This is a genomic window from Agrobacterium burrii, assembly GCF_017313405.1.
GTDB classification, from domain to species: Bacteria; Pseudomonadota; Alphaproteobacteria; order Rhizobiales; family Rhizobiaceae; genus Agrobacterium; species Agrobacterium burrii.
This window is the reverse complement of sequence record NZ_JAFLNA010000003.1, coordinates 398,009-453,892: the sequence shown is the minus strand read 5'-3', so window position 1 is coordinate 453,892 and position 55,884 is coordinate 398,009. Positions and strand designations below refer to the sequence as shown.

Here is a 55,884-nt window from a genome sequence, read left to right as displayed (position 1 = left end):
GCGCCGCAGGCGGCGATATTCCTGTCCTCGGAGGCGCTTTTCGGCGCTTTGATGGCCTCGCTTTTCCTGAATGAGGCCATTTCCAACGCCGGTTATGTCGGCTGCCTGATCATATTCATCGCCATATTGATCGTGGAACTGGTACCGGAACTGACGCGAAAGCGGCAAAAAACCGTGACTGGAACTGCCTGACGCAAAAAGAACCGTTTTTTCTCACTCGGCGGAAAAAACGCGTTTCGGCATCCAATTTTTTGCCGGGAACACCCGTGCCAACCGGCAATTATTTCATCAAATATCGCTTATGCGAAAAAAATGTGCGATTACACGCTATAATTCTACCGCAGGTTTTTTATCTGACAAAAAGCCCGTGAAAACTTTTGCTTGCCAATTTTCCATAAACGCATCAATCTACTGCGGTTCGGGCAATTTGCGAGCATGGGAAGGCCTATAAAATTTGCGCACTGGGGACGCTATAAACCTCGGGCGGTGGGACGAAAAACGTTGGATGAGAACGCCATTACTTCCCGCTGTGAAGGTCCTTTTTCTCAATAATCAAGAGCTGCCTGCCAACGCCCTCGCGGGGCAAAACTGTAATGCTGCCTGTAGCTGAACGCGGGCAGAGCGAAAAGGACCTGATGCATGGCCGAAACTGGCACCGTAAAATTCTTCAATACAGACAAAGGCTTCGGCTTCATCAAGCCAGACAATGGTGGCGCTGATATCTTTGTTCACATCTCTGCTGTACAGGCTTCCGGCCTGTCCGGACTTTCAGAAAATCAGAAAGTGAGCTTCGACACGGAACCGGATCGTCGCGGCAAGGGCCCGAAGGCAGTCAATCTGCAGATTGCTGGCTGACCCTAAAAACGGCTTTCTTTTCTAGTTGAAGCCCGGCAGGAATGCCGGGTTTTTTTATGCCTGCCCCACGCACCATGCATAAGGCACTCAGAGCCCCTGAAGGTAGGGATTGTTGCGGCGTTCATCGCCCAGTCGCCCGCCCGGGCCATGCCCGCAGATGAACCCGACATCGTCGCCGAGCGGCAAAAGCTTGTCGCGAATGGACGCCATCAATTGCTCATGGTTTCCGCCGGGCAGATCGGTCCGCCCCACCGACCCAGCAAACAGCACGTCACCAACATGGGAAAATTGCTGCTCGCGATTATAATAGATGACATGACCAGGCGCATGGCCCGGGCAATGATAGACCTCAAAGACATGGCCCCCGAAGGATACCCTGTCCCCGTCTTTCAGCCATTTGTCCGGCACGACGTTCTGAAGACCGGTGATGCCATATTTCTCGGCCTGCGTCTCGATCCTCTCAAGCAACGGCCGGTCGTCCTCATGCGGACCGATGACCGACAGCGAGAGTTTCGCGCGCAACTCCTCGGCACCGCCGGCATGGTCGAGATGCCCGTGAGTCAGCCAGATTTCCTTGAGCGTGATGCCGTTTTCAGCGACGACCTGGAGGATGACCTCCACATCGCCGCCGGGATCAACGACAACACCCTCCTTGGTGTCCTCATCGAAGAGGATGGTGCAGTTCTGCTCGAACGGCGTGACCGGAATAATGCCCGCCTGCAACTTTCCCATATCCCGTATCTCCTTGTCCGACAAATCCCGCTTCCTATAGACCGCGACCGGTTCCAGCACAATGGCGGAGAAAAGATACGGCTTTTCCGCTGTCAGACTGACTTTGAAATCACAATAAAATTCAATTAGATAGCGATTAACCCTTGGCCCAAAACGGCAATAGCCGTCGAAAAATGTGGAACGCCCGGGTGGCTGCGACGTTGTAGCTCCAGTCTTAAAAGGAGTGAGACACATGGACAAGACGCTTAAAATGCTCATGGCTGGCGGCGCTTTCGCCCTGATGGCCGGTTATGCAAACGCCGCCATGGTCGCCACCACCGCATCGGACATTTCCGTTCGCTCCGGCCCCGGCGAAGACTATCCCGAACTGGGTCTGGCCACCCGTGGCAGCAGCGCAGTGCTGGACGGCTGCATGGATGGCAGCAGCTGGTGCCGCATCGAGGTCAATGGCCTGCGCGGTTGGGCGCATGCCGATTATCTGAATGTGATGTATGAGGGTTCTCCCGTCATTCTCGAAGACCGCCGCACGGAACTCAGCGTGCCTGTCGTGACGTATGAGAAGACCTCAAGCGTGCAGGCTGAACCCAATCCCGGCGACCCGAACCTCGGCCGCGTGGGCGACGTCGACATCACCCCGCCCGAAGCGGTTATCACCTATATGGACGAGCATCCTGGGGACACAGTCACCTTCGATGGCGACGTGGTCGTCGGCACAACTCTGCCGTCCGATACCCGTCTCGTTGAAGTCCCCGACTATCAGTATCGCTATGTCCGGGTGAACGACGTGCCGGTTCTGGTCGAGCCATCAACCCACCGGATCGTCTACGTTTATCAGTAGACCCATTGGCTGAATGGTATGGAACAACTGAAGAGCGCGGGCTTCCCGCGCTCTTTTATATTTCCGGTAAAGGCCACTCAGGATTCCAGTTGCACCCGCACCCGCAGCATATTATCCACCGCAACAGAAAATGATCGGCGGCATTCTCCCGAGCGGACGCATTTTCGGCTATGTTTACAGAATATTGGCGCATCGACGTATGTCAGCCGCAGGATATGAAGGAACCGCAGTGCCACCGCAATCGCTCAAAACCGCCGCCGCGAGACAAATACCGGCACTCCCGAAGGTTGACGACGGCAAGATCGACTTCGATATAATCGAGGCGCTGTTTTTCGCCTATCGCGATTTCGTCTCCGATCCCGATGTTATCCTGTCGAAACTGGAATATGGACGGGCGCATCACCGGGTGGTCTATTTCGTCAGCCGGCAGCCCGGCATGACGGTGGCGGATTTGCTCGATACATTGCAGATCACCAAACAGAGCCTCGCCCGCGTCCTCAAGCAACTGATCGACGACGGTTATATCCGCCAGATGGCCGGCCCCGAAGACCGCCGCCAGCGCCGGCTTTATCCGACACTGACGGGACGCGAACTGGCGCTGGCCCTGAGCGAACCACAATCGCGGCGTATCGATCGTGCGCTGGAAGGACTTGGCCCCGATGCCCGCGCCTGCGTGCGAAAATTCCTGGCGCAGATGCGCAGCCCGGCAACCGGCGAAAGTGACTGACAATGGCGACAGCAACGACAAAACGCCCGCCGGCGGATGACGACGCCGCCCACCTCCTGATCGTCGATGACGATGCCCGCATTCGCAACCTTCTCCAGCGCTTTCTGGGAGAGAAGGGATACCGCATTTCCGTCGCTGCGGATGCGGCCGAAGCGCGCCGCAAAATGATCGGTATCCGTTTCGACCTGCTCATCCTCGACGTGATGATGCCGGGAGAAAACGGCCTTTCGCTTACCCGCTCGCTGAACGAGGACAAATCCGTGCCGGTCATTCTGCTGACCGCCCGCTCGGAAGCGGATTCCCGCATCGAGGGGCTGGAAGCAGGCGCTGATGACTATCTCGCCAAGCCCTTCGACCCACGTGAGCTTGTCCTGCGCATCAACAATATCCTGCGGCGCAACACTTCGCCCGATACGCCCAAGATCGAGCAGATCATGTTCGGTCCCTACAGCTTCTCCATTCCTAAAAAGGAATTGCGCCGCGGCCCCGAAACGATCCGGCTTACGGACCGCGAACAGGAGATCATGCTGCTTTTCGCACTCCGGGCCGGCGACACCATTCCGCGGCATGAACTGGTTGAGGCGGAATCGGAAGTGGGCGAACGAACCATCGACGTGCAGATCAACCGTCTTCGCCGCAAGATCGAGGACGACCCAGCCAACCCGGTCTATCTGCAGACGGTGCGCGGCATCGGCTACCGGCTGAGCGTGGATTGACAGGACAAACGAAAGGCGGGCGCACGGCCATGGCGAGCCTCGATTTTCTCAATACGGTCAAAAAAAGCGGCATAGCGAAGGCCTGGCGTTCGTTTGCCAGAGGGCTGCGCCACTGGTTGCCCACCGGGCTTTACACACGTTCGCTGCTGATCATCATTTTGCCGATGATCCTGCTTCAGGGCGTGGTCGCCGCCGTCTTCATGGAGCGCCACTGGCAGCTGGTGACGGAACGCCTTTCCGCCGCCGTAACGCGCGATATTGCCGCGATCATCGAACTTCTGCAAACCGATCCGGAAGAGGATGACTACCAGCGCGTTATCCGCATTGCCCGCGACAAGCTAGATCTCAGCGTCTATATCGAACCGAAGGCAGACCTGCCCGCGCCCAGGCCCGAGCCGCTGTTTTCGATCCTCGACAGGATTCTGGCGGATCAGTTGACGCAGCAGATCGGCAGGCCGTTCTGGATCGATACCTATGGCAACGGCTCGCTGGTGGAAATCCGTGTCCAGCTGGAAGACAAGACGCTGCGCGTCTTCACCAGCCGTAGCGCGGCCTATGCCTCCAATACCCATATCTTCCTCGTCTGGATGGTCGGCGCATCGCTGGTGCTGATTGCTATTTCGATCCTCTTCCTGCGCGGGCAGATCAAGCCCATCGAAGCGCTTGCCAAAGCGGCCGAAAATTTCGGCCGCGGCCAGAAGATCAGTGCCTATTCTCCCCGTGGCGCAGATGAAGTCCGGCGGGCGGGTCTCGCCTTCATCCTGATGCGTGAACGCATCGAGCGGCAGATGGAACAGCGTACCGCCATGCTCAACGGCGTCAGCCACGATCTGCGCACCATCCTCACCCGTTTCAAGCTGCAACTGGCTCTGGCGGGCGACAATCCGGACCTTGAAGGGCTGGACAAGGATGTCGAGGACATGCAGTCGATGCTGGAGGCCTATCTGACCTTTGCCCGCACCGATGTCGAGGAGGATGTCGGCACGCTGGAGCTTCCCGCACTTCTGGAGAAGATCGGCCATGATTTCGAGCTTCACGGCAAGAAATTCAGCTACGAGCTTTATAATATCGACCGCATCATCGCGCGACCGAATGCCCTTTCCCGCCTCGTCGCCAATCTGGCGGAAAATGCCCGGCGTTATGCCACCAATCTCCATGTCGATATCCGCAAGGCGCCGCGCTCCATCATCATGACCTTCGATGATGACGGGCCGGGCATTCCGGAGGCCTCCCGCGAAGATGTCTTCAAGCCGTTTTTCAGGCTGGACGAGGCGCGCAACCTCAACGCCTCGGGCACAGGACTTGGCCTCTCCATCGTCCGTGACATCGCGCGCGGCCATGGCGGCGACGTATCGCTGGACGACAGCCCGATGGGCGGTTTGCGGGTAATCGTTAAAATTCCGGCATAAGACACCGGAGCGAAAACTGTCATGAGTTCGGGAATACCGTGCTCAACCTAAGAGATCGAGCGGCCATAGTGCTGTCTCAGCACATTTTCTCGCCGTTCGGCACCGGCCGTTCGACGGCAGCAAACACGATATCGCCGTTGCTGTCAGCAAAGCCCAGCGTCAGGACCTCGGAGCGAAACGGGCCGATCTGGCGCGGCGGAAAATTCACCACACCCAATACCTGCCGGCCGATCAGGCTTTCCGGCGTATAATGCACGGTGATTTGCGCGGAAGATTTCTTGATGCCGATGTCAGGACCGAAATCGATTTTCACCTTGATTGCCGGCTTGCGGGCTTCGGGAAAGGGTTCGGCCTCGACGATGGTGCCGACACGAATATCGACCTTCTCGAAATCGGCATACGAAATTTCACCGCTCATACCCTGCTCCCGCTGGCCTGCAAGTTTCTCAACCAGCAAGTTCTTCCGCACGCGTTTTAGCCGCCGCAATCGCCTTGTCGAACAAGGGCTGCATACCATCGTCAGCCATCAGCACCGAAAGTGCCGCCGCCGTGGTTCCGCCGGGCGAGGTCACGTTCTGGCGCAGGCGCGCCGCCTCGTCTGGGGACTGATGCAGCAACTCGCCTGCACCGGCCACGGTTTCTCGCGCCAGGCGCATGGCGACATCCGCCGGCAGACCGGCCTTGCGGCCGGCTTCCGCCATGCATTCCACCAGATAAAAGACATAGGCCGGGCCGCTGCCCGAAACCGCGGTCACCGCGTCTATATCGCTTTCGGTTTCAACCCATTCGACCGGACCACTGACCTTTAGCAGCCCGTCCACCACAGCTTTAAGTTCCGGCGTCACCCGATCGTTGGCATAAGCCCCCGTCACGCCGCGCCCGACCATGGCCGGCGTATTGGGCATGGCCCGCACGGCGGCAACCGCGCCGAAATGAGAGACGAAGGTGCCGATGGTGGTGCCGGCCGCAATCGAAACGACGACTGTATCCGCTCCGAGCAGAGGCTTGAGGGACGGCAGCACGGCTTCCATCATTTGCGGCTTCACCGCCACAAACAGAATGCCAGCCTTGACGCCTTCAGGCACGCTTTCGTTATGAGTCGCTCCGGCTTCGGCAATCGTCGTGCGCATGGCCTCGGAAGGGCGCGGATCGATGACAATGACCTGAGATCCCGGCACGCCCTTTTTCAGCCAGCCCGAAAGCATGGCGCCGCCCATATTGCCGGCACCGACGAGGACGAGCGGACCGGAAGCCTTATATACCATCTTCAAGCTTCTCCGACGGTCTCGAACATGACCGCTTCGATTGCACTTTTCGCATCCAGCCCCGACCAGACGACGAACTGGAATGCCTGATAATATTGTTCGCAGGCCTCAAGCGCGCTGGAAAGCAGCACTTCCACCTGCTGGTTGTTGGGTTCGGCACCACCCGCCAGAAGCAGGGACTGGCGGAAGATCACAACGTCTTCCTGCCGCCACAGATCGAAATGACCCATCAGCACCTGCCCGTTGACCTGCGACAGCAGGCAAATAACCTCGTTGACGCGGTGGTCAGGCACCTTGATGTCGAAAGCGCAGGCCAGATGCAGCGCCTCGAAATCCTCCATCCACGCAAAGGAAACGTGGTAATCGGCCCAGTGACCAGCCACCGTCATGGCGATCTCGTCTTCGCCGGAACGCTCGAACGACCAGTCGTTGGAGGCAGCGACAATCTCGATCATGTCCACGGGATTGGACTGACGTTCAATTTCAAATTCTATCAGGCTCATGCGGCACCTTCTCAGCCGGTATTGAATGTTCTGTTTTGAACGCCGGGCACAAAACGCACACACAAACCGGATTCAACATTTGAGACGATTGCCCGACACCAACAGAATTAAGCATTCACCCTGTCCGGAGCTTACCAGGTCGTTTCGAATCATCATTTAAAATCAGTGTATAATGGCCGAGTCCTGCTGCCACCCCTCGCCCGCCATTTTTGCTTTTTGAGCAGTGGATATCTTCTCCCCCATCACCTCAGGCGAGAGTCTTAAGCGACTCTGGCGATTGTGTTTTTTGGATGTGTCCACAGGCCGCAAAAAAGTCGCGCCAAGGCCGGCTCGCGACAACCGGGAATAATGTCAGGTTGCATGGCCCGCAAACAAAATGTCCCGGAATCGCAGGCGATCCGGGACCCATCAGAAAAAAGCGCTAAAGAATCAGTCTTTGGTAGCCGAAAGCTTTGCTTCCAGAGCCTCGATGCGGGCGCGCAGCGCGTCGTTTTCGTCACGCGCCTTGATGGCCATTTCACGCACCGCGTCGAATTCCTCGCGCTTGACCACATCGAGACTGTTCAGCCAGCGATCCGCCTGTGCATGAAGGGCGGCTTCCGCTTCCTTGCGCACGCCCTGCGCCGCGCCGGCCGCATCGGTCATCAGCCTGGCGAATTCATCCAGAATACGGTTGGTGCCTGTCGTGCTCATGGCGCTGTTCCTTCGTCGGTTCAGGGAGCGTTCCATTCCCTGCTGTTGATGCCTTTCAGGTAGGTGCTCGACAGCCGCCTTGCAAGCGAAATCGAAAAATGCGGCCTTTCGCTGCAGCGCCCGACATCGCAATCCGCTCACGAAAAATCACCTTGACCGCCGCCTCGGCAATCGCCATTTTCCTTGGCGTCAGGGAGACCGGTGAGCATCATCGCCCGGCCCCTTGAGGCAATGGATCATTCTGTTGTCCGCCCAGCAACGATGACGGAATATACGGATTGTTAGCCGCTCCCACCCAACTTGCCATCATGCCATTTCCCAATATCGATCCGATTGCGCTCTCCATTGGGCCTCTGGCGATCCACTGGTATGGCATTGCCTATGTCGCCGGCATCATGCTCGGCTGGTTTTATGCCCGCCGCCTCGCCCGCACGGATCGCCTCTGGCCGAACAATACCTCGCCGATTTCGGCGCAGCACCTTGACGATTTCATCCTCTGGGCAGCCGGCGGCATCGTGCTCGGCGGCCGCATCGGCTACATCCTGTTTTATGATCTCGGCGCCGTCGCCGCCAATCCGCTAAGGGCGCTCGAAATATGGAACGGCGGCATGTCGTTCCATGGCGGCCTCATCGGCACCACTATCGCCATGATCCTCTTTGCCCGCAAGAACGGCATCCCGGTCTGGAGCATGTTCGACGTCATCGCAGCCGTCGCACCCATCGGCCTGCTGTTCGGCCGCATCGCCAATTTCATCAATGGTGAATTGTGGGGGCGTATCGCCGACGTGCCCTGGGCGGTCGTGTTCCCGACCGGCGGGCCGTTTGCGCGGCACCCGAGCCAGCTTTATGAAGCAGGCCTCGAAGGCCTCGTACTCGTCATCATTCTGGCCATCGCCATCTATGCCTTCAGGGCGCTGAAAACACCCGGCGTTGTCACCGGCATCTTCGTCTGCGGTTACGCCCTGTCACGCATCTTCGTGGAATTTTTCCGCGAGCCGGATGCGCAGATCGGTTATCTCGCCGGCAACTGGCTGACCATGGGCATGGTGCTTTCCACGCCGATGTTTCTTCTCGGCCTCTGGGCGATCCTGCGCGCACGCAGCGCCGCAAAAATCGCCTAAGCGGTATGGCCTGCCATGACGACACCGCTTGCGCAACGCATCAAATCCCTTATCCGGCTCAACGGTCCGCTCAGCGTCACCGACTATTTCTCGCTTTGTCTCGCTGATCCCGAACACGGTTATTACAAAAGCCGCGAGCCCTTCGGTCGCTCGGGTGATTTCATCACCGCGCCTGATGTCAGCCAGCTTTTCGGCGAAATGCTCGGCGTTTTCGTGGTGCATGCCTGGCAGCGGCACGGCGCGCCCACGGAGACCCGGCTGGTGGAAATCGGCCCCGGCCGCGGCACCATGATGTCGGACATGCTGCGCGTCATCCGCCGCATCGCGCCGCCGCTTTACGAAACGATGCGGGTGCATCTGGTGGAAACCAGTCCTCGCCTTTCCACAATCCAGAAGGAAACGCTTGCCGACCATGCCGACCGGCTGACATGGCATGAAAGTTTCGACGTGGTGCCCGAAGGCTTCCTGCTCCTCGTCGCCAACGAACTTTTCGACGCCATTCCGATCCGGCAATTCGTGAGAACACCGCAGGGTTTTCGCGAACGGGTTGTCAGTCTCGATGCGAATGACGAGCTTGTGTTCTCGACCGGCCTTGCCAGCATCGACCCGGCCCTCTTGCCGCCGCAGCCTGAACGACAGCCGCTTGGCACCATATTCGAAGTTTCACCTGCCCGCGAAGCCGTGATGACGGCCATCTGCCAGCGCCTGTCTATCCATGGCGGCACGGCGCTCGCCATCGACTACGGCCATCTGGTCGCCGGATTTGGCGATACGCTGCAGGCCATGCGCCACCACGCCTTCGACCCGCCGCTTGCGCATCCCGGCGAAGCCGATCTGACCAGCCATGTCGATTTCGAAAGCCTCGTGAAAACAGCCGAAGCGACCGGTGTGCATGTCAACGGCACCCTGAGACAGGGTGACTTTCTTTACGGTCTCGGCCTCAAAGAGCGGGCGGCAGCCCTTGCCGCCAAGGCGACACCCGACCAGACGCTTGCGATTGCCGAAGCGGTCAACCGTCTCGCCGGCGAAGGCGCCGGCAAGATGGGGGAACTTTTCAAGGTCATCGCCGTTTCAAGTCCCGCGCTTCATCTCATGCCGTTTCGTGCGGTGGATTGACAGCGCAATAACCTCTGGGCCAACATCGTCGCGACACACGAAGCAGGCACACTGCATCACACACGCCGCGCAACGCCGCAGCAACAGGAAACATCTCGCTTAACGCACCCCACTGGCCAACAGCGATATTCTCCAAGGAACTCCCGCACCATGCAGAACGTAACGCTGCCGCTCCCCATCCAGAGCCCCCTGCTCGCCGCGTCAGGTGAAAACCGTGTTCGACACGGTTTCTTCACTCGGCAGGGCGGCGTCTCCTCAGGGCTTTATCAGGGTCTCAATGTCGGTCTCGGCTCGCATGACGAGCCGGAACTTGTTCAGGAAAACCGCCGGCGCGTGGCGCAATGGTTCGGCCTGTCGGCAGAGCGCCTCGCCACCGTTCATCAGGTCCATTCTCCCGATGTTCTCGTGGTCGATGAAAGCTATGACGGCAACCGCCCGCAAGCCGATGCGATGGTGACGGCGACGCCGGGTTTCGTACTCGGCGTCTTGAGCGCCGATTGCGGCCCGATCCTGTTTGCCGATGCCGAGGCCGGTGTCGTGGGCGCTGCCCACGCCGGCTGGAAAGGCGCATTGTTCGGCGTGCTAGAAAACACCATCGAGACCATGACCAAGCTGGGCGCCAACCGTGAGCGCATCGCAGCCTCGCTCGGCCCCTCCATCAGCCAGAGCAATTACGAGGTCGGGCCAGAATATGTGGCGCGCTTCATCGATATCGATCCGGCTTACGCGGATTATTTCACCGAGGCGGACAAACAAGGCCATGCCCTCTTCGACCTCAAGCGGTTCACCATCGACCGCCTGACGAAAGCCGGCGTAAAGGCAGAAAATCTCGGCCTCTGCACCTATCCGGATGAAGAACGTTTCTATTCCTACCGCCGCACGACCCACCGCGCCGAACCCGATTATGGCCGGCAGATTTCCGCAATCGCAATTCTGGAGGACTGACATGGCCCTGCACTTCGAGCTTTCGGAATTCGAAGCCCGCCGCGAGCGGCTGATGGCGAAAATGGCGGAAGAGAAGCTGGATGCCCTGCTGCTTTTCGCGCAGGAAAGCATGTATTGGCTGACCGGTTACGATACCTTCGGCTACTGCTTCTTCCAGACGCTGGTGGTCAAGTCGGACGGTTCAATGACATTGCTGACCCGCTCGGCCGATCTGCGTCAGGCGCGCAACACCTCGATCATCGAAAATATCCTCATCTGGGTCGACCGGCCCAATGCCGACCCGACGCTCGATCTTAAAAATCTCCTGAGTGACCTCGACCTGCTCGGCGCAAAGATCGGCGTGGAATACGATACCCACGGCATGACCGGCCGTGTCGCCCGCCTGCTGGATAACCAGCTTGCCAGCTTCGGCCAGATGGTTGACGCCTCCTACCTCGTCAGCACGCTTAGGCTCGTCAAAAGCCCGGCCGAGATTGCTTATGCCCGCAAGGCCGGCCAGCTTGCCGACGACGCCCTCGACGCCGCTCTGCCGCTCATCAAGGCCGGCGCGGACGAAGCCGCAATTCTCGCAGCGATGCAGGGCGCGGTGCTGGCTGGCGGTGGCGACTATCCCGCCAATGAATTTATCATCGGCTCCGGCGCGGATGCGCTGCTGTGCCGTTACAAGGCCGGCCGCCGCAGGCTGGATACCAAGGACCAGCTGACGCTGGAATGGGCCGGCGTCAGCGCCCATTACCACGCCGCCATGATGCGCACGGTGGTGATCGGCGAACAGGATTTCCGCCAGAAGGAACTTTACAGCGCCTGCCTGCAAAACCTCACCGCCATCGAGGAAGTGCTGCGGCCGGGCAAGACCTTCGGCGATGTTTTCGACGTGCATGCCCGCGTCATGGACGAGCGCGGGCTCACCCGTCACCGGCTGAACTCCTGTGGTTATTCGCTGGGCGCGCGTTTCTCGCCGTCCTGGATGGAGCATCAGATGTTCCACGCCGGCAATCCGCAGGAGATTACCAGCGACATGACGCTGTTCGTGCATATGATCGTGATGGACTCCGATGCCGGCACCGCCATGACGCTCGGCCAGACCTATCTGACCACCGACGGCGCTCCGGAGCCGCTCTCGCGCCATAGTCTCGATCTTCTCACAGCTTAAATCGCCGCCGGGTTTGACAGAGCGGGAAAACCGCCCTTACATTGCCGCCACCTTGGGCAGGAAGGAGCGGAACATGAGAGAAAACGTCACATGAGCCGGACGGGGTTTGTCTCCCCTTTCCCAGCCTTTGTCTCTCCAGCTCTTGTCGTTCCGGCACTGGTGCTGGCCCTCTCGGGCTGCAACACCACGGAAGCGCTGACACCGCAGGTGGATGTCGGCCACAATACGTCGCAGTCGACGCCGGTAACCCAGGGCGATCTCGACCAGATGGCCGCCGCCGCCGACCGCGCGCCGGCAGGTGCTTCGGCAATCGCATCCTCCGTGCCGGCCTATGCGCCGCAGAATTCCCTGCAGGCGCAGTCACAGGCGCTTTCCAGCGGCAGCCAGTATGGCGAGCCGCTTGGCCAGCCCCCTTCATCTGCACCATCCCCTGCGAGTGGTCAGCCACCGCCCTTGCAACAAACGGCCGCGCTTGCTCCGGCCGGTTCCGGCAGTACCATCCGCTTCCTGCCGATCATCGGCGCGCCCGTTCAGGCCGTCACGCCGCTCTCGCGGCAGCTGGGTGCCGAGGCACGGGCGAAGGGACTGACCATCCGCGCCTCCAACGACAACTCGGCAGAGAACATCCTGAAAGGATATTTCTCCGCCTTTGCCGATGGTGCCAAGGTCAATGTTATCTACGTGTGGGATGTGCTGGATGCCAATGGCGTGCGGCTTCACCGTCTTCAGGGACAGGAGACAGTGGCCGCAAAGGGCAGCGATCCATGGGCCGCCGTGACCGACAGGGTCATGCAGGATATCGCCGCAAAAACGCTTAGCGACTATTCATCATGGAAGCAGTCTCAAAGGGGATGAGGTGAAACGGCGGGAGAAGTCACAGAGATTTCATGAAAATCATTGCGAAAGCGCTGAGTCCTCTTGCAATCGGAAGCAACAGCGCTATTAAGGCGCGCATGGCAACAAGGCGTGTCCGGCAAAGGCTTTTCAGCCGGATGTTCCTCCCCTTGAACGACGCTTGGTTACGGCAGACAGATTTCCGTAGCGCAAGGCGATGGCATGGAAACAGGCGGGCGCAATGAAGGTTTTCGCAGGCAATTCGAACCGGCACCTTGCCGAAGCGATCTGCAAGTATCTCAACGTTCCCTTGGGAAATGCCACCGTAAAGCGGTTTGCTGATCAGGAAATATTCGTAGAAATCAGTGAAAACGTCCGTGGCGAGGACGTTTTCGTCGTTCAGTCCACATCGTTTCCGGCAAATGATCATCTGATGGAACTGCTCATCATGATCGATGCCATGCGCCGCTCCTCGGCAAAACGCATCACGGCAGTGCTTCCCTATTTCGGCTACGCCCGCCAGGACCGCAAGGCCGGCCCCCGCACCCCGATTTCCGCCAAGCTCGTTGCCAATCTGATCACCGAAGCCGGTGCCGACCGCGTCTTGACGCTTGATCTTCATGCCGGCCAGATCCAGGGCTTTTTCGATATTCCGACCGACAACCTTTTCGCAGCACCGATTCTCGCCCGCGACATCAAGGAACATTACGACACCAACAACGTCATGGTCGTTTCACCTGACGTCGGCGGCGTGGTGCGCGCCCGCGCCCTGTCGAAACGTCTGGACTGTCTGCTGGCTATCGTCGACAAGCGCCGTGACCGTCCGGGCGAATCCGAAGTCATGAACGTTATCGGTGATGTTTCCGGCAAGGATTGCATCCTCATCGACGACATCATCGACTCCGGCGGCACGCTCTGCAATGCGGCCGAAGCACTGCTGAAGAAGGGCGCCACCAGCGTCACCGCCTATATTACCCACGGCGTGCTGTCCGGCGGCGCAGTTGCCCGCGTGGCCTCCTCGAAGCTGCGCGAACTCGTCATCACCGACAGCATCCAGCCGACCACCGGTGTGCAATCCGCACACAATATCCGCGTCATCAGCACGGCGGGCCTGCTCGGCGAAGCAATCAACCGCACTGCACAGGAACAGTCGGTTTCCGGCCTCTTCGACTGACGCTGCCGTTACACATCATCTCAACGTCATCCTTGGGCTTGACCCAAGGATCTAAACACGTCAACGAAATCAAGCCGTTGCAGATCCTCGGGACAAAACCGAGGATGACGTCGGAGTGCTTGGTGAGGTTTGCCATTCATCGGATGACACCCATACTTCATGCGCGTCCGAAAGGTCGTCGCCCTCGCCTGCCGGAAACCATTGAAGCGTTAAAGCACGACCGCAAAAATCATTCTACGCCACTCAAGACGATGCCGCGCCCGCATCCGGAGGCCGTTGCAGGCGTGTGGCGGCGGCCTTGATTTTCGGCCACCATCGCTTGGCCCGGAGACGGACGGCATGGCTGCCATGACGCCACAGGCTGACCGTATCTGCGGTGACGGCATCACTCGTAAACAGATGGCGATGACGACCGATTGCCAGCGCCCGGTAGAGAAACAGCGTCGTCAGGGCTGAAAACAGCACAGACATCACCACATCGCTGAGGAAATGTCCGCCGGCCGCGATACGAAGACCGGACATGAGGATGACCGCGCCGGCGGCGAAGCTGCCCATCACGACACGACCGGGCCATTGCAGGCGGGGCCAGACGAGCGCGCAGAGCGGCAGGAAGAAGCTGGCGATTAGCGCCGTTTCCCCCGACGAAAACGAACAGTTCGAAAAGCACTGGGTGCTGAACTGGAAGGGTGGTGTGAAAAGCTGCTGCCCGCCGAAATCGCTGACGCTGAACGGCCGGGCGCGGCCGATATTGGCCTTCAACACGCCGTTGACCAGAAGCCCGGCGCACAAAATCACCGGCCCACAGAGGAAAGCCCAGACGCGCCAGCCGGTGCGCTGCAGGGAACCGAGCCGGATGTTGCCGATAAAGACGATGAAGGCCAAAATGGTGGCGAGTTCCGTCAGCTCGCGCAATGTGTCGCGAAACCACTCGGGAAGCGGTTCGCGGCCAGACCACAAATTTCCCTCGGGAGAGAAGAACAGCGAAGAGAACCCAAGATCGATGGAGGGGAAGGTCGCAAACAGGATGACAAGCGCCAGGGTGACGAACATCACCCAGATCGTGATCCGCATATGCGAAAGGTCATTGTCCATTAGCGCCTCCCGGAATGCATTGCGGCAGCAGGCGCCAGAGTCCGATTTCCCTGCCTTCAAGAAAGCCCGGCCCGGCAGTCCAGTGCACGACCGGCGCTTGGCCGGCGAGGCAGGCCGGCAGGCCATCCACGCTTGCCAGAAACAGCGGGTTTTTCGCCTCACCGGCTTTCAGCGGGTAAAGAAGCGCGTAGTGGCTGGAAGGCACGCCGGTTTCCGGCAAGGCGCGTGTCAGCAGCTGTTTTTCGTCCCGCAGCTGATAAAAAAGCTCGGCCAATATGGAGCGATCGGACGCGACGATGGCATCCGCCCCCGCTTCTTTCGCCCGAGTAAAACCAGTAGACACCAATTCCGACCGGCCGAGATATCGCTTCATCGCCAGTTCGCCGCTCGGCAGGCGCAGTTCCGTCCCGGCAATTGTCATGACGGGCAGCGCGACGGCGACGACACCACCGAGCACGAGGGTGGAGACCGTCAGCCAGCGCCGGGATGCCAGCACCGGCACCGCCAGAAGCACCCCCGCGGCATAGGCCCCGACAGCCCAGTTGGCGAGCGCCCGCGACATCAACCCCTGCGCCGTGATCAACAGCACGATCGGCACCGAAAGGGCGACCAGCGCCCTGGTTTCGGCACTCTTTGCCCGGAAGGTCGCGACGATCATGGCGACGAAGACAAACGGCCCGACGACACCCGCTTGCGAGAAGAAAAACTCAAGCGCCGGACCGATTTTCAGCTGAATACCGTTCCAGTTGGCATTGTCAGCCGTATGGCGCGCAGTCATGAAATCATGTGCCGCATTCCACCACAGATTGGGAGCGATCACCGCCACACAAACAAGGGCGGCAACGCCTGCGTCACGCAGCCGGATGCGCCAGCCCGTGCAAAGCCAGCCAGCCGCGATGAAGCACGGCAGAAAATAGATCATCGCGTATTTCGACATCAGGCCGAGGCCGAAACAGAGGCCGAGCGCGAGGCTCCAGCCCACCGCCGCCCTGCCCTCACTGCGGGCCTGCGCCAGCTTGCGCGCGCAGATCATCGACAGCACAATGAACAGCATCATCGGTGTATCGGTCGAGATCAGCAGGCTGCCGAGCGTTACAGCGGGCAATGTCAGATAGACGACCGCGGCGAGCGAAGCGAGCCTGGCGTCATAGATCATCCGCCCAAGCACAAGGATGGCCGCCGCCGCCACGCCATGGACCACAGGTGCGGCCAGCCGCACCTGAAAAGTGCCTTCGCCGCCACCCAGAATGCCGAACGCGCGAATGAGCCAGCCGATCAGCGGCGGCTTGGAATAGGCGCCGAGAGCCATCTCGCGGCCCCATAGCCAATATTGCGCCTCATCGACGAAGAGATCGGTGCGATTGAAGGCAAGACCGAGGACGCGCAGCGCCGTCACCAGCACGATGGCCGCAAGCACCAGCGTCATCCATTGCCGCTGTTCGCTCGCCTGCGCATAGGGCAGCGTGGCGCCGTCATGCATGCTGGCGGCGTTCTGCATGGATCAACCAGAGATTTCGGGCATAGATGAACAGCCCGGATGCCTGTCCGATGATAAAGACCGGGTCGCGGCGCCACACCGCATAGGACAAAAGCACCAGACCACCGAGCACGGAAAAATACCAGAAGGCCACGGGAATGACCGAACGGTTGGCCCGTTCCGACGAAATCCACTGAACCAGAAAACGCATGGTGAACAGCATCTGGCCCATGAAGCCGGTCATGACCCAGAGAAATTCCTTCCAGCTGTTGACATGCAGCATGGACCATAGAGCCGGTGTGTTCACGGCGATGTCTCCGTTTTGAAAGTTTCAGCCCAGCTTGCCCGCTTGCGCCGGCGCAACAGCCAGGCGACGCCGATCAGATCGTGGATGCCGACAAGCGCGCGGCCGATATTGGTGTAGTGGGAATTGCCATGCTGCCGCGCCCGATGCGTCACGTCGACATGGGCGACCTGCCAGCCGTCGCGATTAAACAGCGCCGGGAAATAGCGGTGATGGTGATCGAAATAGGGCAAGGCGAGATAGGCGTCACGGCGGAAGGCCTTGAGGCCGCAGCCGGTATCGCGCGTGCCGTCCTTCAATATCCGCGCCCTCAGCCCATTGGCGAAGCGGGAGGAAAGACGTTTTCCAAGCGTATCGCGCCGGCCGACGCGCTGGCCGGCAACGAGCCCAAGGCGGCCGGTGCCATTGGCGGTAAGAAGCGGTGCAAGCAGCGCCGGCAGATTGTCCGGCGGGTTCTGGCCGTCGCCGTCAAGCATGCAGATAACTGGCGCGCGCGCCGCCTGCACACCACTATGGATCGCCGCCGACTGCCCGCCCTGGCGGTCGTGCCTCACCAGCCGCAGCATGGGATAACGATCGCCAAGCGCAAGAACAGCGTCCGCCGTGCGGTCCGAGGAGGCGTCATCCACCACGACGATCTCGAACTGGCCGACCGGCTGACACGCAGCCACGATCTCTGCCACGAGCGTCTCAACACTCGCTTCCTCATTGTGCATGGGCACGATAACGGCGAAATCAGGCGTCGATCGCAAAGTGGCTCCGTCATATCCGTCTGCGCGGGTTCCGCAAACATCATCGATTGTGGCAGGAGATGGAGCGCGAAAAGCTTGCATGAACATGAACGACCGTTGAACTTTGCACGGTATGCGCCCGTTCTGTTGCAGTTTTATTACGGGTACGACGCCTGAGCAGGTCGACGATTTTTTCGCGGTATGCGGGAAATAATCATACAAATTTCAGCCCTTTAACGTGGCCGTAAACAATTGTTGCGACGCTGCGGCAACGTTTTTTTGGGGGAGGAAACAGATGCCGGGTGCAAATCCGACTGCTGTCAGAGCTAAATCATTGTCAATCAAGGCTAAATTTGCGGCGCTCGTCACGGGCGCAACGCTGGTTTCCTGCCTGTCCGTGGGGCTGCTGTCCTATGAGATGGGCAAGTCGGGCCTGATCGACGCCAGTAAAATCAGGCTGGAGACGGTTGCAGGAAACCAGTCCAAGCAGCTGGACGCCTACACGCTGCGGGTTGAACAGAGCATTTCCGAACTGTCGCAAAATGCTGCGATCGCCCAGGCGCTGGAAACCATGACCAATGTCGTGCCGACGGAAAAGGATGCGATCATCCAGGCTTTCCGCCGCGAAGGTGTCTCCGAGGAAGAGCGCGCCTCCTTCAACGGCGAAGGATTGCGGCTGCTCTACGCCATTCGCCACGCAACGATCAACGCGACCATCGCCAGCGTCTGGCACAACACGCGTGTCAGCGATATCTATGTGATCGACAAGACCGGGCTGATTATCTACTCCGTCACCAAGGGCAAGAACTTCCTGACCGATGTGAAGGACCCGGAGAACAGCGCGATCAAGGAATTGTTCGACCGCGTGGAAGCCGGCAAGGACGGTGTCGTCAGCACGACCGGATTTACCGGCGGAGCAAATGATGCGGCCATGGTCGGCATGCCGCTCGCGGTCTCCAACTGGGGGCAACTGCAGCGCAAGGGCGCCGTCATCATGCGCATTTCAGCCGACCGCATCGGTGCGGTGGTCACCCCTGAGGAAACCGGCAAGACCATCGACGACGCCGTTCTTCTGACGGCGGATGGCAAACGCCGGGCAGGCGTGCTTTCGGGCGGCGCAGATGCCGCCATTTCCGAAAGCCTCGCGGCCCTCTCCGGCAGCAGCGAAGCCGGAACGGTGATGGCGCATACGTCTGCGGGCAACATCTTCTATGCCTATCGCCCGGTCTCCGTCTTCGGACAGAAGCATCTTCTGGCCATCGGTCAGCAGGAAAGCAAGGTTCTCGCCGCCGCCAACGATCTGGCCTTCTGGGCTACGCTGGCGACACTGGCGGTGCTCGCCGTCATGACGCTTATCGGCATCTTCGTTTCCGCCAGCCTCACCAAGCCGCTGACCGGACTTGCAGGACTGATGGAGCGCCTGAACGGCGGTGAAAACAACATCGAGATCAAGGCGGTTTCCCGTGGCGACGAGATCGGCACCATGGCGCGCGCGCTGGAATCCTTCAGGCAGGGCATTCTCGACAAGCAGAACATGGAAGCCGAGTCGCATCGCAAGGGCGAGGAGCTGGACGAGGAACGCGCCCAGCGCGAAATGGAAAAGGCAAGAAGCGCCAAGGAACTGGAAGAGGCCGTCGATGCGCTCGCCTCCGGCCTTGCTCATCTTGCAGCCGGCAGGCTCGACCTTCGCATTGAAAAATCCTTCGTGCCGTCGCTCGATCATCTGCGCATCGACTTCAACAACTCGATGGCAGGGCTGGAAGCGACAATCTCCAATATCGGCGAAAGCGCCAATGCCATCCGCTCCGGCTCCGGCGAGCTGAAAAGCGCATCGGAAGATCTGTCGCGGCGCACGGAACGTCAGGCCGCCGCCCTTGAAGAAGCCGCAGCGGCACTGGGCGACATGACGCAGGCCGTCAATGTTTCGCTTTCACGCTGCGATGTCGCAGTCGGCACGACGGCGGAAACCATGCAGGACGCCCATAAATCCACGGCTGTCGTGAAAGAAGCGATCGTCGCCATGGAGCGCATCGAAACCTCGTCGTCGAAGATCCGCCAGATCATCGACGTCATCGACCAGATCGCCTTCCAGACCAACCTTCTGGCACTGAATGCCGGTGTGGAAGCGGCGCGCGCCGGTGAAGCAGGAAAGGGCTTTGCGGTCGTGGCGCAGGAGGTTCGCGAACTCGCCCAGAAATCGGCCGCCGCCGCGCGCGACATCACCACGCTGATCGCCACCTCGGCGGGCGATGTGGAAAGCGGCGTGGCTCTGGTGCTGAAGACCGGCGAAAGCCTGGAGCAAATCCAGAAACGCGTCCAGTCGGTCAGCGACCAGATCGGCGCGATTGCCACGGCATCGCGCGAACAGTCAGGCCGCCTTGGCGAGATCAATGCCTCGGTCAACGAACTCGATCATGTGACGCAGCAGAATGCGGCCATGGTGGAGGAAACCACGGCAGCGGCCTTCTCGCTGGCAAACGAGGCGGATGGCCTGACCGAACAGGTAGGGCAATTCTCCGTCGGCCATACCCAGCAGCGGGATCAGCGTTACGCGGCATAAGCCGTAACGAAGAAAGGCCGGAGGCAAAACCTCCGGCCTTTCTGTTTGTACCGGGCTCCCAGGGGCCGAGGCCCCTGGGAACGCGCCGGCGGCTTGAGATCATGAAGAACCACCGCCGGCTTCCGGGGAGGAACTCAGAAGAAGCCAACCTTGTTCGGGCTGTAGGAAACCAGCAGGTTCTTGGTCTGCTGGTAGTGGTCGAGCATCATCTTGTGGGTCTCGCGACCAATGCCCGACTGCTTGTAGCCGCCGAATGCCGCACCCGCCGGATAGACGTGGTAGCAATTGGTCCACACTCGTCCCGCCTCGATGCCACGACCAGCCCGGTAGGCGATGTTGGTATCACGGCTCCAGACACCGGCTCCCAGTCCGTAAACCGTATCATTGGCGATTTCGAGCGCCTCTTCCACCGTCTTGAAGGTGGTGACGGAAACAACCGGACCAAAGATTTCCTCTTGGAAAATCCGCATCTTGTTGTTGCCTTCAAAGATCGTCGGCTGAATGTAGTAGCCGTCCTTCAGATCGCCGGTCAGCGTCTTGCGGTCACCACCGGTCAGAACCTTGGCGCCTTCCTTCTTGCCGATGTCGAGATAGCTCATGATCTTGTCGAACTGTTCCTGCGAGGCCTGTGCGCCCAGCATGGTCGACGGATTGAGCGGATCGTCCTGGCTGATGGCCTGAACCCGCTTGATGGCCTTTTCCATGAAGCGGTCATAGATCGATTCATGCACCAGCGCCCGCGACGGGCATGTGCAGACCTCACCCTGGTTGAGCGCGAAGAAGGCAAAACCTTCGAGCGCCTTATCAAGGAAAGCGTCGTCTTCGTTCATCACATCGGCAAAGAAGATGTTCGGCGACTTTCCGCCCAGTTCCAGCGTGATGTTGGTGACGTTGTCGGCCGCATAACGCATGATTTCCTTGCCCACCGAGGTGGAACCGGTAAAGGCGATCTTGGCGATGCGGTTGCTTTGTGCCAGTGGCTTACCCGCTTCGAGACCGGTGCCGTTGACGATGTTGAGCACGCCGGGTGGCAGCAGGTCCTCGATCAGCTCCATCACCAGCAAAATGGAGGCAGGCGTCTGTTCGGCGGGCTTCAGCACCACGCAATTGCCGGCGGCAAGCGCTGGCGCAAGCTTCCATGTGGCCATCAGGATCGGGAAGTTCCACGGAATGATCTGGCCGACGACGCCGAGCGGTTCATGGAAATGATAGGCGACCGTGTCGTTGTCAATTTGGCCGATCGTGCCTTCCTGTGCGCGGATGCAGCCGGCGAAATAACGGAAATGGTCGATGGCGAGCGGAATATCGGCATTGGTGGTCTCGCGCAGCGGCTTGCCGTTATCCCAGGTTTCAGCCCGGGCGATGAGGTCGAGATTGTCCTCGATACGTTGGGCGATCTTGAGCAGGATGTTGGAGCGCTCGGTTACGCTCGTCTTGCCCCATTTCTCCCTCGCCTTGTGGGCGGCATCGAGCGCAAATTCAACATCCGACGCGTCAGAGCGTGGAACTTCGCAGATCTTGTGGCCAGTGACGGGGGAAAGATTATCCATGTAGCGGCCGGATTTCGGCTCCACCCATTTGCCGCCGATGTAGTTGCCGTATTTCAGCTTGAAGGGCGCTTCGCCGGCTTTCTGCTGAACCTGAATATTCATGATTTCATCCTCCCTGATGAAAACGATCCGCGACGGATCGCATGAGAGGAAGGTGGGCCTGGATGGTGCGGTCCGGTAGAGGGGCGGCGCAGTTCCGCAGCGCACATTGTCTCACATCTGCGACAGACGCGCTGCGGGACGGCTTAAACAGCCTCAATGCACGGCAAGCTTCTTCATCTTGCGATGCAGCGTGGCGCGGCTGATGCCGAGCAGGGATGCAGCCTGCGTGACATTGCCATTGGTGCGCGACAGAACCCGGCGCAGGGCCGAGCGCTCGGCTTCCGCAAGGTCGGAACCGCCGTCGTGACGTTCTTCCTGCAGAATATCCGCAGCGGGCAGACCCTGCGCGATGGCATGGTCGTCGAGCTTCAGCGCCAGACGTGCGGCGCGCGTCGCGCCGAGAACGAGATCGTCCTGATCCACCGCCAGCAGCGAAAGCGCCGCACCGACACCGCTCGGCACAACGACGATGCGTGCACCGGGAAAGGCCCGGCGGAAAAGATTGCCCTCGATGCGCTGCGCCGCATCCCTTACCGCCTGGGTGACGAAGGAGAAGGTCATCTCGTTGATGTCGTCGCGGCAGGTGGAAATATCGAGCGCCCCCGTCACCCGGCCGGTGTGATCGCGGATGGGCGCCGTGGTGCAGCAGAGTTCGGTGTTCGAGGTGAAGAAATGCTGGTCGCGATAGACCACCACCGAGCGCTCATCAACAAGTGCCGTGCCAATGCCGTTGGTACCGACGCTCGCCTCACTCCAGACCGCACCGGACCAGAGACCGAGGGCACGGAATTCCCGGTCGTCGGCGGCAGCACCGCGCCGTTCCAGCGCAACACCCTGCGCATCGGTCAAAAGCAGGCAGCAGCCGGATTTGCCGACACTGTGAAAGATGCGGTCGAGTTCATCAGTGCTTTCGGCGATCAGGCCCGCAGCACTTTCGCGGGCACGGCGAAACTCGACATCGCTGAGGAAGATCGGTTTACGGTTTTCCTCCGGCGCAAGACGGTGCTTGACCATGCAACGACGCCATGAAGCGACAATCGGAGAACTTGCGGCTGCGGAACGGTGGCCCGCGGTTTCATAGACGCGGTCCGCATGGGCGATGTCTGTCGGCATACGCTCCTCCCAAAGCTTTTCGGCAATGGTGCGCTGGAAGCGTTCATGTTTCAACTAAAAACTTTGCGACCGGCATGGCCGGCCGCAACCGCGGGCTGCGGCCGGCCTAACGAACCGCCTTGAAGTAACGCCGGCCGTCGGTCGCGTCGGTTTCTTCCTCAACTGAAAGAAATGTATCATCGACAAGATTGGCGATGGAGTTCAGCGGACCGGGCTTGCCGAAAAAGAAGCCCTGCACCTGCAGGCAACCTTCGCGGCGCAGGAATTCGATATGGGCCTTGGTCTCCACCCCTTCCGCCAGCACCGGGATGTTGAGGCTGTGCGCCAGAATGAGGGTCGAGCGAACGATCGCCTCCGACTGCACATTGGTCGACAGGCCATCGATGAAGGCGCGGTCGATCTTGATCTTGTCGAAAGGGAAACTCTGCAGCGTCGACAGCGAGGAATAGCCCGTGCCGTAATCGTCCATGGCGATCTTGACGCCGAGCGCCTTGAGCTTGCGGATCGTGATGAGCGCGTGGCGATGGTCGGCAATGATGCTGCCTTCGGTGATTTCCAGCTCGAGCCGTTCCGGCGCAAGTCCCGTCTCCAGAATGATCCTCTCCACCTTTTCGGGGAAATCATTATCCGCGAGCTGCTGCGGCGCGACATTCACGGCGATGGAAAGCGACTTCTTCCAGAGCGCGGCCTGCGCGCAGGCTTCGCGGAGAACCCATTCACCCAGTTCGACGATGAAGCCGGTTTGTTCGGCGATCGGAATGAACTCTGCGGGGGAAATCATGCCCCGTTCGGGATGTTTCCAGCGCAAAAGCGCCTCGAAACCGACAATGCTGCCGCTTTTGGTATCGTTCTGCTGCTGGTAATAAAGCTCGAATTCCTTGTTGGCGAGACCACTGCGCATGGCGATGGCAAGCGCGTTGCGCTCGCGGGCAGCCTCGTCCATGGATTTGTCATAGAAGCAGATCGTATCCGAACTGCCGCCTTTTGCCCGATACATGGCGACATCGGCCTGCGCCATCAGCGTGTCGGCATCAATGGCGCCGCTGTTGCGGACCGATATGCCCACACTTGCGCCCACGGAAAATGTCTGCCCGTTCCACTCGACCGGCTTGCTGATCTGCTCGATCAGTCGCTGGGCGAATTCCGCGCCGTCGGCACGGGTATAATAGGAATGGGTCATCGCCACGAATTCATCGCCACCCATGCGGGCCAGAAACTCCCCGGCCTTCAGCACGGAACTCGCCCGGTCGGCAATGGCGCGCAGCACCGCGTCCCCCGCCGCGTGACCGTGCACGTCGTTGATTTCCTTGAAGCGGTCGAGATCGATGGACAGAAGTGCGGTATGCGCGCCCAGGGAAATATGACGCGTGCGACGGTTGAGATGTTCGATGAAAGCCGCGCGGTTGGGAATGCCCGTCAGCGGATCGTGCAGCGAAAGATGGCGATAGCGGGCAACCGCCTGCTGGGTGGACTGGGCATCGATGACATAGGTGGAAAGTCCGAGCGCCAGCAGCAGAAGCGTGACCGCGATGGCACCTCCGCCCATAATGGCCGGCGGCAGCAGATTCTCCGGAATGACGACGCGAGGATCAAACGCGAAGGACATCGAGGCCATGCCGGTATAATGCATCGAGGCGATGGCCAGGATCAGAAACGTTACCGCACTATATTGGCAAAAGCGGTTGAGGGGCCGCGCCACTCGGTTGACCGCAATCGCGCCCAGCACCGCGCCCAGCACCAGCGAGGCGATGACATAAGCCTGGTTCCAGAAAATCACGCCCTGCACATTATAGGCAGCCATGCCGGTATAATGCATCGCCGCGATACCAAGACCGAGGATCATGCCACCCGCTTCCACCAGCGCGCTGCGTCCGGCATAGGCGGAAATGCCAAAGCCGGCAGTTGTCGTGACAATGGCGACAAGAAGCGACAGTCCGGTCAGATAGGGATCGTAACCCACCTCGCCCGCCGCGGAATAACCCAGCATCGCCACGAAATGGGTGGTCCATATCGCAGCACCACCATTCACACCCGCCAGAAACAGCCAATTGACCTTCTGCAGCCCGGTCGCCAGGCGCGCCCTCGAAAAAAGACGTATCGTAACGAAGCTTCCCAGCATGCAGACGAAGACCGCTGCAATGGTATATCGGAAGTCATGATCGATGGCGAGGCACTGGAGAACTGTCAGCATTATCATCTACACTATTGGAATTTTGTGCAGCATTATCATTTGCCAGGTTTTCAGCGGGTTTATATGCATGGATAAGCATATATTAAAAGTTGCAACAAACGAGTGAATTAGTTGCAACTAATAAAATCAGGACTACGCCCTCGTGAAAAACGGGCCGCTCTTGTCTTTATGGTCCTTTTGTATTATAGCGCCCGCACCCGTGTAGACACCCTTGGAGGCAACGCGGGCGGGATGGCTTTTAAGCCTCTCCAGTTCAGCGCCTGCGGGCATGAACTCTCCATATAACCTCGAAAGGAATTGCCATGAGCAAAGAATCGTATGAGCTCAAGGCCGAGGCGCGCGAACGAGTTGGTAAGGGGTCCTCTCGTGAACTTCGCCGCAACGGTTTGATTCCCGCTGTCATCTATGGTGACAAGCAGGCCCCCATTTCTATCGCACTCTCGACCAATGAAGTCACCAAGCGTATCCACGCCGGCGGTTTCATGACGACGGTTGGGACGATCGACGTCGACGGCAAGAAGATCAAGGTTCTCCCGAAGGATTACCAGCTTGATCCGGTCCGCGACTTCACCATGCACGTCGACTTCCTGCGCGTTTCGGGCAACACGCTCGTCAACGTTGAAGTTCCGGTTCACTTCGAAAACGAAGAAAAGTCGGACATCAAGATCGGCGGCGTTCTGAACATCGTTCGCCACACGGTGGAATTCCACTGCCCGGCCAACGACATTCCGGAATTCATCACGGTTGATCTCTCCGGTCTGAAGATCGGCGACAACGTCCACATTTCGAATGTGAAGCTGCCGAAGAACATCACGCCTGTCATCGCCGACCGTGACTTCACGATCGCAACGATCATTGCTCCGGCTGCAGGCGTTGCAGAAGAGACGACCGAAGAAGCTTCCGAGGAATAATCGGCGGCCGCAAGGCCGGATAGCTTTGGACATGAGGCCCGTTCCGTTTTCGGAACGGGCCTTTTAGTTTTTGTGAACTTTAAAGACAGAAAGCTTGCCGCCAGCCCATGATGCGGGACCTGTTTCAGTGTCGATTAACACTTCCATGAAAAGATACCCTTGCGCTGTCGTGGAAACTTCGGACGGATGAAAACGGGGCGCAAAATTCTGGGGCAAAGGGTAGCTGCAATCAAACATGGCTCATTCCGTCGAAAGCCGCTTTATCGCGATTGTTTCCGGCGCACTTCTTACAGTGGTCGCTCCGCTCTTTACCCTTTTGCTGACGCTCTCCTATCACGAGGCCATCCGTAGCCAGCGCAATCACCTTGAGATTCTGCTGTCGACAAATGCGCAGGCGCTCGCCCGCCCCCTTTGGGATATGGACGACGACACCATAAATCAGATTACCGGAACCCTTGTTTCCGACCCGACGATCAAGATGGTCGAGGTCAAGGATACGTCCGGCCAGCTCGATATCGTGCAGACGGCCGGCAGCGGTTTTATTCAGGATGCCGCCTCAACGACGCGCGAGGTGACCTACAAGACGACGAAGGGCACTGTTACCGTTGGCGAACTGACGGTCTATTACGACAATGTCAGCCTTCTCACGTCTCTCAGCCGCACCGAGATGGCTTTCATCACCATTTTCGTTCTCGCCATTCTCACCATCGTCCTGGCGGCCATTGCCGGCAACCGCTTCATGGTCATCCGCCCGCTGATGCGGCTTGCGGCAGCGATAGAGGCGACACGGCGTCTCGGCTCCCGTCACCATGTCGACTGGCGCTCGAAGGACGAAATCGGCCGGCTGGCGAAAAGCTTCAACGAAATGCAGACCCAGCTTGAAAAAGAAGAGCTGGAGATCAAGAACGCCCATGAACGCAAGACGGAGATCTACAACCGCACACCCGCCATGCTGTTCTCGCTCGACAGGCATGACCGGATTGCCGCCGTCAGCGATTATTGGGTGCAGGCGACCGGTTACGACCGCGCGAAAATATTAGGCCTGAATTTCGCCGACCTCATCCACCCGGATGACCGGACCCTGTTCCAGCAGCGCAAGGCGGCACAACAGTCGCCGGACGCCCCACATACCGGCATTACGGTCCGCTTTCATTGCATGGACGGCGGCGTCATGGACGCCCTCATTCTCGAGAAAGCCCTCGATTCCAGCGATGCCACGCAGCAGAGCACATGCCTCTGCGTCATGACCGACGTGACCGAACTGCGCCAGTCTGAAAAACGTAACCGCCAGCAGGCCATTTCCGACCATCTGACCGGCCTCTTCAACCGTCAGGGTTTCGAAGCGATTCTCGACCTGCAAATCCGCGATGCGGACAGGAACGGCAGCGAACTGGCCTGCCTCTTCATCGATCTGGACCGGTTCAAGGCCATCAACGACAATCTCGGCCATGCTGCGGGCGACGCGGTTCTGCGCGAATTCACGCTGAAACTCGAACCTCTACTGACGCCGCTCGACAGCGCATCGCGTCTGGGCGGCGACGAGTTTGCCATTCTGCTTGCCGGCCACACGGTGGAAGAGCGCGCCCTGCAGTTCTGCGAGCGGATCTGCGCCATACTGGATACGCCTTTTGAGATCGGAAGCAACAGCATCCGCCTTAGCGCCAGCATCGGCATGGCCGTCTATCCCCTGCATGCAACCAGTGCCTCAGAGCTTCTGCAGAATGCCGACATGGCCATGTATAGCCGCAAAAGAACGGGCAAAAACGGCTCACAGATCTTCGATCCCTCGATCATGGACCGGGCGCGCGAATATGCCGAACTGGAGAGGGATATCGCACAGGCGCTTTCCGAAGACTGGTTCGAGGCGCATTTCCAGCCAATTCAAGACCTCTCGACCGGCGGAACGGCGGGTTTCGAGGCTTTGCTGCGTCTCAACCACCCGGAAAAGGGTCTGCTCTCCCCCGCCGCCATCATCAGCCTTGCGGAAGAGAACGGCACCATCAATCGCATCGGCAACGTCATCCTCGATCAGTCGATCGCCAATCTTGCCAGACTGTCGCGCCTGCCGGGCATGGAACAGACCTATGTGGCGGTGAATTTTTCGCCGCTACAGTTCGAACCGGGATTGCCGACACGGATCGCCGGCGTGCTGCACCGGCACGGCATCCTTCCCAAACGGCTGGTCATCGAGATAACCGAGGCCGTCATCATGAAGGACGATCCGCAAATCCGGGCGATCCTCAACGCCATTCACCAGTTGGGCTGCCGCATCGCGCTGGATGATTTCGGCACGGGTTATTCCTCACTCAGCTATCTCAGCCGTTTTCCGGTCGATATCGTCAAGATCGACCAGTCCTTCACCCGCTCCATCTGCGACGACGCGGTGGAAATCAGGCAGCGCAACCGCATGCTGGTCGAAGGCATAGCCGCCATCTCGCACAAGATGAACTGCACCGTCATCGCCGAGGGCGTCGAGACGGAAGAGCAGAAGGAACTTCTGACGGAAATAGGAGCCGATTACGGACAGGGCTATTTCTTCGCAAGGCCACAGCCCGTCGAAAGGCTGGTTACCACATTGGACACAATATCCGATATTGGCCGCATTGCGGCACGGCAAGCGTGAGGCGGTGGAGACAGCCATGGGATTGATCCGCATTTGTCTGATCTTTCTTGCTCTCGCACCCCTGTTTGCCCCATGGCCGGCCAGCGCGGCCAAGCTTTTCCTGACGACCGAAGTCTATCCTCCGTATAATCTGCAGGCCGCCGACGGCAGCGTGCACGGCGTCTATTTCGACCAGCTGAAGATCCTGCTGGAGGAAACCGGCACCAGTTACGAAGTCGCTGTCATGCCGTGGGCGCGGGCAATTGCGCTCGCCACGACCCAGACCATGCATTGCGTCTTCGCCACGGCGCGAACGCCGGAACGGGAAAAACTCTTCAAATGGGTCTCGCCGATCCACACCGACCGCAACATTCTCGTGGCGCGCCGCAAGGCGGATATCAATGTCTCCAGCCTTGAGGACGCGAAGAAATACCGCGTCGGCACCCAGCGCGGCGACTATACCGAAGCCCTTCTGGAAACGCTCGGTTTCCCGCAGGTGGATGTCGGCGCGGATTTCCAGATCACGCTTCATAAATTGAGAGCGGGGCGCATCGACCTGATGCCCATGTCAGAGAGCACCTTCAAAAGCCTGCCGGCCGACACCTTCAGGGAAGTGATAACGCTTTCGCGGCAACAGCTGGGACTTGCCTGCAACAAGAGTGTTCCCGACGCGGTCATCGCGAAATTGCAGGCACGGCTGGACAGAATGATCGCCGACGGCGCGCAACAGCAGATATTCGACCGCTATAATCTCGTCAGCCCCTGACATCCTTCAAATATTGCCCAAATCGATAAAATGATTGACAGCCAGCGGATTTCGGGGTGGTGACAACAGCATCATCAGGTAAAAATGCGGACATGCCCCATGAAGATCATCGCAGGACTTGGTAATCCCGGCGCACAATATGCGGGAAACCGCCACAATATCGGTTTCATGGCCGTCGACGCATTGCAGCGCCTACCCTCCTTTTCGCCGTGGGCGAGAAAGTTCAAGGCGGAGATTTCCGAAGGTGAAATCGCCGGCGAGAAGGTTCTGCTGATGAAGCCGCTCACCTATATGAACCTTTCCGGCGAATCCGTCGGCGAGGCCATGCGCTTCTTCAAGCTTACACCGGGCGACATCATCGCCATCCATGACGAGCTCGATCTTCTCGCCGGCCGCACGCGCATCAAGACCGGCGGCGGCCATGGCGGCCATAACGGTCTGAAATCGCTCGACGCCCATTGCGGCAAGGAATACCGCCGCCTGCGCCTCGGCATCGGCCACCCCGGCGACAAGGAACGCGTGCACGGCCATGTGCTCGGCGATTTCGCCAAGGCCGACCGGGTCTGGCTCGATCCGCTTTTGGACGCCATTGCCGACAACGCCGCCATGCTGGTGAAGGGTGAAGATTCGCAGCTGATGAACAAGCTGGCGCTGGCCACGGGCAGCAAGCCGGAAGCCGAAAAACCGGTGAAGGCGGCCAAACCCGCCGGGCAGTCCCACATCCATCAGGCCCGCAACAGCGCCCAGCCGAAAAAGCTGCCGGAAACCGGACCGATGGCTGAAATGCTGAAGCGAATGTTCGGCAAGAAGGACTAGCTCGAATGCCTTCAGAGACCATTGTCCTGCGCGAAGCCGGTCCCGGCGATCTGCCTGGCCTGCTGGAACTTTACCGGGCGCTCAATCCATCCGACCCCGAATTGACGGCGCAAGAGGCTGGTGCGCCCTTCACCGCCATGCTTGAGCAATCCGGCCTGACGGTGTTTTTGGCAATGCATGACGGAAAACCGGTTGCGACCGCTACGCTTCTGGTTGTTCCAAACCTGACGCGTGCCGCCCGCCCCTATGCCCTCATCGAAAATGTCGTGACGCTGGAGGCCCAGCGCGGTCGGGGATATGGCCGCATGGTCGTGCGCCATGCCATCGAGGCCGCTTTCACGGCAAACTGTTACAAGGTCATGCTGCTGACGGGCCGCGACGACCCCGCGGTTCATGCCTTTTACGAAAGCTGCGGTTTTGCGCAGAACAAGACCGGCTTTCAGATCCGGCAGGATTAATATTCACTCTTCCGGTTCCGTGGTGAACATCAGTGGAAACCCAGCCTCCTTGCCAAGATCGGTCGCTTCCCTGGCCTTGGTCTCGGCGATGTCGCGCTCACAGACGACAACCACCACGCTGCCGAAGCGATGCGCCGTCATCATCACCCGATGGCCGGTCTCCTCGCTCATGCGAAAGACGGCCTTCAGCACCACGGTGACAAAGTCGCGCGGCGTATAGTCGTCATTCAGCAGCATGACCTTGTAGAGCTTCGGCCGCTCCAGCTTCGGTTTGACTTTCGGTTTCGGTTTGAGATCGACAGGACTGTCACTCATGATTGTCGCTCATCATGGTCGTTCACGGGGAAAATCCCCTTGGCTAGCGAAAGATCGTTTGATCCACTTATATTGCGCCGCAACCGTACCATCGACAAGCCCGGTGCGGCGCTCGCGCGAAATTCCGACCCATTCGCAGGGCTTTGCCGGCCCAAATCGGCCCGCGGGCTTGACCTTGCCCTGCCCTTTCCGCAAAAGGCTCCTCAACGAATTCTTTCAAACGGACAGGTTTCAAGCCATGGGCTTTAAATGCGGTATCGTCGGGCTGCCGAATGTCGGCAAGTCCACCCTCTTCAACGCGCTGACGAAAACGGCTGCCGCACAGGCTGCCAACTATCCCTTCTGCACCATCGAGCCGAATACCGGCGAAGTTGCGGTGCCTGATCCGCGTATGCAGCAGCTTGCGGCCATCGCCGGTTCTAAGGAAATCATCCCGACCCGCATCTCCTTCGTGGACATTGCCGGCCTGGTGCGCGGCGCATCGAAGGGTGAAGGTCTCGGCAACAAGTTCCTCGCCAACATCCGCGAAGTCGATGCCGTCTTACATGTACTGCGCTGCTTCGAAGACGACGATATCACCCACGTGGAAGGCCGCATCAATCCTGTCGGCGATGCCGACACGATCGAGACCGAACTGATGCTCGCCGACCTCGAAAGCCTGGAGCGCCGCGTCGAGCAGACCCGCAAGCGCGCCAGCAGCAAGGACAAGGAATCCCTCGCCCAGCTGCCCGTGATGGAAGCCGTCATCGCGCTGCTGAACGACGGAAAGCCGGCACGTCTGCTTTTGAAGTCGCTGGCGGCCGAGGAGATCGAAATCCTCAAGGGCCTCAATCTGTTGACATCGCACCCGGTCCTCTATGTCTGCAACGTCTCGGAAGCCGACGCATCCTCCGGTAACGAGCACACTGAGGCCGTCGCAGCGATGGCAAAGCAGCAGGGCGCGGAATGCGTGATCATCTCGGCGGCGATCGAAGCCGAAGTCGCGCAGCTTCCGGCCGATGAAGCCGAGGAATTTCTCTCGGCGCTTGGCCTTACCGAAGCTGGTCTCGACCGGCTGATCCGTGCCGGCTATCACCTGCTCGACCTCATCACCTATTTCACCGTCGGCCCGAAGGAAACGCGCGCCTGGACGATCGTGCGCGGCACCAAAGCCCCCGCCGCCGCCGGCGTCATCCATACCGATTTCGAACGCGGCTTCATCCGCGCCTTCACCATCGGCTTTGACGACTACATCGCCTACAAGGGCGAAGTGGGCGCCAAGGAAGCCGGCAAGGGGCGCGACGAAGGCAAGGAATATGTCGTCCAGGACGGCGACGTCATTCACTTCCGCTTCAATACCTGATCTGGTTTGGAGCCCGTCTGGGGGATAGATCGCTTCTTTGAAGCCTTGATCGAAGGGGCGCCGGCCTTACCGCCCGTTTCTTCTCCCCGCCGGGGAGAAGGTGGCCCGAAGGGTCGGATGAGGGGGCAAGCTCTCCGTATATCTCGACCCTCGCCCCCTCATCCCGCTGCCGCGGACTTCTCCCCGGCGGGGAGAAGAAACGGGCCTCACCCGCTCGCCATCCCTCCATCGCATCACACCTTCGATTTGACCTTTACGTAAACGGAAAAATCATCTTAGATGCGCCAACCTTGACTGTGCGAAGGGAGGACGCCATGACGCCGGTCGCGACTTATGCCTATGAGGATTTCCCCGTCGGACGGGAATTTCCCCTCGGACCGCAATCGATTTCGGCCGAGCAGATCATTGCTTTCGCCAGCGAATTCGACCCTCAACCCATGCATCTTTCCGAAGAAGCCGGCCGCCAGAGCATTCTCGGCGGGCTGGCGGCATCAGGCTGGCACACCTGCAGCCTGCTAATGCGGATGATGGCGGATAGCTACATCGGCAACTCGACTTCGCAGGGCAGCCCCGGCATCGATTACGTCGACTGGAAAAAGCCGGTTCTGGCGGGCGACACGCTATCAGGAAAATCCATCGTTCTGGAACAGCGCCCTTCCGGCTCACGCCCCGGCATCGGCCTCGTGAAATTCCGCCACGAGCTTTTTAACCAGCGCGGCGTGCTGGTATCGCACGGCGAAAACACCGTCATGTTCCTGATGCGGGCAAATGGAGGCCTTGCAGCATGAGACTGGCAGAACTTTCCCCGATCGGCGAACGCGTGACCCTTGATACGCTGCATTTTTCCGCCGAAGACATCATTCGCTTCGCCCGCGATTTTGATCCGCAGCCTTTCCATCTCGATGCCGAGGCCGCCAGAGACAGCGTTTTCGGCGGCCTCTGTGCCTCCGGCTGGCACACGGGCGCGGGCTGGATGAAGTGTTTCCTGTCCCATTGGGCAAAAGAGGTAAAGAGGCTGAAACAGCAAGGCCTTGAGCCACCACGGCTCGGCCCCTCGCCGGGTTTTCGAGAGCTCAAATGGAAGAAGCCGGTGTTCGCCGGTGATGATGTGACCTATTTCGTCACCCTGCTCGATACCCGCCCGCTGGAATCCCGCGCCGGCGTCTGGCTCAACACCACCTTCAACGAAGGTGTGAACCAGTCGGGAGAGACGGTCCTGACCTTCCGCAGCGGGGTTCTGGAGTTCGAATAGGCACTGGCCCCTATCACGCCGCCGCGATAGCTTTCAGCAGGAATCGCGGCGGGCCGGTAAATATGGATGATATTCTCAAGGGTTATGCCCAGGCAGCAACGCCCGACCTGATTTCCAGATTTGACAATCTCGACTGCGGGGCGATTTACGCACCCGTCATCGACCTGCTGCCGACGACACCCTCCCGGATCGCAGATATTGGCAGCGGCACCGGCCGGGACGCGGCATGGTTTGCCGCGCAGGGCCATGACGTTCTTGCCGTCGAGCCGGTCGGAAAGCTTCGGGAACCCGGCATGCAATTGCATTCATCGGAGAGAATAACGTGGCTGGATGACAGTTTGCCCGCGCTGACAAAGGCTCGCCGCTATGGCACCTTCGATCTAGTTGTCCTGTGCGGCGTCTGGCACCACGTTGATCACGATGCAAGGCGGGCTGCGATGGAAAGCCTCTCGGCGATGACGGCGACAGGCGGATTGCTCATCATGTCGCTGCGTCATGGTCCGGCGCCCGAGGGCCGTCGCGCCTTTGCCATTTCCCCGACGGAAACCATAAACGAGGCCGCCCGTCTTGGCTTCACGTTAATCCGGGAAGCGGAGGTCGGTTCCATTCAGGCCGGGAACCGCGCTCTGGGCGTTTACTGGACATGGATTGCCTTACGAAAAACCGGCGGGACGAGCGGGCTACCGCAGCAGCCCTGACCACTATTTCTGCCTCAATGGCCGGAAAACTCCACCAGCGTCCGTACCTCCACGCCAAGGTCCTCCAGCTTCTTGCGGCCACCAAGATCGGGCAGATCGATAACAAAGCAGGCGGAGACGATATCCGCGCCCATCTGCCGCAAAAGCTTGACTGCGCCTTCGGCGGTGCCGCCAGTCGCAATCAGATCATCGACCAGAATGACCTTCTCGCCGGGCTGCACGGCGTCCACATGCATTTCCATCTCGTCCACGCCATATTCCAGACTGTAGGCAACCCGTACCGTGGTGTGTGGCAGCTTGCCCTTCTTGCGGATCGGCACGAAACCGGCGGAAAGCTGATGCGCCACCGCCCCGCCCAGAATGAAGCCGCGTGCTTCCATGCCGGCAATCTTGTCGATCTTCGTTCCCGCATAGGGCTGCACAAGCTCGTCCACCGCCCGGCGGAAAGCGCGCGGATTGCCGAGCAATGTGGTGATGTCCCGAAAGATGATGCCCGGCTTCGGATAGTCGGGAATGGAACGGATGGCAGCGGAAAGCTCCGAAGCGATAACGGTCATGGTATTTCCATTTGGTATGGGAATGATCAGAGGGTTCGGGCCACCCTATCAACTTGATGGCGGCGGACCAACAAAAAAGGACCGCGACCGTCGGCCATCATCTGTTGGTAAAGAACCTCGACAGCCTAGGTCGCGTGAACTGCGATCGGATAACAGTTCCTTTGTCCGACAGGCCATAAAAAAGCCCCCACGGAAGACCGTGGAGGCCGTTGATTGGCCGGCAACTGGATGCGGCTCAATGTTCCTTGCGGGCGTAGACCGATTTCTTGGTGAGATAGATCAGTGCCGTGAAGATGAACAGGAACACCATGACCATGAAGCCGGTGCGCTTGCGCTGTTCCAGATGCGGCTCAGCAGCCCACATCAGAAAGGCGGACACGTCCTTGGAATATTGATCCACCGTCTGCGGCGCACCGTCGTCGTATGTCACCTGATCGGCGCTGATCGGCGGCGCCATCTTCAAGGAAGGACCGCTGACGAAATACGGGTTGAAGTGCGTGCCTTCCGGCACCTGGTAGTCCGAACCATCCGAGTTTTTGATACCCGTCGGCGCATCCTGATATCCGGTCAGCAGCGCATGGATATAATCCGGGCCGCCCTCCTGATAACCGCCGATGATCGGGATCATGTCGATGATGAATTGCGGGAAACCACGCTCCACACCTCGCGCCTTGGCAAGCAGCGACATGTCGGGCGGTGCCGCCCCGCCATTGGCGGCGGCTGCCGCCTCATGGTTCGGGAACGGCGAAGGGAAATGATCGGAAGGCACAGCCTTGCGATTATACATTTCGCCATCGGCGTTCGGGCCGTCCTGCACTTCATATTCGGCAGCGAAAGCCTTCACCTGATCTTCCGAATAACCGAAATCTCCCAGCGTGCGGAAGGAAACAAGGCTCATCGAATGGCAGGCGGAGCAGACTTCCTTATAGACCTTGAGACCGCGCTGCAGCTGGCCCTTGTCGTATTTGCCGAAAGGTCCGGCAAAGGACCAGCTTTGCTCCTCGGGCTTGATGACCGGGAAGTGACTGCCGACAATAGCATGTTCGGTCTTGGTGGCGAGGTCATGGCTTTCCTCCGCCGCAAAAGCGGCGGCGGAACAGCCAATGGCGGCGATAAGCGCGATGCTCGTGAGAAGCGTCTTCATTGTCGTCATCCTTCCTTCGCGCTCAGATCTGGGCGGCCGCTGGCGCGGCACCCTTCTTGGCGGCGTTCTTTTCAAGAACGGCCTCGGTAATCGAATTCGGAATACGCCGCGGCGTTTCGACCAGACCGAGGATCGGCATGATGACGAGGAAGAACCCGAAATAGTACAGCGTGCCGATCTGCGACATGACGACATAGAGGCCTTCCGCAGGACGTGAACCCAGCCAGCCGAGCAGGATGGCGTTGACCACGAAAATCCAGAAGAACAACTTGTACCACGGACGATAGACGGCAGAGCGAACCTTCGACGTATCGAGCCAGGGCAGGAAGAACAGCACGATGATCGCCCCGAACATGACGAGAACGCCACCGAGCTTGGAATCGATCGGCCCGACATTGAAGGTGATGGCGCGCAGCATCGCGTAGAACGGCAGGTAATACCATTCCGGCACGATATGCGCCGGCGTCGAGAGCGGATTGGCCATGATGTAGTTATCAGGGTGGCCGAGGAAGTTCGGCATGTAGAAGATGAACCAGGCATAGGCGATGAGGAACACCGAAACGCCGAGCGCATCCTTCAGCGTCGCATAGGGCGTGAAGGGAACCGTATCGGTCTTGCTCTTCACTTCCACACCGGTCGGGTTGGTCTGGCCGGTCACATGCAACGCCCACACGTGCAGGATGACGACACCCGCGATCATGAAGGGCAGCAGATAGTGAAGCGCGAAGAAGCGGTTGAGCGTTGGATTATCCACCGCAAAGCCGCCGAGCAGGAACTGTTGGATCCATTCACCAATCAGCGGGAAAGCCGTGAAGAAGCCGGTGATAACGGTCGCGCCCCAGAAGGACATCTGGCCCCAGGGAAGCACGTAGCCCATGAAGCCCGTCGCCATCATCAGCAGATAGATCACGCAGCCGAGAATCCAGAGGATTTCGCGTGGCGCCTTGTAGGACCCGTAATAAAGACCACGGGCAATGTGCAGATAGACCGCGATGAAGAAGAACGACGCGCCGTTGGCGTGCATATAACGCAGCAGCCAGCCGTGGTTGACGTCACGCATGATCTTTTCGACGGAGTTGAAGGCAACCGTCGTTTCAGCGGCATAATGCATGGCAAGCACGACGCCGGTAAGGATCTGCACGATCAGCATGACGGAAAGCATCGCACCGAAGGTGTAGGCGTAGTTCAGGTTACGCGGGACAGGATAGGCAACGAAGCTGTCATAGATCAAGCGCGGCAAGGGAAGCCGCGAATCGATCCACCTCTCGATGCCGGTGGACGGCTGATAACTGGAATGGCCACTCATAAATATCTGTCCCCTTATCCGATCTTGATCACGGTATCGGATGTGAATGCAAATGTCGGGATGGCGAGGTTCTGCGGCGCCGGGCCCTTACGAATGCGGCCCGCCGTATCGTAGTGCGAGCCATGGCAGGGACAGAACCACCCGCCGAAATCGCCGGCCTGGCCGAGCGGAACGCAACCGAGATGGGTGCAGGAACCGATCATGACGATCCAGTTCTCTTTGCCCTCACCGGCGGAACGGTCGATATCCGTCGCCTGCGCTTCGGCGGCAATGTTGGCATTGCGCGCCACCGGATCCTTGAGGTCGCCGAGAGCGACCGCCTTGGCTTCATCGATTTCCTTTTCCGTGCGGTTGCGGATGAAAATCGGCTTGCCGCGCCACTTCACGGTGAGCGACATGCCCGGCTCGACCGCCGCGACATTCACTTCGATGGAAGCGAGCGCCAGCGTCGATGCATCGGGACGCATCTGGTCGATGAACGGCCATGCGACTGCAGCAGCGCCAACGGCGCCCGTCATTCCGGTTACTAGATAAAGAAAATCGCGACGGGTCGGTTCACCCGAGGCGTCGTGATTGGTTACGTGCTCGCTCACCGCTACACCATCCTCTGCGCTGTTTTTGCCGTAAATCGCATGAGTCCTCCCGCTATGATTTGATCCAGGACAAACTCCGTCCCATCGTCCTGGACACAACTGCGGCATCAAGAAACCGCGTCAATGTGTTTGATCGCAAAATATTGACTGACTTGGCAAGAGCAAAGCACACAAAGCTGCCGTAATTCTGCCTGAGCGGGCCGATTTGTTTCGCATTTTTCGCGGGCCTTGGCAGGCGGGCAACATTGTGCCCGCCTGTGCCCCATGTTACGAGACGCACAGGGAGAGCTTGGAAAGCAGGGATTCGGATGACGGCGAAGCTCGCTTGCATGGTCTCCACGATGGTGGCTGCCGTTCTTTTCATCGCCAGCCTGCGTTATGTGACGGATTTCTGGCTTCTCGCCTTCGTCACAAGTTTCCAGCTCCACATCGCCATTGTCTGTATCCTGTTGTCGTGCCTCGTCTTTTGGTTCACGCGCGACGCCGTTTCCGCCCTGCTCGTGGTCTGGTCGCTGGCACTTGCCATCCATGCCATCGCCATGCTGATGGAATTCTCCACATCCGCCAACCCGGCATCGGATGCGAGGCCCTTCCGGCTTTTGTCCTTCAACGTGCTGATGGACAATGGCGTCAATGCGGATGCGATTGCCGACACCATTCTCGAATCAGGCGCGGATGCTGTCTATCTGTTCGAGGCGGCGGCGCTGCAATCGGTTCTGCCACGGCTTGAGCAAACCTATCCCCACAGGCTCGGCTGTTATACCGGAACGCCCACCTGCGACCTTTTGATCCTGTCGAAACGGCCATTGCTGGAAGGCCATTTCCACAGCCTCAGCGATCTGCGCCGCGACCGTTTCGCCATCGCCAGCGTCGATTTCGATGGCACGGAGCTGACGCTTGCCGCCGGTCACATCACCAAACCCTATTTCGACGATTATCATGCACATGAGCTGGACGAGATCAGCGAAATCCTGTTCCGCGTCACAGGGCCGCTCATTCTGGCGGGCGACTTCAATTCGGCGAGCATCGCCCCCGACATGCGCGCTTTTCTTGCCGCCAACGACCTGAAGAAAGCACCATGGGAACCCGCCACATGGCCAACGGAGGCAGGCCGCTTCGGCATCGCCATCGACCACATCTTCGCCCGTGAACCGGCAACCCTGATGAAGACCACCCGCCTGCCAGACAGCCTCGGCTCCAATCATTACGGACTGATGGCGGATTTCATGATCGGCCGGTAACACCAGACGCCCTGCCATACGAAAACGGCGGCCGGAAGCCGCCGTCCTTGTTTTGCCAGGCCGCAGAGCGCGGATCAGAACTCGGACCATTCCTGTGCCGACGCGGCCTGTCGTCCACCACCGAAGGCGGCAGCGATTTTTTGCCCCATGGCGCGTGCCGGCGAAGGCTGCGGAACCGAGGCCGGACCGGCCACAAGAATGTTTTCCCCCGCCCCCCGTAATGTGAACTGCGAAAGCAGCACGTTGAGGGCGCCCGCCTGCGAAGCGAGGCTGCCGCTGGCAGCCGTCGTCTGTTCCACCATGGCTGCGTTTTTCTGGGTACCCTGGTCCATCAGGTTCACGGCGGAACTGATTTCCGAAAGGCCGGTCGACTGTTCACGCGTCGAGACAACGATGGACGCAACGTGGCGGTTGATTTCCCGCACCTCGTTGACAATCCCTTCAAGCGCCTCCCCCGTCTTGCCGACCAGCGACACCCCTTCGCGCACCTGCTCGCCGGAACGGTTGATGAGAACCTTGATCTCCTTGGCGGCATTGGCCGAACGCTGCGCCAGTTCGCGCACCTCCTGCGCCACGACGGCGAACCCCTTGCCGGCATCGCCTGCCCGGGCAGCCTCCACACCGGCGTTCAGTGCAAGAAGGTTGGTCTGGAATGCAATCTCATCGATGACGCTGATGATATTGCTGATCTCATTGGCGGATTTTTCGATATCCTGCACCGCCAGAACCGTGCGCGTAACGATCTGGCCGGACATTTCGGCACTTTCCCGCGCTCGCTCCACGATCCGGCCGGCTTCGGCGGCGCGATGGGCCGAATCCTTCACCGCCGTCGTCACCTGTTCCAGCGCCGCCGCCGTTTCTTCGACGGAAGATGCCTGCTGTTCTGTGCGGCGGGAAAGATCGCCTGCCGCCGCCAGAATTTCGCCGGCGCCCGCATCGATGACCCGGGCATTTTCACCGACCGAGCGCAGCGCCGCCTGCAGCGTCGCGACCGATTCGTTGAAATCGCCGCGCAAACCATCCAGCCGCTCGGCAAAGGCGATATCCAGACGACAGGTCATGTCGCCCTGCGAGAGTTTCTTCAGCCCGGCGCCCAGATTTTCAACCGCGAAACGGATTTCTTCCGCTTCCCGCGTTTTCTGTGCTTCGTGCTCGATCCGCTCCTGCTCGCTGAGGCTGCGATTGGCCTCGGTTTCCCGCTCCAGACGCTCGCGTTCGATGGCATTGTCGCGGAATACGGCAACGGCCGCGGCCATTTCACCGATCTCGTTTTTGCGGCCGGAATGTGGAATGGCACTCTCATTATCGCCAGCAGCCAACCCGTTCATGGCGCGAGTGATGTCATTGATCGGGCGCGAGATACGCTGGAAACTGAAAACCGCAGCGGCAAGCGCAACGGCAGCGGCAACAAGCATGCCGCCAAGCGACATGAAGAAGGCAAAATCACCCGCCGCCTCTGCCGCCTGTTGGTCCGCCAGACCGCGCTCGCGATTGTCCTCGATCATCTCTTTCATCAGCACACCCGCCGCGTTGCCCACCGGCGTCATCTTGGCGACCTGCGCCCGGGCGGCGTCGACATCGCCGGTGACGATGATTTTTTTCAGCTCCGCGCCCATGGCCTCGTAATTTGTGACCATTCCATTCAGGCGCTGGAATTTTTCAATCGTTGCAGGCAGCTGCAATTGCGCACCATAGGCATCAAACGCCTCGGCGCGCTCCTGCTGGGATTTGAGGATGCGCTGGAACATGGCATTCCGCGCCTCCGGCGTTGCCGCGTTCATCGCCACCAGATAGTTGCGACGAATATCGCTTAGCCTGTCGCTCAGATCGGCGATGATGAGCGAACGCTCCATACGCCGAACGATGTTGCCGGCCTGTTGCTCCATCTCACCGATGGACCGCATGCTTGCGGCCCCCTGGGCGATGGAAAAGAGAACTGTGATGCCGAACAATGCCGGCAGAAGAATACGAATTCTAAAAATATGCATTGTTCTCGATCCACAAAAAAATGAGCGCGTTCCTCCCGCGGTCCTTTTTTTGCATGCACCGATAAACAAGAGCTTACCGCCCTGTTATAAATTTCAGGTTGAATAAATCTTTTTCATTCGTGTGTTTTTTCAGATATTAGCAACCAATGATTTCATATTTGTGCATATTGAATAGCCAGCCCGGTCGCAGAGCGCAGTCTCAGACGGTCTCCTCGGCAGCGAGAAAACCACCCGATTGCCGTGCCCAAAGCTCCGAATAAAGTCCACCCTGCGAGACCAGATCGGAATGCGTGCCCTGCTCGACGATGCGGCCCTGATCCATCACGATCAACCGGTCCAGCGCGGCGATGGTCGACAGGCGGTGGGCGATGGCCAGCACCGTCTTGCCCTGCATCAGTTCATCCAGATTACTCTGGATCGCCGCCTCCACCTCCGAATCGAGCGCCGAGGTCGCCTCGTCGAGCACGAGGATCGGCGCGTCCTTCAGCATCACGCGGGCGATGGCGATGCGCTGGCGCTGGCCGCCGGAGAGTTTCACGCCACGTTCGCCAACATGGGCGTCGAAACCGGTGCGGCCGCGCTGGTCTTCCAGCCTCTCGATGAAATCATCCGCCTTGGCCCGCCGCGTCGCCTCACGCAACTGCGCTTCGGTGGCATCCATGCGGCCGAACATGATGTTGTCGCGGATGGAGCGGTGCAAAAGCGACGTATCCTGCGTGACCATGCCGATATGGGCGCGCAGCGATTCCTGCGTCACTCTGGCGATATCCTGCCCGTCGATCAGGATGCGGCCTTTCTCGACATCGTAAAACCGCAGCAGCAGGTTGACGAGGGTGGATTTGCCCGCGCCGGAACGCCCGACGATGCCGACCTTCTCCCCCGCCTCGATATCGAGATTGAGATTGTCGATGACACCGTTCGCCCGCCCATAATGGAAGCTGACATTGTCGAAACGTATGCTCGGCCGTTTCACTTCCAGCGCGGCCGCATCCGGCGCATCGACAAGGCCGATCGGCTGCGAGATCAACTCGGCGGCATTCTGCACCGTGCCGAAATTGCGCATGATGCCGTTGAACTGCGTCATCAAGCGGCCGAGCAGGAAGTTGAGGCGCAGCACCAGCGCCAGCGTGAAGGCCACCGCACCGGAACTGATCCTGCCTGATAGCCATAGATCGATGCACAGCGCCGCCATGGAGGTGATCATCACCCCTGACAGCAGCGCCATGGAGGCGCGCACGCCGGTGATGAACCGGGTAAAGGTCATGGTGGCGTTCTGGAAGATGTCGAAACCCTGCCGCATGTAGCGATCATTGGCGTCATCGCGGCCGAAAAGCCGGAGCGTCTGGATATTGCTATAGGCATCCACCATGCGGCCGGAGAGCATCGAGGCGGCTTCCGCCGTCTCTTTCGAATGGTATCGAATGCGCGGCACGAAATAACGCGCCAGCGCCGAAAAGATCAGCACCCAGACCAGCACGACGACGGCCAGCCGCCAGTCCAGCCCGCCGATCAGAAACAGCATCGAGACGGAATAAATGCCGACGAACCAGACGCTTTCCATCAGCGAGGTAACGAGATCGCCCGCCGCCTGCCCGCCCGACCAGACTTTGGTGACGATGCGGCCGGAAAAATCGTTCTGGAAAAAGGAAAGCGATTGCCGCGCCACATGCATGTAGGACTGCCAGCGCACCAGATTGTAAAAGCCGGGCGTGATGATCTGCTGGTCCACCAGCGCCGTAATCATGGTGACGATGAAACGCACGACGCCGATCAACACCAGCATGCCCACCAGCTCGCCGCCATGGGTGGAAAGCAGTCCCGCCCAGCCTTCTCCCGGCTTCACGGTCGAGAGAATATCCACCAGCCGCCCGACAAACCAGAACAGCGCCGCCTCGATGGCCGCCGTCAGCCCGCCCAGCACCAGCATGGCGAAAAACGGCGCCTTGGCCTGCGAGATGTAAAACCAGATGAAAGCGAATGTGTTGTCAGGCGGCCGCAAATCGTCCTTGCGGGCGAAGGGCTTTATCCAGTTCTCGAAAAACTCGAAGATGCGGGTAATGACCATCATCGGGATATAGGCGGATTCCCGTTGCCGGAACAGCCGCAGAGCGTTGGGGAAGAGATTATATTTCGGTAACGTTCGGGAAATGAAAAAGGGCGGGGAGTGTTCCCCGCCCTTATGCTTTTTTTATTCCGCGGCCACTTCCGCGTCATGGTCGGCGATGAAGCCGCCGGACTGGCGCCGCCACAGATCGGCATAGATGCCGCCCATCGCCGCCAGTTCCGCATGGCTGCCCGCCTCGACGATCTGGCCCTTGTCGAGGATGATGAGCCGATCCATTTCCGTCAGCGTCGAAAGGCGGTGGGCAATCGCAATCACCGTCTTGCCTTCCATCAGCGAGAACAGGTTCTCCTGGATCGCCGCCTCAACTTCGGAGTCGAGCGCCGAGGTCGCCTCGTCCAGCACCAGGATCGGCGCGTTCTTGAGGAAGACACGGGCGATCGCGATACGCTGGCGCTGGCCGCCGGAGAGTTTTACGCCGCGCTCGCCCACCTGGGCATCGAGGCCCTGTCGGCCATGCATATCGACCAGCGTTTCCACGAAGTCCCAGGCATTTGCCCGCTTCGCCGCCGCGATCACCTGCTCGTCGGTGGCCTCGGGATGGCCATAGGCGATGTTGTCGCGGATCGAGCGGTGCAGCAGCGACGTATCCTGCGTCACCACGCCGATCAACTCGCGCAGGCTGTCCTGCGACACCTTGGAGATGTCCTGCCCGTCGATGGTGATCCTGCCCGCTTCCAGATCATAGAAGCGCAAAAGCAGGTTCATCAGCGTCGTCTTGCCAGCGCCTGAGCGACCGACGAGACCAACCTTCTCGCCCGGCTTGATATCGAGCGTCAGCCCGTCGATCACGCCCTTGTTCTTGCCGTAGTGGAAGCGGACGTTATCATAACGGATGGCGCCCTGCGGTGCCGCAAGCTGCGGCGCCTTCGGAGCATCGACGATATCATGCGGCTTCGTCATCATCGACATGCCGTCATAGACCGTGCCGATATTTTCAAACAGCGACGTGACTTCCCACATGATCCACTGCGACATGCCGTTGACGCGCATGGCAAGGCTGATGGCGATGGCGACCGAGCCGGCCGTCACCGAACCCTGCATCCAGAAATAGAGACCAAGCGAGGCCGTGGAAAACAGCACCACCGCATTATTGAGGTCGATCAGGATGTTGAAGGCGGAAATCTTGCGCATCTGGCGGTGAACGGTGCCCAGAAACACATTCATGCCCTCACGCGCATATCGCTCCTCGCGCCCCGCATGGGAAAACAGCTTGATCGTCGAGATGTTGGTGTAACTGTCGACGATCCGCCCCGTCATCAGCGAGCGTGCATCGGCCTGTTCCTGCGCCAGCCGGCCAAGTTTCGGCACGAAATAGGCGAGGATACCCATATAGATGCCGAGCCATGCCAGAAGCGGAATGACCAGCCGCCAGTCGGCCGCCGCCACCATGAACAGCATCGAAACGACGAAGCTGATGGCGTAGACGAAAACATCGATCACCTTCAGCGCCACTTCGCGGATCGCCAGTGCCGTCTGCATCACCTTGGTCGAAACCCGGCCCGCAAATTCGTTGGCAAAGAAGTTCATGGAGTGACGCAGCAGGAAACGATGCATCTTCCAGCGCGCGATCATGCCGAAATTGCCGGCCAGCGTCTGGTGCATCGTCATGGTGTGGATCGCACCCATCAACGGCAGCAGGAAGAGCACCAGCCCGGCCATGACGATCAGATGCCAGCCCTCATCGGCAAAAAACGTCGCGCGATCGGCGGTGGAAAGCCAGTCAACGATACTGCCGAGGAATTTGTAGAGCATGGCTTCCGCAATGGCGATGCCCATGGACATCAGGCCAAGCAGCAGCAGCCACGGCCATGCGGGCTTCACATAATGCCACAGGAACGGCAACAGCGTCTTCGGCGGCACATCGGGCGTCGAAGAAGGAAAAGGATCGAGGCGTTTTTCAAACCAGCCAAACATAGGCCAAGCTCCGGCAATCAATCGCCCCATCGAAAGGTGAGCAAACGCAAATGTGGCTCACGACGGAACGGAAAAGTCTTTGGATATGGCCGTGACAGCCACATGACGAATCGAGAAATGGGAAACGCGGTCAAACCGCGGGGTAACACCTAAGCCAGCAGCGGCACTACTGGGGCCGGGAGGCGAAAGCGAATGTCAATATCCATGAGAACCTCCCTAGCTGGTGTTGAAGATGTGGCCTTGTAGCGCAAAAAATAATCAATGACCAGTCGGAAAGATGCTGGATGCGCCAGAAAACTTCCGATTGTGTCGAACATAACAAAATGGGCGGATTTACCCGCAAAGGTTTCCGCCCATCACTCAACCTGGATATGTCGTCTTATTCAGCTGCGTCCTGCGCCTGCCCGCTCTCATATTCCGTAACAAGCTCAACCATGCCGGCCTGCGTATGACGCTTGAGTTCCCGGCGATCGCTGGGCTGTGGCGCGAAGGTGACGGTCAGACCGGTATCCCGCACCGTGCCGATGGCGAAAGATGCACCGGACAGCATGCGTACACCCTCATGCAGCCACAGTGGGTCGGTAGCGAAATGCTGGCCGATGCCGACGACAACGGGAATACCCTGCCAGTGCGACATGCGATCATAGTGGATATGGCCTGCCAGAATGCCCATGACGTCGTGTTCGAACAGTACCTCGTCCAGCGCCTCGGTATCGTCGAAGGACAGGGATTCCCACTCTGCATCGGGACGGTCGAAATCGAGCGCCGGCGCATGGTGCATCACCAGAAGCTTCGGCAGATCGGGATGGTTTTCGAGTTCCTCCTCGAGCCATTCAATCTGGCCTGGTTCGAAGGCGCCCCCGACCTTGCCGGGAACGCTGGTATCCATGACGATGACATGGATATCCGAAATCACCTGCGAATGGTCGTAGGGCGCATCCAGATCTTCGTGCCGGCCAAGCATCACGGGATAAAAACCGTCGCGACGGTCATGATTGCCAAGAGCGAAAAGCACCGGCACATCCAGTTCCGCCTCAGCCATCAGGCGCTTGAGTTCTTCATAGCTGCCGGCATCGCCCCGGTTGGTCAGATCACCGCTGACGACGATGAATTCCGGCGGCGGCACCAGCGCCTTAATCTGCGTGAGCGTGGCGGACAACGTGGCCGAGGTCTCGGAGTAAAGATCATCATCCTGCACCTGAGGATTGCCGATATGCAGATCGGTCAGATGGACAAAATTCACCCGTTCGGACATGTCGTCCTCCTGTTGTTGCGTGCAGAAAATCCGGCTCTAAAAGTATCGTGACGGCCACGTCCGCTGTTGCGGGCAGGCCTGACGATGTGCTGATGAATGGGTAGCCGCCCTGTGTGTCACGCGAATGAATATCCGCCCGGCAACGGCACCGGAAAGGGACTTTTTGTGCCGCATCTGTTGCCCGGCCCCCGCTCGTGATAATCGGGCAGACACGCCAACCGCAATGAGAAGACCATGCCCGAAATCAGAATCGCCCTTTATCAGCCCGATATTCCCGGCAATACCGGCACCATTCTGCGATTGGCCGCCTGCCTTGGCCTCGGGGTCGATATCATCGAGCCGGCCGGCTTCGATATTTCCGACCGCAATCTGAAACGCGCTGGCATGGATTATATTGCCGCGGCGGCGCTGATGCGCCATGTCAGCTGGGAGCGCTTCGAGGAATGGCGGGCAACCACTGGCCGCCGCCTTGTTCTCGCCTCCACGAAGGCCGCCCTGCCCTATACTGACATCAGCTACCGCAGCGATGATATCCTGCTCTTTGGCCGGGAAAGTGCCGGCGTGCCAGACCACGTGCATGACAAGGCGGATGAGCGAATCATCATCCCCATGGTGGCCGGACAACGCTCCATCAACGTCGCCATGTCGGCGGCAATGATCACCGGCGAGGCCCTGCGCCAGACGGCATGGGCCTGACCTGTCATCTTTGTAGCCATTTTTGCAGGCAAACATAAAGATTGACCAATTTTACCGCGAAACTGTCGCAACCCGGCCTGTACCGAAGGCGTTTACGCTCCTATACTGATTAGCCGGGCAATTAAAAATCGCCCTCGCCGGGACAATCCGCCGGCGGGTGTGAGGAGACGTCGCATGCAATCCACCATTGTCATCGTCAACCTTCTCGGCGCGGTCGCGCTGCTGCTTTTCGGCTTGACGCAGGTCAAGGACGGCGTCACCCGCGCTTTCGGCATGAAACTCAGAAGCGTGCTGGCCACCGGCACTCAGAACGGCCCGCGTTCGTTCTTTTCCGGCTTCTTCGCCACCGTCGCACTTCAAAGCTCGACGGCAACGGCACTCACCGTCGCCTCCTTCGCCGAACGTGACCTCATCAAACCGCGCATGGCGCAGGTGGTGCTGCTTGGCGCCAATGTCGGCACTGCCGTCACCGCCTGGATTGTGGCGGCCGGCGTGGAATGGCTGTCGCCGCTTCTGATCCTTTCCGGCATCATTCTCAAAAAAGGCAACTCCAACGCCAGACAGGGCGGCGGAACGGCGGTTATCGGCATCGGCCTCATGCTTCTGTCGCTGCATCTTTTGAGCGGCGCCACCGAACCGATGCGTGCCTCGCCCGCCCTTGGTGTTTTCATCGGCCTGCTGGACGGCGCATGGCCCGTCGCGCTGATCTTTTCCGCCGTGCTTGCCTTCGTTTCCTCTTCCAGCCTCGCCGTCGTGGTGCTGATCCTGTCGCTGGCCGCCACCGGCACGCTGTCAGCCGGCCTCATCATTGTTCTCATTCTCGGCGCCAATCTCGGCGGCGCCATTCCGCCCGTCATCGCCACACTCTCCGGCCCCGCCTCTGCACGGCGCATCACCATCGGCAACCTCGTGGTGCGCACCATCGGCTGCCTCATCGCCATGCCGCTCGCCTCTTACGGCGCAACGTATTTGCAACAATTGCCGCTTTCGCCCGCCAAGTTGCCGGTCGATGCGCATCTCATCTTCAACGTTATTCTGGCAGCTGTCGCCTGGCCTTTCTCCGGGCTCATATCCGACCTGATGGCAAAGCTGGTGCCGGGCGATCCGAAGGCTGAAGATGGCCCAAATTTCCTCGACCAGCAGGCGCTTGATATGCCGGTCGTCGCGCTTGCCAACGCCACGCGCGAGGTCCTGAGCGTCGGTGACAGCATAGAGCGCATGCTGATCCGCGCCGAAAACGCCTTCAAGCACAATGATCTCGCACCGCTTCAGGAAGTTTCGCTCCTCGAAACCAAAGTGGATCGCCGTCAGCAGGAGGTGAAGGTCTATCTTTCGCAATTGGGGCGCAGGGGGCTTTCCGACGAGGAAGCCCGCCGTTCGATCGCCATCATCGATTATGCGATCAATCTCGAACATATCGGCGATATCATCGAAAAAGGCATCTGCGAGCAGATCCGCAAGAAAGTGCTGAACAGCTTCAAGTTTTCCGATGACGGTTATGAGGAGTTGAAGACCCTGTTCGACATGACCATCGAGAACCTGCGCGCTGCCCAGAGCATTCTGGTCACCGGCGATTTCGATCTCGCCCGCCGGCTGATGGAAAGCAAGGTGGACATCCGCCGCCTCGAGAAACAGTCCTCCAATCGCCATCTGGAGCGGCTGCGCGACGGGTTGGCGGAAAGCATGCAGACCAGCTCCCTGCACCTCGACATGCTGCGGGATCTGAAGCGCATCAACGCCCATATCGTAACGGTGGCCCACCCCATTCTGGATGAAAGCGGCGTGCTGATCGAAAGCCGCCTGCGTTACGCCGAGCCGCGTGCCTGAGCATTTCTAAAGTTCAATCGGCCGAGGGCAAACGCCGCATGGTGAATTCGATGCGGTCGCCTTCCAGCTGCCGCCAGCTTTCCACTTCCGTCCAATAGGCGGCCTTGGGAAAGCTGTCGAACCATTCGCGCGCCTTGGCGCGGGCCTCTTCACGCTCAAGACAGAAGGTCTGCCGCACGAACATGCCGTCACGTTTTTGTTCACCGCCGGCGCTTTCGCGTTCCCTGCGGTGATTGGCAATCCTGCGCTTCAGCCCGTCGAGGGGCGGCGGTCCGGCAAATTTCGTCATGATATTCACCTCTGGCACCTACATCGATAAAGATAGTGTCCGCATGTGAACTTGGCGAGTCGAATTTGTGCATGAAGCCGGCACCTGCTAGACGCGACGGGGAATCGACTTCACCTAGAGCGTTTCCGCTTTTCTTCGAATCGCGAAAACGCTCTAGCTCTTTATTTTTACGCATTGTCCTGACGGAAAAGCGATGCCGCTTTTCCTGGAAATGCTCTAAGGAGACTATGCATGGAACGGCCAATCTTGCCGAAGGGCTTGCCCGAGGACATCGAAGACAAGAAGGCCGTTGCCCAAGCCTGGTTCCAGCATCTGCGCGACACCATCGTCACCTCCTTCGAAACGCTCGAAAACGACCTGACCGGCCCGCTGTCGGATCAGGAGCCCGGTCGTTTCGTGCAGAAGGACTGGCTGCGTGACAATGGCGAAGGCGGCGGCGGCAAGATGTCGATGATGGAAGGCCGCGTCTTCGAAAAGGTCGGCGTGCACACTTCCACCGTCTATGGCGAGTTCTCGCCGGAATTCCGCCAGCAGATACCGGGCGCGGAAGAAGACCCGCGCTTCTGGGCCTCGGGCATTTCGCTGATCGCCCATCCGGTCAATCCCAATGTCCCGGCCGTGCACATGAACACCCGCATGGTCGTCACCACCAGCCACTGGTTCGGCGGCGGTGCGGATCTGACACCCGTACTGGGCCGCAGACGGACGCAGGAGGACGCAGATACCCAGCTGTTCCACCGCGCCTTCGAGATCACCTGCAACCGCCATCCGGTCGCCGATTATCCGCGATACAAGACTTGGTGCGACGACTACTTCTTCCTGAAGCATCGCAATGAAGCCCGGGGTATCGGCGGCATCTTTTTCGACTGGCTGCATCCGGACGAAGAAAAGGGTGGCTGGGACGCCAATTTCGCCTTCGTGCAGGATGTCGGCCGCGCCTTCAACCTCGTCTATCCGAAAATCGTCCGCGCCAACTTCAACCAGCCATGGACGGAAGAGGACCGCGACGAGCAGCTTATCCGCCGCGGCCGCTACGTGGAATTCAACCTGCTTTACGACCGCGGCACCATCTTCGGCCTGAAGACCGGCGGCAATGTCGAATCGATCCTGTCGTCTCTGCCGCCGGTGGTGCGCTGGCCTTAAAAAACCTCACGCAAATTTGACGCTCATCAGCCAATTTGTCGCAAATAGCGCAAATTAGGACTTATGGAAAAATCAAGGCAGTGGTAGTCTCCTCCCGCAGACGTACTGGAGGAGCTATCGTCATGATTACTTCGAACAGCATGCCTATTTCTGCTGCCCCCGAGGCAGCACCGCAATCCATCGATACCCCCGAATTGATCGACCGCCTGGCAGCGGAAATGCGTGCCACGGGCGATCGCGAACTGCCGCATTCCTTTTATGTCGAACAGGTAAAGCGCACCCTTGCCGGAAAAACGGTGAAGCGTGCGGACAATGACGAAATGCCTCGTACAAAAATTCCGGCAGCAAGCACATCCTCTGTTTTCCAGTGCTGGGCAATGCCAGAATAGGGGCCAGAATAGAGACCCGAACAGGGTCGAAGGGCGCCGCTCTGGAACATAAGCGGCGACCATTCGTTTCTTGGCAGAGGGACAGCATGTTCTTTCAATGCTGTCCCTCACTCGAAACAGGGAGGTAAAACCAATGAGACTGTTTGAATGTGGAACGCTCGTGCCCGGCTGTGCCTGGCATACACGCGCCGATGACGACGCCGAAGTTGTCCGCCGCACGGTGGAACATATGCGCTCGGCCCATGGCGAAACCACGATCCGCGAAAATATGATCGACAATATCAAGGCCCGCATCCGCGACGAGGCAAATGCGGCTTAGGCCGAACCGCCGTCATCGCTGCGGTCTCAATTCTCCAGCATGGTTTTCATCCGGGCGGTCAGCGCTGCCCGGTCCAGCGAGAAATTGACGTCGATCCACTTTTCCTCGAGGCTTTTCAGCACCTCGCCCACCTTCGGGCCAGCCTCGACGCCGGCGGCCATCACATCCGCACCGCTCAACGGAAATCCCGGTTTTTTGAATTTTTCCGCTCTCGTCAGCAGCGTCGACAGACGCGCCACTTTCTGCATCGCCGCATCACCCGCAGAGACGTCGGCGCGGGCCGAGGCAAGCGCGATCTTCAGCCGCGTCCTCACACCCTCGACACCCTGGCGATACAGCAGTCGGTCAAGCGCCGTCTCCTTCATTTCAGGGTCGATCACCGGGGCGGAAGCCCAATGCGCAAGATATCCCGCCTCAGCCTTCGAAAGCCTCAGCCGCGTCGCAAGTGCCGCCAACCTGTCCTTGTCGGGCGGCACGATGGCGGCAAGCCGCAGCATCGGGTCCACAGCCCAGCCGAGGGACTGCTCCGTCGCCACCAGCCCATGAATGGCATCAATGCCCCATTTTTCCGTTTCGGGCAGAATTTCCGCCAGCACGCCCGATTGCCGCATCCACAGCAGGGCGCGGGAAGGGTCGCGGGCGGAAAGCAGTTTTTTCGTCTCGCTCCAGACGCGTTCGGCCGAAAGCGTCCCAAGCTTGTCCTTGGCCCGCGCACTCGCACGCAAGCCATCGGCATCGGGCCGGCCTGAACCATAATGGGCAAAAAAGCGGAAAAACCGCAGGATACGAAGGTAATCTTCCGCAATCCGCATCGCCGCATCACCGATGAAGCGCACCGTGCCGGTTTCCACATCGGGAAGGCCATCGATAAGGTCGATGATCTCACCCTTTTCGTTGGCATAAAGGGCGTTGATGGTGAGGTCTCGCCGCTCGGCATCGGTCTGCCAGTCGGTGCCGAAAGCCACCTGCGCATGGCGGCCATTGGTCTCGACATCGCGGCGCAAAGTCGTGACTTCAAAGCCTTCGCCATCGATCACCAGCGTCACCGTGCCGTGCTCGATGCCGGTTGGCACCGCCTTAATTCCAGCTGCTTTCGCTCGCTGAACAACCACATCGGGGGTAAGCGTCGTTGCCATGTCGACATCGACGACCGGCAGATCCATCAGCGCATTGCGCACCGCGCCGCCGACGATCCGCACCTCGCCGCCATCGGCATTCAGAAGCGTAAAGATGCGCTTCAGCGCCGGTTTTTCGAACCAGTCCTGCCCGGCAAGGCTATTCATGTATAAAACCTCTCGTAAATCGTCCGCACGATGCCCGCCGTAATGCCCCAAATGTAGCGCTCGCCATAGGGCATTTCGTAGAAAAACCGCTCCTTCCCCTGAAAGATGCGGCTGCCGCGCCCGTGATTGGCCGGGTCCATCAGAAAGGACAGCGGCACCTCGAAAACCTCATCCACCTCAGTGGGATTGAGCGTCAAATCAAAGCCGGGGCGGACGACTGACAGCACCGGCTTGATGCGAAAACCCGTCCCGGAAATATAATCCGGCAGCCGTCCGACCGTTTCCACGAAAGAACGCGACAGGCCGATCTCCTCTTCGGTCTCGCGCAGCGCTGCCTCTTCCGGCGTGCGGTCCTCGGCATCGATGCCGCCGCCCGGAAAGGAAATCTGGCCTGAATGCTGGCGCAGGGTTGCCGTGCGCTGGGTGAAGATCACCCGCGCATCGTTGCCATCGTCGATAACCGGTATCAGCACGGCGGCGTCCTTCAGCCGGATGCCGTTGCCAGACAGCACCACGCCCGGATTGAGGATATGGTCGCCATTTTCCCGCTCGGCCACGCCCTCACCTTCCTGCAGCACCCGGCGGCGGAAATCGGTGGCGGTAAAAGCCTTGAGGCTCGTTGTCGTCATGTTCATTGCGAAAGCCGTTCCAGTTCCTTGGCGGGCATCACCGGAAAGATCACCCCGCCCGACCGCACGGCGAACATGTCGACGCCATCCACGTCGATCACCTCGCCCAGCGCCACGAGATCATACATCACCGCCCGCGAGACGAGAGCCTCCAGCCGGCCACGCACCAGAAGATAGGGTTTCAATTCGCGGTTCTCACCGAAAACCTCAAAGCGCAGAGGGTGCTCCGGCCCCGCCTCCACCACGTCGCCGACATTGGTGCGGAAGGTCAGCAGCGGTTCGCCATCCGCCTCTCCCGTCGTCACCTTCATTTCCACGGCGACGAAAGGCGCATCCACCACGCGGATGCCGACTTTTTCCACAGGAGTTACGAGGTAGGTCTTGCCGTCTTCATCCTTGCGCAGAACCGTGGAAAACAGCCGCACCAGCGGCGCTCTGCCGATGGGCGTGCCGAGGTAGAACCATGTGCCATCGGCGCGGATTTCCATGTCGAGATCGCCGCAAAAAGGTGGATTCCAGCGTTCCACCGGGGCTGGCCCGCGTTTGGCGTCGCCGCTCTGCTCGGAGGCGCGGGAAATCATCGCCGCCAGCCCCGCCGCATCATCAGCCGAATTTATCGTCTCCGCTGCCATATTCGAGTCTCGCTTTGCCGATAAGGAAATACTAAGTCACGACATAGTCATTCGAATGGCGCTTGTCAGCGGCCAAGAGAGCAATAAGCTGTAAGCAGGGCGATATAGGCTCGGCGGCGAAGGTTTGAGGAGAGCGACATGGGCGTGATGAATACCGGCGAAACCCTCGACGAAAAAGCCATCGTCGCTTCGGCCGAAAAGGCGCTTTCGGACATCGCCGCCATCCGTGCGGAAGTCTCCAAGGTCATCTTCGGCCAGGAAAAAGTGGTGCAGAACACGCTTCTCGCCATTCTCTCCGGCGGCCACGCGCTGCTCGTCGGCGTTCCCGGCCTTGCCAAGACCAAGCTCGTCACCACGCTCGGCACGGTTCTTGGTCTCGACGCCAACCGCATCCAGTTCACGCCGGACCTGATGCCATCGGATATTCTCGGTTCCGAAGTGATGGATCAGGACGAAAACGGCCGCCGTTCCTTCCGTTTCATCAAGGGTCCGATTTTCGGCCAGCTGCTGATGGCCGATGAAATCAACCGCGCCAGCCCGCGCACACAGTCCGCACTTTTGCAGGCCATGCAGGAATATCACATCACCATGGCCGGCCAGACCTATGAGCTGCCGAAACCCTTCCATGTTCTCGCAACCCAGAACCCGCTGGAGCAGGAGGGCACCTATCCGCTGCCCGAAGCCCAGCTCGACCGCTTCCTGCTGCAGGTGGATGTCGGTTATCCCGAGCTTGCCGCCGAACGCCAGATCCTGCTCGACACCACAGGCACCGCCTCCGGCGAAGCGCGTGGCGTGATCGAGTCCGAACGCCTGATTGAAATCCAGACCCTTATTCGCCAGATGCCGGTCAGCGACAAGGTGGTGGACGCGATCCTGTCGCTCGTCCGTTCCGCCCGCCCCGGCCATGGCAACAAATTGACTGACAAACATGTTGTCTGGGGACCGGGTCCCCGCGCCGGCCAGTCGCTGATGCTGACGGCCCGCGCCCGTGCGCTCTATGAAGGCAGGCTCGCCCCGTCGCTGGACGATGTCCATGCGCTGGCCGAGCCGGTGCTGGAACACCGCATGGCGCTGACCTTTGCGGCCCGCGCCGAAGGCATGTCGGTGCGCGATGTGATTGCGGCGCTCGTGGAGCAGGCGAAGAACTAAAAAGACGCGTGCCTAACCTTTCGCGAAAGGAGTGCCTGTGGCATCCATCGGCCAGATCGTAGACAAGACGCCGGGTAGCGAAGTTCTGGCGCGCGCGCGCCAGCGTGCCGCACTGGTGCCGGACTGCATGGTCGAGGCAAAGCGCATCGCCAACACCGTTACCGCCGGCTGGCACGGCCGCCGCAAACGCGGCATCGGCGAGAATTTCTGGCAGTTCCGCCCCTATGCCGAAGGCGAAAGCCTGTCGCGCATCGACTGGCGGCGCTCGGCCCGCGACGACCATACCTATGTGCGCGACCGGGAGTGGGAGGCAGCCCACACCATCTGGCTCTGGGCCGACATGTCGCCATCGATGATGTTCAAATCCACCCTCGGCTCCGTCTCCAAGGAAAGCCGGGCGCTGGTGCTGATGCTGGCGCTGGCGGAAATTTTGGCGCGCTCCGGCGAGCGCATCGGCTGCCCCGGCATCATGGAGCCGGTCTCAGCCAGAAACGCCGCCGAACGTCTGGCCACCGCCCTCATGCATGCGCCGCTTACATCGGGCATGCCGGAAACAGGCATGATCCGCGGCGCAAGCGACATCGTGCTCATCGGCGATTTTCTCGATGATGCGAAAAACGTGATGGAGCGGATTTCGCCGCTCGCGCGACGCGGACTGCGCGGCCATGTGGTGGAAATCGCCGATCCGGCCGAAGAAACCTTCCCCTATTCAGGCCGCACCGAATTCAGCGACCCCGAGACCGGCGAAAAACTGGTTTCCGGCCGCGCCGAAACCATTCGCGAGGATTATACCCGCGCCTATCTCGCAAGGCGCGAGGCGCTGTCTTCGTCGCTGCGCCGTCTGGGCTGGAATTTCGTGTTCCACCGCACCGATCATCTCGCCTCCGAGGCGCTAGTCGCCATGCACATGTATTTGTCCGGCGCGCCCGCGCAAGGCGGTGGCAACCGATGAGCGCATTGCCTTTCGTTTTCACCAGCCCCTACATTCTTTTCGGTCTTCTGGCACTGCCCGCCATCTGGTGGCTGCTGCGGCTCACTCCGCCG

General features: G+C 59.7%; 56 protein-coding genes (2 of these 56 only partly in view). 31 read left to right on the top strand and 25 right to left on the bottom strand.

Going from position 1 to position 55,884, the window contains the following annotated elements; genetic code table 11:
- Together JZX89_RS08905 and JZX89_RS08900 are read left to right on the top strand one after the other, a co-directional pair.
- A protein-coding gene (locus JZX89_RS08905) for a DMT family transporter (RefSeq protein ID WP_207133836.1) crosses the window boundary here: on the top strand, positions 1-192 show its 3' portion. The gene continues 711 nt to the left of window position 1, outside the view; 192 of the gene's 903 nt are visible here — the last part of the coding sequence; its start codon lies beyond the left edge, outside the window; its stop codon occupies positions 190-192.
- Between the two features lie 447 nt (positions 193-639).
- Entirely contained in the window at positions 640-855 is a 216-nt protein-coding gene (locus JZX89_RS08900) for a cold-shock protein (RefSeq protein WP_003494703.1), read from the top strand.
- Positions 856-942: 87 nt separating this feature from the next.
- Here the strand turns inward: JZX89_RS08900 and JZX89_RS08895 are convergent, their stop codons facing one another.
- Positions 943-1,587 carry an MBL fold metallo-hydrolase gene (locus JZX89_RS08895; protein WP_207133835.1) on the bottom strand — a complete coding sequence of 215 codons (645 nt, stop codon included), beginning with the start codon at positions 1,585-1,587 and terminating at the stop codon, positions 943-945.
- A gap of 232 nt (positions 1,588-1,819) precedes the next feature.
- Between JZX89_RS08895 and JZX89_RS08890 the strand changes: the two genes are divergently transcribed.
- From JZX89_RS08890 to JZX89_RS08875, 4 genes are all read left to right on the top strand, one after another.
- Complete coding sequence (locus JZX89_RS08890; RefSeq protein WP_149900066.1) at positions 1,820-2,425, top strand: DUF1236 domain-containing protein; 606 nt, start codon at positions 1,820-1,822, stop codon at positions 2,423-2,425.
- Positions 2,426-2,624: 199 nt separating this feature from the next.
- On the top strand, positions 2,625-3,152 hold the full coding sequence (locus tag JZX89_RS08885) for a MarR family winged helix-turn-helix transcriptional regulator (RefSeq protein WP_153514983.1): 528 nt from the start codon (positions 2,625-2,627) through the stop codon (positions 3,150-3,152).
- 2 nt (positions 3,153-3,154) lie between these two features.
- Complete coding sequence (locus JZX89_RS08880) at positions 3,155-3,868, top strand: response regulator (RefSeq protein WP_046797979.1); 714 nt, start codon at positions 3,155-3,157, stop codon at positions 3,866-3,868.
- 29 nt (positions 3,869-3,897) lie between these two features.
- A complete protein-coding gene (locus tag JZX89_RS08875) occupies positions 3,898-5,277 on the top strand; it encodes an ATP-binding protein (protein WP_153515125.1) in 1,380 nt (459 codons plus the stop codon).
- A gap of 76 nt (positions 5,278-5,353) precedes the next feature.
- Here the strand turns inward: JZX89_RS08875 and JZX89_RS08870 are convergent, their stop codons facing one another.
- From JZX89_RS08870 to JZX89_RS08855, 4 genes are all read right to left on the bottom strand, one after another.
- On the bottom strand, positions 5,354-5,695 hold the full coding sequence (locus JZX89_RS08870) for a tRNA-binding protein (RefSeq protein WP_207133834.1): 342 nt from the start codon (positions 5,693-5,695) through the stop codon (positions 5,354-5,356).
- 28 nt (positions 5,696-5,723) lie between these two features.
- Positions 5,724-6,542 carry a pyrroline-5-carboxylate reductase gene (gene proC / locus JZX89_RS08865; protein ID WP_207133833.1) on the bottom strand — a complete coding sequence of 273 codons (819 nt, stop codon included), beginning with the start codon at positions 6,540-6,542 and terminating at the stop codon, positions 5,724-5,726.
- A 2-nt stretch (positions 6,543-6,544) separates the two neighbouring features.
- Positions 6,545-7,045 carry a type III secretion system chaperone family protein gene (locus tag JZX89_RS08860; protein ID WP_142840357.1) on the bottom strand — a complete coding sequence of 167 codons (501 nt, stop codon included), beginning with the start codon at positions 7,043-7,045 and terminating at the stop codon, positions 6,545-6,547.
- Between the two features lie 429 nt (positions 7,046-7,474).
- Positions 7,475-7,738 carry an accessory factor UbiK family protein gene (locus JZX89_RS08855; RefSeq protein WP_207133832.1) on the bottom strand — a complete coding sequence of 88 codons (264 nt, stop codon included), beginning with the start codon at positions 7,736-7,738 and terminating at the stop codon, positions 7,475-7,477.
- Between the two features lie 308 nt (positions 7,739-8,046).
- Between JZX89_RS08855 and lgt the strand changes: the two genes are divergently transcribed.
- From lgt to JZX89_RS08825, 6 genes are all read left to right on the top strand, one after another.
- A complete protein-coding gene (lgt, locus tag JZX89_RS08850) occupies positions 8,047-8,859 on the top strand; it encodes a prolipoprotein diacylglyceryl transferase (RefSeq protein ID WP_207133858.1) in 813 nt (270 codons plus the stop codon).
- Between the two features lie 15 nt (positions 8,860-8,874).
- The gene (locus tag JZX89_RS08845) at positions 8,875-9,975 is read left to right on the top strand and encodes a class I SAM-dependent methyltransferase (protein ID WP_207133831.1); all 1,101 of its coding nucleotides are present in this window, start codon (positions 8,875-8,877) and stop codon (positions 9,973-9,975) included.
- Positions 9,976-10,125: 150 nt separating this feature from the next.
- On the top strand, positions 10,126-10,920 hold the full coding sequence (gene pgeF / locus JZX89_RS08840) for a peptidoglycan editing factor PgeF (RefSeq protein ID WP_207133830.1): 795 nt from the start codon (positions 10,126-10,128) through the stop codon (positions 10,918-10,920).
- Position 10,921: 1 nt separating this feature from the next.
- The gene (locus JZX89_RS08835; protein WP_149900057.1) at positions 10,922-12,073 is read left to right on the top strand and encodes a M24 family metallopeptidase; all 1,152 of its coding nucleotides are present in this window, start codon (positions 10,922-10,924) and stop codon (positions 12,071-12,073) included.
- A gap of 90 nt (positions 12,074-12,163) precedes the next feature.
- Positions 12,164-12,928 carry a hypothetical protein gene (locus JZX89_RS08830; protein ID WP_207133829.1) on the top strand — a complete coding sequence of 255 codons (765 nt, stop codon included), beginning with the start codon at positions 12,164-12,166 and terminating at the stop codon, positions 12,926-12,928.
- A 220-nt stretch (positions 12,929-13,148) separates the two neighbouring features.
- On the top strand, positions 13,149-14,081 hold the full coding sequence (locus tag JZX89_RS08825; protein WP_046798416.1) for a ribose-phosphate pyrophosphokinase: 933 nt from the start codon (positions 13,149-13,151) through the stop codon (positions 14,079-14,081).
- 243 nt (positions 14,082-14,324) lie between these two features.
- On the opposite strand, the gene JZX89_RS08820 is transcribed toward JZX89_RS08825, so the two are convergent.
- The 4 genes from JZX89_RS08820 to JZX89_RS08805 are packed head-to-tail and all read right to left on the bottom strand — an operon-like array spanning position 14,325 to position 17,793.
- Entirely contained in the window at positions 14,325-15,173 is an 849-nt protein-coding gene (locus JZX89_RS08820; protein WP_207133828.1) for a phosphatase PAP2 family protein, read from the bottom strand.
- Positions 15,163-16,671, bottom strand: a complete 1,509-nt coding sequence (locus tag JZX89_RS08815) for an ArnT family glycosyltransferase (RefSeq protein WP_207133827.1) — start codon at positions 16,669-16,671, stop codon at positions 15,163-15,165. Before JZX89_RS08815 ends, JZX89_RS08820 begins: the two co-directional genes overlap by 11 nt.
- A complete protein-coding gene (locus JZX89_RS08810) occupies positions 16,646-16,933 on the bottom strand; it encodes a lipid-A-disaccharide synthase N-terminal domain-containing protein (protein WP_142840682.1) in 288 nt (95 codons plus the stop codon). The genes JZX89_RS08815 and JZX89_RS08810 overlap by 26 nt, the downstream gene beginning before the upstream one ends.
- Before the next feature lie 20 nt (positions 16,934-16,953).
- Positions 16,954-17,793 (bottom strand): glycosyltransferase family 2 protein, encoded by an 840-nt coding sequence (locus JZX89_RS08805; RefSeq protein ID WP_149900053.1) that lies wholly within the window; start codon positions 17,791-17,793, stop codon positions 16,954-16,956.
- Positions 17,794-17,980: 187 nt separating this feature from the next.
- Here JZX89_RS08805 and JZX89_RS08800 point away from each other — a divergent pair, with 187 nt between their 5' ends.
- Positions 17,981-20,245: a methyl-accepting chemotaxis protein gene (locus JZX89_RS08800; RefSeq protein ID WP_207133826.1), complete on the top strand. Its 2,265-nt coding sequence runs from the start codon at positions 17,981-17,983 to the stop codon at positions 20,243-20,245.
- A gap of 134 nt (positions 20,246-20,379) precedes the next feature.
- Here the strand turns inward: JZX89_RS08800 and adh are convergent, their stop codons facing one another.
- From adh to JZX89_RS08785, 3 genes are all read right to left on the bottom strand, one after another.
- Positions 20,380-21,897, bottom strand: coding sequence for an aldehyde dehydrogenase (adh, locus tag JZX89_RS08795; RefSeq protein ID WP_207133825.1), 1,518 nt, complete (start codon positions 21,895-21,897; stop codon positions 20,380-20,382).
- A gap of 153 nt (positions 21,898-22,050) precedes the next feature.
- Positions 22,051-23,010 carry a helix-turn-helix domain-containing protein gene (locus tag JZX89_RS08790; RefSeq protein WP_207133857.1) on the bottom strand — a complete coding sequence of 320 codons (960 nt, stop codon included), beginning with the start codon at positions 23,008-23,010 and terminating at the stop codon, positions 22,051-22,053.
- Positions 23,011-23,116: 106 nt separating this feature from the next.
- Positions 23,117-25,201, bottom strand: a complete 2,085-nt coding sequence (locus tag JZX89_RS08785) for a putative bifunctional diguanylate cyclase/phosphodiesterase (protein WP_207133824.1) — start codon at positions 25,199-25,201, stop codon at positions 23,117-23,119.
- A 302-nt stretch (positions 25,202-25,503) separates the two neighbouring features.
- Between JZX89_RS08785 and JZX89_RS08780 the strand changes: the two genes are divergently transcribed.
- The 5 genes from JZX89_RS08780 to JZX89_RS08760 all read left to right on the top strand — a co-directional run bounded on the left by JZX89_RS08780 (position 25,504) and on the right by JZX89_RS08760 (position 30,754).
- Positions 25,504-26,112: a 50S ribosomal protein L25/general stress protein Ctc gene (locus JZX89_RS08780; protein ID WP_149900049.1), complete on the top strand. Its 609-nt coding sequence runs from the start codon at positions 25,504-25,506 to the stop codon at positions 26,110-26,112.
- Between the two features lie 235 nt (positions 26,113-26,347).
- Positions 26,348-28,735, top strand: coding sequence for a bifunctional diguanylate cyclase/phosphodiesterase (locus JZX89_RS08775; RefSeq protein ID WP_153514971.1), 2,388 nt, complete (start codon positions 26,348-26,350; stop codon positions 28,733-28,735).
- Positions 28,736-28,751: 16 nt separating this feature from the next.
- Positions 28,752-29,480 (top strand): substrate-binding periplasmic protein, encoded by a 729-nt coding sequence (locus JZX89_RS08770; protein WP_207133823.1) that lies wholly within the window; start codon positions 28,752-28,754, stop codon positions 29,478-29,480.
- Positions 29,481-29,579: 99 nt separating this feature from the next.
- Positions 29,580-30,296 (top strand): aminoacyl-tRNA hydrolase, encoded by a 717-nt coding sequence (gene pth / locus JZX89_RS08765; protein ID WP_207133822.1) that lies wholly within the window; start codon positions 29,580-29,582, stop codon positions 30,294-30,296.
- A 5-nt stretch (positions 30,297-30,301) separates the two neighbouring features.
- On the top strand, positions 30,302-30,754 hold the full coding sequence (locus JZX89_RS08760) for a GNAT family N-acetyltransferase (RefSeq protein WP_207133821.1): 453 nt from the start codon (positions 30,302-30,304) through the stop codon (positions 30,752-30,754).
- A gap of 3 nt (positions 30,755-30,757) precedes the next feature.
- Here the strand turns inward: JZX89_RS08760 and clpS are convergent, their stop codons facing one another.
- Positions 30,758-31,069: an ATP-dependent Clp protease adapter ClpS gene (gene clpS / locus JZX89_RS08755; protein ID WP_207133820.1), complete on the bottom strand. Its 312-nt coding sequence runs from the start codon at positions 31,067-31,069 to the stop codon at positions 30,758-30,760.
- Positions 31,070-31,307: 238 nt separating this feature from the next.
- Here clpS and ychF point away from each other — a divergent pair, with 238 nt between their 5' ends.
- From ychF to JZX89_RS08735, 4 genes are all read left to right on the top strand, one after another.
- Positions 31,308-32,411, top strand: a complete 1,104-nt coding sequence (gene ychF, locus JZX89_RS08750) for a redox-regulated ATPase YchF (RefSeq protein WP_207133819.1) — start codon at positions 31,308-31,310, stop codon at positions 32,409-32,411.
- A gap of 314 nt (positions 32,412-32,725) precedes the next feature.
- Positions 32,726-33,199, top strand: a complete 474-nt coding sequence (locus JZX89_RS08745) for a MaoC family dehydratase (protein ID WP_149900042.1) — start codon at positions 32,726-32,728, stop codon at positions 33,197-33,199.
- Positions 33,196-33,663, top strand: coding sequence for a MaoC family dehydratase (locus JZX89_RS08740; RefSeq protein WP_153514968.1), 468 nt, complete (start codon positions 33,196-33,198; stop codon positions 33,661-33,663). Before JZX89_RS08745 ends, JZX89_RS08740 begins: the two co-directional genes overlap by 4 nt.
- Before the next feature lie 62 nt (positions 33,664-33,725).
- On the top strand, positions 33,726-34,361 hold the full coding sequence (locus JZX89_RS08735) for a class I SAM-dependent methyltransferase (RefSeq protein WP_207133818.1): 636 nt from the start codon (positions 33,726-33,728) through the stop codon (positions 34,359-34,361).
- Positions 34,362-34,375: 14 nt separating this feature from the next.
- Here JZX89_RS08735 and JZX89_RS08730 read toward each other — a convergent pair whose 3' ends face one another.
- The 4 genes from JZX89_RS08730 to petA form a co-directional block, all read right to left on the bottom strand.
- Positions 34,376-34,918, bottom strand: a complete 543-nt coding sequence (locus JZX89_RS08730; protein ID WP_045019026.1) for an adenine phosphoribosyltransferase — start codon at positions 34,916-34,918, stop codon at positions 34,376-34,378.
- A 235-nt stretch (positions 34,919-35,153) separates the two neighbouring features.
- The gene (locus JZX89_RS08725; protein ID WP_149900039.1) at positions 35,154-36,062 is read right to left on the bottom strand and encodes a cytochrome c1; all 909 of its coding nucleotides are present in this window, start codon (positions 36,060-36,062) and stop codon (positions 35,154-35,156) included.
- A 22-nt stretch (positions 36,063-36,084) separates the two neighbouring features.
- Positions 36,085-37,368 carry a cytochrome b gene (locus tag JZX89_RS08720; protein ID WP_149900038.1) on the bottom strand — a complete coding sequence of 428 codons (1,284 nt, stop codon included), beginning with the start codon at positions 37,366-37,368 and terminating at the stop codon, positions 36,085-36,087.
- Positions 37,369-37,382: 14 nt separating this feature from the next.
- Positions 37,383-37,961 carry a ubiquinol-cytochrome c reductase iron-sulfur subunit gene (gene petA / locus JZX89_RS08715; protein WP_149900037.1) on the bottom strand — a complete coding sequence of 193 codons (579 nt, stop codon included), beginning with the start codon at positions 37,959-37,961 and terminating at the stop codon, positions 37,383-37,385.
- Between the two features lie 308 nt (positions 37,962-38,269).
- On the opposite strand from petA, the gene JZX89_RS08710 reads away from it, so the two are divergent.
- Positions 38,270-39,202: an endonuclease/exonuclease/phosphatase family protein gene (locus JZX89_RS08710; protein ID WP_207133817.1), complete on the top strand. Its 933-nt coding sequence runs from the start codon at positions 38,270-38,272 to the stop codon at positions 39,200-39,202.
- 74 nt (positions 39,203-39,276) lie between these two features.
- Here JZX89_RS08710 and JZX89_RS08705 read toward each other — a convergent pair whose 3' ends face one another.
- The 4 genes from JZX89_RS08705 to JZX89_RS08690 form a co-directional block, all read right to left on the bottom strand.
- Positions 39,277-41,190 (bottom strand): methyl-accepting chemotaxis protein, encoded by a 1,914-nt coding sequence (locus JZX89_RS08705; RefSeq protein WP_207133816.1) that lies wholly within the window; start codon positions 41,188-41,190, stop codon positions 39,277-39,279.
- 199 nt (positions 41,191-41,389) lie between these two features.
- Positions 41,390-43,255: an ABC transporter ATP-binding protein gene (locus JZX89_RS08700; protein WP_149900295.1), complete on the bottom strand. Its 1,866-nt coding sequence runs from the start codon at positions 43,253-43,255 to the stop codon at positions 41,390-41,392.
- A 123-nt stretch (positions 43,256-43,378) separates the two neighbouring features.
- Entirely contained in the window at positions 43,379-45,229 is a 1,851-nt protein-coding gene (locus JZX89_RS08695; protein WP_149900034.1) for an ABC transporter ATP-binding protein, read from the bottom strand.
- A gap of 379 nt (positions 45,230-45,608) precedes the next feature.
- Complete coding sequence (locus tag JZX89_RS08690; RefSeq protein WP_142840382.1) at positions 45,609-46,484, bottom strand: phosphodiesterase; 876 nt, start codon at positions 46,482-46,484, stop codon at positions 45,609-45,611.
- A 234-nt stretch (positions 46,485-46,718) separates the two neighbouring features.
- Between JZX89_RS08690 and JZX89_RS08685 the strand changes: the two genes are divergently transcribed.
- Both JZX89_RS08685 and JZX89_RS08680 read left to right on the top strand, forming a co-directional pair.
- A complete protein-coding gene (locus tag JZX89_RS08685; RefSeq protein ID WP_207133815.1) occupies positions 46,719-47,180 on the top strand; it encodes a tRNA (cytidine(34)-2'-O)-methyltransferase in 462 nt (153 codons plus the stop codon).
- A 174-nt stretch (positions 47,181-47,354) separates the two neighbouring features.
- Positions 47,355-49,007: a Na/Pi cotransporter family protein gene (locus JZX89_RS08680; protein ID WP_207133814.1), complete on the top strand. Its 1,653-nt coding sequence runs from the start codon at positions 47,355-47,357 to the stop codon at positions 49,005-49,007.
- A 13-nt stretch (positions 49,008-49,020) separates the two neighbouring features.
- On the opposite strand, the gene JZX89_RS08675 is transcribed toward JZX89_RS08680, so the two are convergent.
- Positions 49,021-49,296 carry a hypothetical protein gene (locus JZX89_RS08675; protein WP_149900030.1) on the bottom strand — a complete coding sequence of 92 codons (276 nt, stop codon included), beginning with the start codon at positions 49,294-49,296 and terminating at the stop codon, positions 49,021-49,023.
- Positions 49,297-49,527: 231 nt separating this feature from the next.
- Between JZX89_RS08675 and hemF the strand changes: the two genes are divergently transcribed.
- The 3 genes from hemF to JZX89_RS08660 all read left to right on the top strand — a co-directional run bounded on the left by hemF (position 49,528) and on the right by JZX89_RS08660 (position 51,147).
- On the top strand, positions 49,528-50,439 hold the full coding sequence (gene hemF / locus JZX89_RS08670; protein ID WP_207133813.1) for an oxygen-dependent coproporphyrinogen oxidase: 912 nt from the start codon (positions 49,528-49,530) through the stop codon (positions 50,437-50,439).
- A 122-nt stretch (positions 50,440-50,561) separates the two neighbouring features.
- Entirely contained in the window at positions 50,562-50,828 is a 267-nt protein-coding gene (locus tag JZX89_RS08665) for a hypothetical protein (RefSeq protein ID WP_207133812.1), read from the top strand.
- Between the two features lie 133 nt (positions 50,829-50,961).
- On the top strand, positions 50,962-51,147 hold the full coding sequence (locus JZX89_RS08660) for a DUF1059 domain-containing protein (RefSeq protein ID WP_046797940.1): 186 nt from the start codon (positions 50,962-50,964) through the stop codon (positions 51,145-51,147).
- A gap of 26 nt (positions 51,148-51,173) precedes the next feature.
- Here the strand turns inward: JZX89_RS08660 and JZX89_RS08655 are convergent, their stop codons facing one another.
- From JZX89_RS08655 to JZX89_RS08645, 3 genes are read right to left on the bottom strand one after another with little or no spacing between them, the layout of a single operon-like run.
- Positions 51,174-52,430, bottom strand: coding sequence for a CCA tRNA nucleotidyltransferase (locus JZX89_RS08655; RefSeq protein ID WP_207133811.1), 1,257 nt, complete (start codon positions 52,428-52,430; stop codon positions 51,174-51,176).
- Positions 52,427-53,065, bottom strand: a complete 639-nt coding sequence (locus JZX89_RS08650; RefSeq protein ID WP_207133810.1) for an NUDIX hydrolase — start codon at positions 53,063-53,065, stop codon at positions 52,427-52,429. The genes JZX89_RS08655 and JZX89_RS08650 overlap by 4 nt, the downstream gene beginning before the upstream one ends.
- On the bottom strand, positions 53,062-53,691 hold the full coding sequence (locus JZX89_RS08645) for a DUF1285 domain-containing protein (RefSeq protein WP_207133809.1): 630 nt from the start codon (positions 53,689-53,691) through the stop codon (positions 53,062-53,064). The genes JZX89_RS08650 and JZX89_RS08645 overlap by 4 nt, the downstream gene beginning before the upstream one ends.
- 138 nt (positions 53,692-53,829) lie before the next feature.
- Here JZX89_RS08645 and JZX89_RS08640 point away from each other — a divergent pair, with 138 nt between their 5' ends.
- The 3 genes in view from JZX89_RS08640 to JZX89_RS08630 are tightly spaced (at most 37 nt apart) and all read left to right on the top strand, a layout consistent with a single transcriptional unit that may run on beyond the window.
- A complete protein-coding gene (locus JZX89_RS08640) occupies positions 53,830-54,840 on the top strand; it encodes an AAA family ATPase (protein WP_207133808.1) in 1,011 nt (336 codons plus the stop codon).
- A 37-nt stretch (positions 54,841-54,877) separates the two neighbouring features.
- Positions 54,878-55,792: a DUF58 domain-containing protein gene (locus JZX89_RS08635; RefSeq protein ID WP_174373385.1), complete on the top strand. Its 915-nt coding sequence runs from the start codon at positions 54,878-54,880 to the stop codon at positions 55,790-55,792.
- Positions 55,789-55,884, top strand: partial view of a DUF4159 domain-containing protein gene (locus JZX89_RS08630; RefSeq protein WP_207133807.1) — the 5' portion only. 2,715 nt of this gene lie beyond the right edge of the window; the window shows 96 of its 2,811 coding nt (coding positions 1-96); it begins with the start codon at positions 55,789-55,791; its stop codon lies beyond the right edge, outside the window. The genes JZX89_RS08635 and JZX89_RS08630 overlap by 4 nt, the downstream gene beginning before the upstream one ends.

Bases quoted from the DNA above. Each gene is read 5' to 3' on its own strand.
- JZX89_RS08900 (WP_003494703.1), top strand. From the start codon at position 640: ATGGCCGAAACTGGCACCGTAAAATTCTTCAATACAGACAAAGGCTTC.
- JZX89_RS08895 (WP_207133835.1), bottom strand. From the start codon at position 1,587: ATGGGAAAGTTGCAGGCGGGCATTATTCCGGTCACGCCGTTCGAGCAG.
- JZX89_RS08890 (WP_149900066.1), top strand. From the start codon at position 1,820: ATGGACAAGACGCTTAAAATGCTCATGGCTGGCGGCGCTTTCGCCCTG.
- JZX89_RS08885 (WP_153514983.1), top strand. From the start codon at position 2,625: ATGTCAGCCGCAGGATATGAAGGAACCGCAGTGCCACCGCAATCGCTC.
- JZX89_RS08880 (WP_046797979.1), top strand. From the start codon at position 3,155: ATGGCGACAGCAACGACAAAACGCCCGCCGGCGGATGACGACGCCGCC.
- JZX89_RS08875 (WP_153515125.1), top strand. From the start codon at position 3,898: ATGGCGAGCCTCGATTTTCTCAATACGGTCAAAAAAAGCGGCATAGCG.
- JZX89_RS08870 (WP_207133834.1), bottom strand. From the start codon at position 5,695: ATGAGCGGTGAAATTTCGTATGCCGATTTCGAGAAGGTCGATATTCGT.
- proC (WP_207133833.1), bottom strand. From the start codon at position 6,542: ATGGTATATAAGGCTTCCGGTCCGCTCGTCCTCGTCGGTGCCGGCAAT.
- JZX89_RS08860 (WP_142840357.1), bottom strand. From the start codon at position 7,045: ATGAGCCTGATAGAATTTGAAATTGAACGTCAGTCCAATCCCGTGGAC.
- JZX89_RS08855 (WP_207133832.1), bottom strand. From the start codon at position 7,738: ATGAGCACGACAGGCACCAACCGTATTCTGGATGAATTCGCCAGGCTG.
- lgt (WP_207133858.1), top strand. From the start codon at position 8,047: ATGCCATTTCCCAATATCGATCCGATTGCGCTCTCCATTGGGCCTCTG.
- JZX89_RS08845 (WP_207133831.1), top strand. From the start codon at position 8,875: ATGACGACACCGCTTGCGCAACGCATCAAATCCCTTATCCGGCTCAAC.
- pgeF (WP_207133830.1), top strand. From the start codon at position 10,126: ATGCAGAACGTAACGCTGCCGCTCCCCATCCAGAGCCCCCTGCTCGCC.
- JZX89_RS08835 (WP_149900057.1), top strand. From the start codon at position 10,922: ATGGCCCTGCACTTCGAGCTTTCGGAATTCGAAGCCCGCCGCGAGCGG.
- JZX89_RS08830 (WP_207133829.1), top strand. From the start codon at position 12,164: ATGAGCCGGACGGGGTTTGTCTCCCCTTTCCCAGCCTTTGTCTCTCCA.
- JZX89_RS08825 (WP_046798416.1), top strand. From the start codon at position 13,149: ATGAAGGTTTTCGCAGGCAATTCGAACCGGCACCTTGCCGAAGCGATC.
- JZX89_RS08820 (WP_207133828.1), bottom strand. From the start codon at position 15,173: ATGGACAATGACCTTTCGCATATGCGGATCACGATCTGGGTGATGTTC.
- JZX89_RS08815 (WP_207133827.1), bottom strand. From the start codon at position 16,671: ATGCAGAACGCCGCCAGCATGCATGACGGCGCCACGCTGCCCTATGCG.
- JZX89_RS08810 (WP_142840682.1), bottom strand. From the start codon at position 16,933: ATGCTGCATGTCAACAGCTGGAAGGAATTTCTCTGGGTCATGACCGGC.
- JZX89_RS08805 (WP_149900053.1), bottom strand. From the start codon at position 17,793: ATGTTCATGCAAGCTTTTCGCGCTCCATCTCCTGCCACAATCGATGAT.
- JZX89_RS08800 (WP_207133826.1), top strand. From the start codon at position 17,981: ATGCCGGGTGCAAATCCGACTGCTGTCAGAGCTAAATCATTGTCAATC.
- adh (WP_207133825.1), bottom strand. From the start codon at position 21,897: ATGAATATTCAGGTTCAGCAGAAAGCCGGCGAAGCGCCCTTCAAGCTG.
- JZX89_RS08790 (WP_207133857.1), bottom strand. From the start codon at position 23,010: ATGCCGACAGACATCGCCCATGCGGACCGCGTCTATGAAACCGCGGGC.
- JZX89_RS08785 (WP_207133824.1), bottom strand. From the start codon at position 25,201: ATGCTGACAGTTCTCCAGTGCCTCGCCATCGATCATGACTTCCGATAT.
- JZX89_RS08780 (WP_149900049.1), top strand. From the start codon at position 25,504: ATGAGCAAAGAATCGTATGAGCTCAAGGCCGAGGCGCGCGAACGAGTT.
- JZX89_RS08775 (WP_153514971.1), top strand. From the start codon at position 26,348: ATGGCTCATTCCGTCGAAAGCCGCTTTATCGCGATTGTTTCCGGCGCA.
- JZX89_RS08770 (WP_207133823.1), top strand. From the start codon at position 28,752: ATGGGATTGATCCGCATTTGTCTGATCTTTCTTGCTCTCGCACCCCTG.
- pth (WP_207133822.1), top strand. From the start codon at position 29,580: ATGAAGATCATCGCAGGACTTGGTAATCCCGGCGCACAATATGCGGGA.
- JZX89_RS08760 (WP_207133821.1), top strand. From the start codon at position 30,302: ATGCCTTCAGAGACCATTGTCCTGCGCGAAGCCGGTCCCGGCGATCTG.
- clpS (WP_207133820.1), bottom strand. From the start codon at position 31,069: ATGAGTGACAGTCCTGTCGATCTCAAACCGAAACCGAAAGTCAAACCG.
- ychF (WP_207133819.1), top strand. From the start codon at position 31,308: ATGGGCTTTAAATGCGGTATCGTCGGGCTGCCGAATGTCGGCAAGTCC.
- JZX89_RS08745 (WP_149900042.1), top strand. From the start codon at position 32,726: ATGACGCCGGTCGCGACTTATGCCTATGAGGATTTCCCCGTCGGACGG.
- JZX89_RS08740 (WP_153514968.1), top strand. From the start codon at position 33,196: ATGAGACTGGCAGAACTTTCCCCGATCGGCGAACGCGTGACCCTTGAT.
- JZX89_RS08735 (WP_207133818.1), top strand. From the start codon at position 33,726: ATGGATGATATTCTCAAGGGTTATGCCCAGGCAGCAACGCCCGACCTG.
- JZX89_RS08730 (WP_045019026.1), bottom strand. From the start codon at position 34,918: ATGACCGTTATCGCTTCGGAGCTTTCCGCTGCCATCCGTTCCATTCCC.
- JZX89_RS08725 (WP_149900039.1), bottom strand. From the start codon at position 36,062: ATGAAGACGCTTCTCACGAGCATCGCGCTTATCGCCGCCATTGGCTGT.
- JZX89_RS08720 (WP_149900038.1), bottom strand. From the start codon at position 37,368: ATGAGTGGCCATTCCAGTTATCAGCCGTCCACCGGCATCGAGAGGTGG.
- JZX89_RS08710 (WP_207133817.1), top strand. From the start codon at position 38,270: ATGACGGCGAAGCTCGCTTGCATGGTCTCCACGATGGTGGCTGCCGTT.
- JZX89_RS08705 (WP_207133816.1), bottom strand. From the start codon at position 41,190: ATGCATATTTTTAGAATTCGTATTCTTCTGCCGGCATTGTTCGGCATC.
- JZX89_RS08700 (WP_149900295.1), bottom strand. From the start codon at position 43,255: ATGGTCATTACCCGCATCTTCGAGTTTTTCGAGAACTGGATAAAGCCC.
- JZX89_RS08695 (WP_149900034.1), bottom strand. From the start codon at position 45,229: ATGTTTGGCTGGTTTGAAAAACGCCTCGATCCTTTTCCTTCTTCGACG.
- JZX89_RS08690 (WP_142840382.1), bottom strand. From the start codon at position 46,484: ATGTCCGAACGGGTGAATTTTGTCCATCTGACCGATCTGCATATCGGC.
- JZX89_RS08685 (WP_207133815.1), top strand. From the start codon at position 46,719: ATGCCCGAAATCAGAATCGCCCTTTATCAGCCCGATATTCCCGGCAAT.
- JZX89_RS08680 (WP_207133814.1), top strand. From the start codon at position 47,355: ATGCAATCCACCATTGTCATCGTCAACCTTCTCGGCGCGGTCGCGCTG.
- JZX89_RS08675 (WP_149900030.1), bottom strand. From the start codon at position 49,296: ATGACGAAATTTGCCGGACCGCCGCCCCTCGACGGGCTGAAGCGCAGG.
- hemF (WP_207133813.1), top strand. From the start codon at position 49,528: ATGGAACGGCCAATCTTGCCGAAGGGCTTGCCCGAGGACATCGAAGAC.
- JZX89_RS08665 (WP_207133812.1), top strand. From the start codon at position 50,562: ATGATTACTTCGAACAGCATGCCTATTTCTGCTGCCCCCGAGGCAGCA.
- JZX89_RS08660 (WP_046797940.1), top strand. From the start codon at position 50,962: ATGAGACTGTTTGAATGTGGAACGCTCGTGCCCGGCTGTGCCTGGCAT.
- JZX89_RS08655 (WP_207133811.1), bottom strand. From the start codon at position 52,430: ATGAATAGCCTTGCCGGGCAGGACTGGTTCGAAAAACCGGCGCTGAAG.
- JZX89_RS08650 (WP_207133810.1), bottom strand. From the start codon at position 53,065: ATGAACATGACGACAACGAGCCTCAAGGCTTTTACCGCCACCGATTTC.
- JZX89_RS08645 (WP_207133809.1), bottom strand. From the start codon at position 53,691: ATGGCAGCGGAGACGATAAATTCGGCTGATGATGCGGCGGGGCTGGCG.
- JZX89_RS08640 (WP_207133808.1), top strand. From the start codon at position 53,830: ATGGGCGTGATGAATACCGGCGAAACCCTCGACGAAAAAGCCATCGTC.